The 55,873-nt window shown below is 71.6% G+C and carries 54 protein-coding genes (1 of these 54 cut by a window edge); 26 read left to right on the forward strand and 28 right to left on the reverse strand.

Annotation, left to right across the window (positions count from 1 at the left end; all coding sequences use genetic code 11):
• Window positions 1–236 precede the first annotated feature (236 nt).
• From ABT170_RS36595 to ABT170_RS36610, 4 genes are read right to left on the reverse strand one after another with little or no spacing between them, the layout of a single operon-like run.
• Window positions 237–1,217 carry an ABC transporter substrate-binding protein gene (locus ABT170_RS36595; RefSeq protein ID WP_351874799.1) on the reverse strand — a complete coding sequence of 327 codons (981 nt, stop codon included), beginning with the start codon at window positions 1,215–1,217 and terminating at the stop codon, window positions 237–239.
• On the reverse strand, window positions 1,214–2,086 hold the full coding sequence (locus ABT170_RS36600; RefSeq protein WP_329941099.1) for an ABC transporter ATP-binding protein: 873 nt from the start codon (window positions 2,084–2,086) through the stop codon (window positions 1,214–1,216). Before ABT170_RS36600 ends, ABT170_RS36595 begins: the two co-directional genes overlap by 4 nt.
• Complete coding sequence (locus ABT170_RS36605) at window positions 2,083–3,177, reverse strand: FecCD family ABC transporter permease (protein ID WP_329941098.1); 1,095 nt, start codon at window positions 3,175–3,177, stop codon at window positions 2,083–2,085. The genes ABT170_RS36600 and ABT170_RS36605 overlap by 4 nt, the downstream gene beginning before the upstream one ends.
• On the reverse strand, window positions 3,174–4,184 hold the full coding sequence (locus tag ABT170_RS36610) for a FecCD family ABC transporter permease (RefSeq protein WP_266932051.1): 1,011 nt from the start codon (window positions 4,182–4,184) through the stop codon (window positions 3,174–3,176). The genes ABT170_RS36605 and ABT170_RS36610 overlap by 4 nt, the downstream gene beginning before the upstream one ends.
• Before the next feature lie 163 nt (window positions 4,185–4,347).
• Between ABT170_RS36610 and ABT170_RS36615 the strand changes: the two genes are divergently transcribed.
• Window positions 4,348–4,980, forward strand: coding sequence for an HAD family hydrolase (locus ABT170_RS36615; protein ID WP_443034227.1), 633 nt, complete (start codon window positions 4,348–4,350; stop codon window positions 4,978–4,980).
• 1 nt (window position 4,981) lies between these two features.
• Here ABT170_RS36615 and ABT170_RS36620 read toward each other — a convergent pair whose 3' ends face one another.
• Entirely contained in the window at window positions 4,982–5,221 is a 240-nt protein-coding gene (locus ABT170_RS36620; protein WP_329941096.1) for a hypothetical protein, read from the reverse strand.
• Between the two features lie 168 nt (window positions 5,222–5,389).
• Between ABT170_RS36620 and ABT170_RS36625 the strand changes: the two genes are divergently transcribed.
• Window positions 5,390–5,773: a cold-shock protein gene (locus tag ABT170_RS36625; RefSeq protein ID WP_323179698.1), complete on the forward strand. Its 384-nt coding sequence runs from the start codon at window positions 5,390–5,392 to the stop codon at window positions 5,771–5,773.
• A gap of 39 nt (window positions 5,774–5,812) precedes the next feature.
• On the opposite strand, the gene ABT170_RS36630 is transcribed toward ABT170_RS36625, so the two are convergent.
• From ABT170_RS36630 to ABT170_RS36645, 4 genes are read right to left on the reverse strand one after another with little or no spacing between them, the layout of a single operon-like run.
• A complete protein-coding gene (locus ABT170_RS36630) occupies window positions 5,813–6,697 on the reverse strand; it encodes a 1,4-dihydroxy-6-naphtoate synthase (protein ID WP_351874806.1) in 885 nt (294 codons plus the stop codon).
• A complete protein-coding gene (locus ABT170_RS36635) occupies window positions 6,654–7,382 on the reverse strand; it encodes a futalosine hydrolase (RefSeq protein ID WP_351874809.1) in 729 nt (242 codons plus the stop codon). Before ABT170_RS36635 ends, ABT170_RS36630 begins: the two co-directional genes overlap by 44 nt.
• Window positions 7,383–7,387: 5 nt before the next feature.
• Complete coding sequence (locus ABT170_RS36640) at window positions 7,388–7,867, reverse strand: DUF2771 domain-containing protein (RefSeq protein ID WP_266932046.1); 480 nt, start codon at window positions 7,865–7,867, stop codon at window positions 7,388–7,390.
• Window positions 7,868–7,894: 27 nt separating this feature from the next.
• A complete protein-coding gene (locus ABT170_RS36645; RefSeq protein ID WP_329941093.1) occupies window positions 7,895–9,340 on the reverse strand; it encodes an MFS transporter in 1,446 nt (481 codons plus the stop codon).
• A 361-nt stretch (window positions 9,341–9,701) separates the two neighbouring features.
• Between ABT170_RS36645 and ABT170_RS36650 the strand changes: the two genes are divergently transcribed.
• The 3 genes from ABT170_RS36650 (at window position 9,702) to ABT170_RS36660 (ending at window position 15,142) form a co-directional block, all read left to right on the forward strand.
• Window positions 9,702–10,628, forward strand: a complete 927-nt coding sequence (locus tag ABT170_RS36650; protein ID WP_329941092.1) for a DUF3027 domain-containing protein — start codon at window positions 9,702–9,704, stop codon at window positions 10,626–10,628.
• Window positions 10,629–10,870: 242 nt separating this feature from the next.
• Window positions 10,871–14,080 (forward strand): sacsin N-terminal ATP-binding-like domain-containing protein, encoded by a 3,210-nt coding sequence (locus tag ABT170_RS36655; protein WP_329941091.1) that lies wholly within the window; start codon window positions 10,871–10,873, stop codon window positions 14,078–14,080.
• Between the two features lie 195 nt (window positions 14,081–14,275).
• Complete coding sequence (locus ABT170_RS36660) at window positions 14,276–15,142, forward strand: DUF5707 domain-containing protein (RefSeq protein ID WP_329941090.1); 867 nt, start codon at window positions 14,276–14,278, stop codon at window positions 15,140–15,142.
• Between the two features lie 178 nt (window positions 15,143–15,320).
• On the opposite strand, the gene ABT170_RS36665 is transcribed toward ABT170_RS36660, so the two are convergent.
• Window positions 15,321–17,828, reverse strand: coding sequence for a cation-translocating P-type ATPase (locus tag ABT170_RS36665; RefSeq protein ID WP_329941089.1), 2,508 nt, complete (start codon window positions 17,826–17,828; stop codon window positions 15,321–15,323).
• 153 nt (window positions 17,829–17,981) lie between these two features.
• Window positions 17,982–18,335 carry a DUF2530 domain-containing protein gene (locus tag ABT170_RS36670; protein WP_329941088.1) on the reverse strand — a complete coding sequence of 118 codons (354 nt, stop codon included), beginning with the start codon at window positions 18,333–18,335 and terminating at the stop codon, window positions 17,982–17,984.
• Between the two features lie 281 nt (window positions 18,336–18,616).
• Between ABT170_RS36670 and ABT170_RS36675 the strand changes: the two genes are divergently transcribed.
• Window positions 18,617–20,071 carry an NCS2 family permease gene (locus ABT170_RS36675; RefSeq protein ID WP_329941087.1) on the forward strand — a complete coding sequence of 485 codons (1,455 nt, stop codon included), beginning with the start codon at window positions 18,617–18,619 and terminating at the stop codon, window positions 20,069–20,071.
• Window positions 20,072–20,099: 28 nt separating this feature from the next.
• Here ABT170_RS36675 and ABT170_RS36680 read toward each other — a convergent pair whose 3' ends face one another.
• Window positions 20,100–20,312, reverse strand: coding sequence for a ribbon-helix-helix protein, CopG family (locus ABT170_RS36680; RefSeq protein WP_329941086.1), 213 nt, complete (start codon window positions 20,310–20,312; stop codon window positions 20,100–20,102).
• Window positions 20,313–20,446: 134 nt separating this feature from the next.
• Between ABT170_RS36680 and ABT170_RS36685 the strand changes: the two genes are divergently transcribed.
• The 4 genes from ABT170_RS36685 to ABT170_RS36700 all read left to right on the forward strand — a co-directional run bounded on the left by ABT170_RS36685 (window position 20,447) and on the right by ABT170_RS36700 (window position 24,132).
• The gene (locus ABT170_RS36685) at window positions 20,447–20,887 is read left to right on the forward strand and encodes a MarR family winged helix-turn-helix transcriptional regulator (RefSeq protein ID WP_266932037.1); all 441 of its coding nucleotides are present in this window, start codon (window positions 20,447–20,449) and stop codon (window positions 20,885–20,887) included.
• A 91-nt stretch (window positions 20,888–20,978) separates the two neighbouring features.
• Complete coding sequence (locus ABT170_RS36690) at window positions 20,979–22,313, forward strand: MFS transporter (protein ID WP_329941085.1); 1,335 nt, start codon at window positions 20,979–20,981, stop codon at window positions 22,311–22,313.
• 141 nt (window positions 22,314–22,454) lie between these two features.
• Window positions 22,455–23,045 (forward strand): RNA 2',3'-cyclic phosphodiesterase, encoded by a 591-nt coding sequence (thpR, locus tag ABT170_RS36695; protein ID WP_329941084.1) that lies wholly within the window; start codon window positions 22,455–22,457, stop codon window positions 23,043–23,045.
• 262 nt (window positions 23,046–23,307) lie between these two features.
• Window positions 23,308–24,132, forward strand: coding sequence for a protein kinase family protein (locus ABT170_RS36700; protein ID WP_329941083.1), 825 nt, complete (start codon window positions 23,308–23,310; stop codon window positions 24,130–24,132).
• 103 nt (window positions 24,133–24,235) lie between these two features.
• On the opposite strand, the gene ABT170_RS36705 is transcribed toward ABT170_RS36700, so the two are convergent.
• A complete protein-coding gene (locus ABT170_RS36705; protein ID WP_329941082.1) occupies window positions 24,236–25,231 on the reverse strand; it encodes an aldo/keto reductase in 996 nt (331 codons plus the stop codon).
• Window positions 25,232–25,397: 166 nt separating this feature from the next.
• Entirely contained in the window at window positions 25,398–26,372 is a 975-nt protein-coding gene (pip, locus tag ABT170_RS36710; RefSeq protein ID WP_329941081.1) for a prolyl aminopeptidase, read from the reverse strand.
• A 106-nt stretch (window positions 26,373–26,478) separates the two neighbouring features.
• Between pip and ABT170_RS36715 the strand changes: the two genes are divergently transcribed.
• Window positions 26,479–26,973, forward strand: coding sequence for a hypothetical protein (locus ABT170_RS36715; RefSeq protein ID WP_329941080.1), 495 nt, complete (start codon window positions 26,479–26,481; stop codon window positions 26,971–26,973).
• Window positions 26,974–26,977: 4 nt separating this feature from the next.
• Here the strand turns inward: ABT170_RS36715 and ABT170_RS36720 are convergent, their stop codons facing one another.
• The 3 genes from ABT170_RS36720 to ABT170_RS36730 all read right to left on the reverse strand — a co-directional run bounded on the left by ABT170_RS36720 (window position 26,978) and on the right by ABT170_RS36730 (window position 30,696).
• A complete protein-coding gene (locus ABT170_RS36720; RefSeq protein WP_351874821.1) occupies window positions 26,978–29,164 on the reverse strand; it encodes a serine/threonine-protein kinase in 2,187 nt (728 codons plus the stop codon).
• A gap of 89 nt (window positions 29,165–29,253) precedes the next feature.
• On the reverse strand, window positions 29,254–30,045 hold the full coding sequence (locus ABT170_RS36725; protein WP_351874824.1) for an SDR family oxidoreductase: 792 nt from the start codon (window positions 30,043–30,045) through the stop codon (window positions 29,254–29,256).
• Window positions 30,046–30,144: 99 nt separating this feature from the next.
• Entirely contained in the window at window positions 30,145–30,696 is a 552-nt protein-coding gene (locus ABT170_RS36730; protein ID WP_351874827.1) for a hypothetical protein, read from the reverse strand.
• Between the two features lie 176 nt (window positions 30,697–30,872).
• Here ABT170_RS36730 and ABT170_RS36735 point away from each other — a divergent pair, with 176 nt between their 5' ends.
• On the forward strand, window positions 30,873–32,111 hold the full coding sequence (locus ABT170_RS36735; protein ID WP_351874830.1) for a helix-turn-helix domain-containing protein: 1,239 nt from the start codon (window positions 30,873–30,875) through the stop codon (window positions 32,109–32,111).
• Window positions 32,112–32,467: 356 nt separating this feature from the next.
• On the opposite strand, the gene ABT170_RS36740 is transcribed toward ABT170_RS36735, so the two are convergent.
• The 3 genes from ABT170_RS36740 to ABT170_RS36750 form a co-directional block, all read right to left on the reverse strand.
• Window positions 32,468–33,793 carry an RNA polymerase subunit sigma-70 gene (locus ABT170_RS36740; RefSeq protein WP_351874833.1) on the reverse strand — a complete coding sequence of 442 codons (1,326 nt, stop codon included), beginning with the start codon at window positions 33,791–33,793 and terminating at the stop codon, window positions 32,468–32,470.
• A 3-nt stretch (window positions 33,794–33,796) separates the two neighbouring features.
• Window positions 33,797–33,985, reverse strand: coding sequence for a DUF397 domain-containing protein (locus tag ABT170_RS36745; protein WP_351874836.1), 189 nt, complete (start codon window positions 33,983–33,985; stop codon window positions 33,797–33,799).
• 234 nt (window positions 33,986–34,219) lie between these two features.
• Window positions 34,220–34,819, reverse strand: coding sequence for a TetR/AcrR family transcriptional regulator (locus ABT170_RS36750; RefSeq protein ID WP_351874839.1), 600 nt, complete (start codon window positions 34,817–34,819; stop codon window positions 34,220–34,222).
• Window positions 34,820–34,956: 137 nt separating this feature from the next.
• Here ABT170_RS36750 and ABT170_RS36755 point away from each other — a divergent pair, with 137 nt between their 5' ends.
• The gene (locus ABT170_RS36755; protein WP_351874842.1) at window positions 34,957–37,257 is read left to right on the forward strand and encodes an exo-beta-d-1,3/1,6-glucosidase; all 2,301 of its coding nucleotides are present in this window, start codon (window positions 34,957–34,959) and stop codon (window positions 37,255–37,257) included.
• A gap of 215 nt (window positions 37,258–37,472) precedes the next feature.
• On the opposite strand, the gene ABT170_RS36760 is transcribed toward ABT170_RS36755, so the two are convergent.
• The 3 genes from ABT170_RS36760 to ABT170_RS36770 are packed head-to-tail and all read right to left on the reverse strand — an operon-like array spanning window position 37,473 to window position 39,931.
• Entirely contained in the window at window positions 37,473–37,988 is a 516-nt protein-coding gene (locus ABT170_RS36760) for a hypothetical protein (RefSeq protein ID WP_351874845.1), read from the reverse strand.
• A complete protein-coding gene (locus tag ABT170_RS36765; protein ID WP_351874848.1) occupies window positions 37,985–39,424 on the reverse strand; it encodes a hypothetical protein in 1,440 nt (479 codons plus the stop codon). Before ABT170_RS36765 ends, ABT170_RS36760 begins: the two co-directional genes overlap by 4 nt.
• A gap of 51 nt (window positions 39,425–39,475) precedes the next feature.
• Window positions 39,476–39,931 carry a hypothetical protein gene (locus ABT170_RS36770; protein ID WP_502970622.1) on the reverse strand — a complete coding sequence of 152 codons (456 nt, stop codon included), beginning with the start codon at window positions 39,929–39,931 and terminating at the stop codon, window positions 39,476–39,478.
• A 252-nt stretch (window positions 39,932–40,183) separates the two neighbouring features.
• Between ABT170_RS36770 and ABT170_RS36775 the strand changes: the two genes are divergently transcribed.
• From ABT170_RS36775 to ABT170_RS36810, 8 genes are all read left to right on the forward strand, one after another.
• Window positions 40,184–41,050: an AraC family transcriptional regulator gene (locus tag ABT170_RS36775; protein ID WP_351874851.1), complete on the forward strand. Its 867-nt coding sequence runs from the start codon at window positions 40,184–40,186 to the stop codon at window positions 41,048–41,050.
• Window positions 41,051–41,295: 245 nt separating this feature from the next.
• On the forward strand, window positions 41,296–41,589 hold the full coding sequence (locus ABT170_RS36780) for a hypothetical protein (protein WP_329941070.1): 294 nt from the start codon (window positions 41,296–41,298) through the stop codon (window positions 41,587–41,589).
• A gap of 202 nt (window positions 41,590–41,791) precedes the next feature.
• Window positions 41,792–42,412 carry a matrixin family metalloprotease gene (locus tag ABT170_RS36785; RefSeq protein WP_329941069.1) on the forward strand — a complete coding sequence of 207 codons (621 nt, stop codon included), beginning with the start codon at window positions 41,792–41,794 and terminating at the stop codon, window positions 42,410–42,412.
• 2 nt (window positions 42,413–42,414) lie between these two features.
• The gene (locus ABT170_RS36790; RefSeq protein WP_329941068.1) at window positions 42,415–42,963 is read left to right on the forward strand and encodes a hypothetical protein; all 549 of its coding nucleotides are present in this window, start codon (window positions 42,415–42,417) and stop codon (window positions 42,961–42,963) included.
• A 276-nt stretch (window positions 42,964–43,239) separates the two neighbouring features.
• The gene (locus ABT170_RS36795) at window positions 43,240–44,352 is read left to right on the forward strand and encodes an acyltransferase family protein (RefSeq protein ID WP_351874856.1); all 1,113 of its coding nucleotides are present in this window, start codon (window positions 43,240–43,242) and stop codon (window positions 44,350–44,352) included.
• Window positions 44,353–44,411: 59 nt separating this feature from the next.
• The gene (locus ABT170_RS36800) at window positions 44,412–45,629 is read left to right on the forward strand and encodes a cytochrome P450 (protein WP_329941066.1); all 1,218 of its coding nucleotides are present in this window, start codon (window positions 44,412–44,414) and stop codon (window positions 45,627–45,629) included.
• Window positions 45,630–46,019: 390 nt separating this feature from the next.
• Entirely contained in the window at window positions 46,020–46,661 is a 642-nt protein-coding gene (locus tag ABT170_RS36805) for a TetR/AcrR family transcriptional regulator (RefSeq protein ID WP_266932015.1), read from the forward strand.
• Window positions 46,662–46,781: 120 nt separating this feature from the next.
• Window positions 46,782–48,323 (forward strand): sensor histidine kinase, encoded by a 1,542-nt coding sequence (locus ABT170_RS36810; protein WP_443034226.1) that lies wholly within the window; start codon window positions 46,782–46,784, stop codon window positions 48,321–48,323.
• Window positions 48,324–48,360: 37 nt separating this feature from the next.
• On the opposite strand, the gene ABT170_RS36815 is transcribed toward ABT170_RS36810, so the two are convergent.
• Both ABT170_RS36815 and ABT170_RS36820 read right to left on the reverse strand, forming a co-directional pair.
• Window positions 48,361–48,825 carry a hypothetical protein gene (locus tag ABT170_RS36815; protein ID WP_351874860.1) on the reverse strand — a complete coding sequence of 155 codons (465 nt, stop codon included), beginning with the start codon at window positions 48,823–48,825 and terminating at the stop codon, window positions 48,361–48,363.
• 79 nt (window positions 48,826–48,904) lie between these two features.
• Window positions 48,905–49,591, reverse strand: coding sequence for a GDSL-type esterase/lipase family protein (locus ABT170_RS36820; protein ID WP_329941063.1), 687 nt, complete (start codon window positions 49,589–49,591; stop codon window positions 48,905–48,907).
• Window positions 49,592–49,651: 60 nt separating this feature from the next.
• Here ABT170_RS36820 and ABT170_RS36825 point away from each other — a divergent pair, with 60 nt between their 5' ends.
• Window positions 49,652–50,653 (forward strand): SdiA-regulated/phytase-like domain-containing protein, encoded by a 1,002-nt coding sequence (locus ABT170_RS36825; protein ID WP_351874864.1) that lies wholly within the window; start codon window positions 49,652–49,654, stop codon window positions 50,651–50,653.
• 271 nt (window positions 50,654–50,924) lie between these two features.
• On the opposite strand, the gene ABT170_RS36830 is transcribed toward ABT170_RS36825, so the two are convergent.
• The 3 genes from ABT170_RS36830 to ABT170_RS36840 form a co-directional block, all read right to left on the reverse strand.
• Window positions 50,925–51,278 carry a beta/gamma crystallin domain-containing protein gene (locus ABT170_RS36830; RefSeq protein WP_329941061.1) on the reverse strand — a complete coding sequence of 118 codons (354 nt, stop codon included), beginning with the start codon at window positions 51,276–51,278 and terminating at the stop codon, window positions 50,925–50,927.
• Between the two features lie 305 nt (window positions 51,279–51,583).
• A complete protein-coding gene (locus ABT170_RS36835) occupies window positions 51,584–51,982 on the reverse strand; it encodes a PPOX class F420-dependent oxidoreductase (protein WP_329941060.1) in 399 nt (132 codons plus the stop codon).
• 31 nt (window positions 51,983–52,013) lie between these two features.
• Window positions 52,014–52,796, reverse strand: a complete 783-nt coding sequence (locus ABT170_RS36840) for a TetR/AcrR family transcriptional regulator (protein WP_329941059.1) — start codon at window positions 52,794–52,796, stop codon at window positions 52,014–52,016.
• Window positions 52,797–52,909: 113 nt separating this feature from the next.
• On the opposite strand from ABT170_RS36840, the gene ABT170_RS36845 reads away from it, so the two are divergent.
• The 4 genes from ABT170_RS36845 to ABT170_RS36860 form a co-directional block, all read left to right on the forward strand.
• Window positions 52,910–54,031 (forward strand): ATP-binding cassette domain-containing protein, encoded by a 1,122-nt coding sequence (locus ABT170_RS36845; protein WP_351874869.1) that lies wholly within the window; start codon window positions 52,910–52,912, stop codon window positions 54,029–54,031.
• Entirely contained in the window at window positions 54,028–54,867 is an 840-nt protein-coding gene (locus ABT170_RS36850; protein ID WP_351874872.1) for an ABC transporter permease, read from the forward strand. Before ABT170_RS36845 ends, ABT170_RS36850 begins: the two co-directional genes overlap by 4 nt.
• 45 nt (window positions 54,868–54,912) lie before the next feature.
• Window positions 54,913–55,425, forward strand: coding sequence for a GNAT family N-acetyltransferase (locus ABT170_RS36855; protein ID WP_351874875.1), 513 nt, complete (start codon window positions 54,913–54,915; stop codon window positions 55,423–55,425).
• Between the two features lie 67 nt (window positions 55,426–55,492).
• Window positions 55,493–55,873: the 5' portion of a DUF4259 domain-containing protein gene (locus ABT170_RS36860; protein ID WP_351874899.1), read on the forward strand. 33 nt of this gene lie beyond the right edge of the window; 381 of the gene's 414 nt are visible here — the first part of the coding sequence; it begins with the start codon at window positions 55,493–55,495; its stop codon lies beyond the right edge, outside the window.

Raw genomic sequence — 55,873 nt, forward strand, 5'->3', positions numbered from 1 at the left:
GCCCGGCACCGCGCCCGGCACCGCGCCCGGCACCGCGCCCGGCACCGCGCCCGGCACCGCGCCCGGCACCGCGCCCGGCACCGCGTCCGCGCCCGGCACCGCACCCGGCACCAGCACCGAGCCCCGGACACGGCCCCGTCACCCGCCGCCACCGGCCGTACGACGCCCGACGGGCCGGTCCCCGTGTGTGGGGCCGGCCCGTCCGGCATCCGGGGCGGGGGCGTCCCGCCGTCGGGTTACTTCGTCAGGCTGCTCTGGAACTCGTCCAGGATCTTGTCCGCGGCCGTGTAGCCGATGCCGGCGATCCACAGGCGGTCGTCGACCTTGAAGACCTTGTCGTTCTTGGACGCGGTCAGACCCTTCCACAGGCCGCTGTTCATCGTCTTGGTCGTGCCCGCCTTGCCCGGGTCGCCGTACGTGGACGTGAAGATGACGTCCGCGTCCGCCAGGTCGATCTTCTCGGGCGACACGTCGTACGAGAACCCGTCCTTCGCCTTGTCCGTGATCGCGGGGCGGCCCATGCCGAGGTCGGCGAGGATCGAGCCGATGTAGTTCTGCTTGCCGTAGATGCGGATCTCGGCGCCCTCGACGAACCTGATGAAGTTGACGTCCGTGGCCGCCGCCTTCTCCTTGCCGCCGATCGCCTCCGTCACCTCCGCCACATGGGCGTCGTACTTCGCGATGACCTTCTTGGCCTCGTCCTTCTTGCCGAGCGCGTCCGCGTGCAGCTGGAAGTTCTCCTTCCAGGCGCTTCCGGTGGCCTCGGTCATCACGGTCGGGGCGATCTCGCTGAGCTGCTCGTAACGGTCACCGTCACGGACCTTGCTCGTGAGGATCAGGTCGGGCTTGAGCGCGGCGACGGCCTCCATGTTCGGGTTGGCGATCTCACCGACCTCCTTGATGCCCTTCGTCCCGCTCGCGGGCAGGTAGGAGGGGAAACCGTCCTCCGACGCCGAGTGCGTCGCGCCGACCGGCCGGATGCCCAGGCTGAGCGCGGAGTCCAGCTCGCCGGTGTCGAGCACGACGACCCGCTTCGGGTCCACGGGGACCTCGACGTTCCCGTTCGCGGTGCTGACCGTGTGCGTGCCGCTCTTGTCCTCGGTGGAGCCGGAGGCCGAGCCGTGCTCGGTGGAGCCGCACGCGGAGAGGGCGAGCGCGGCGGTCACGGCGAGGGAGCCGGCGACCAGGCCACGGCGGTTGCGGAAGGGGACGGTCATGTCTGTGGAGCCTTTCTGAGAGGGGCATGGGGCGAAGTCCAGGGGGCGCCGGGCACGACGAGCGGCGAACCCGTCACCGGGTCCGGGACGATCACCGCCTCCAGGCCGAAGACCTCGCGCACGAGCTCGGCGGTGACGACGTCGCGCGGGTGGCCCTCCGCGACGATCCGGCCCGCCTTCATGGCGACCAGGTGGTCGGCGTACCGGGCGGCCTGGTTGAGGTCGTGGAGCACGGTCACCACGGTCCGGCCGCGGGTGCCGTCAGCCGCCGGGGCGGCGAGCTGGCGCACCAGGTCGAGGACCTCCACCTGGTGCGCGATGTCGAGGTACGTCGTCGGCTCGTCGAGCAGCAGCAGATCGGTGTCCTGGGCGAGCGCCATCGCGATCCACACCCGCTGGCGCTGCCCGCCGGACAGTTCGTCCACCGAGCGGTCGGCGAGCGCCGAGACGTCCGTACGGTCCATGGCGTCCGTGACCGCGCGCTCGTCCGCCTCCGACCACTGCTGCCACCAGTGCTGGTGCGGCTGGCGTCCGCGGGCGACCAGGTCGGAGACGGTGATCGCCTCGGGGGCCACCGGGGTCTGCGGGAGCAGCCCGATCGACTGGGCGATCTTCTTCGTGGGGATCCTCGCCAGTTCGGTGCCGTCCAGCAGGACGGCACCGTCGCGCGGCTTGAGGAGCCGGCCGAGCGCCCGCAGGGTGGTCGACTTGCCGCAGGCGTTCGGGCCGACGATCACGGTGACCTGCCCGTCGGGCACGGCGAGGTCCAGCTCGTGCACCACGGTGCGGTCCTCGTAGGCGAGGGTCAGCCCGCGGGCCGAGAGCCTGCTCGTCGTCCCCACCATGTCGGTCGGGAGGGTCTCGCTCATGCCTTGCCTCCACTGCGTCCGCTGTGACCGCGGATGATCAGCCAGATCAGGTACGGGGCGCCGACCGCCGCCGTCAGAACACCCACCGGCAGTTCGGTGGGGGAGAAGAGCCTGCGGGCGAGCAGATCGGCGAAGACGACGATCACCGCGCCGAGCAGGGCGGAACAGAACAGCGGGATCTGCGCCGTACGCGTCATCCGCCGGGCGATCTGCGGCGCGAGCAGCGCCACGAAGTCCACCGGCCCGGCCGTCCCCGTGGCCACGGACGCCAGGATCACACCGAGGGCGACGAGCCCGAGCCGTACCCGCCCCAGGCGTACGCCGAGCGCGGTGGCGGTGTCGTCGTCCATCGTGACGGTGCGCTGCGCGCGGGAGGCCCACAGCACGGCGGGCAGCAGGATCAGCAGCGTCCAGCCGATCGGGGCGGCCTCCTCCCAGCCGCGGCCGTTGAGGGAGCCGGTCATCCAGATCTGGGCCTGCTGGGCGACCAGGTAGTCGCCCTTCGTCAGGAACAGCGTGGTGACCGACCGCAGGGCGATGGCGAAGCCGATGCCGATGAGGACGAAGCGGGTGGCGTGCAGCCCGCCGCGCCAGGCGAAGGCGTACACGAGGGCCGCCGCGGCGACCCCGCCGATCACCGACAGGTACGGCAGGACGGCGTAGGAGGTGATGCCGAACGTCATCGCGCCGACCGTCAGCGCGCTCGCGCCCTGGCTGATGCCGATGATGTCGGGGCTGGCGAGCGGGTTGCGGGCCACGGTCTGGATCAGCGCGCCGGCGATCCCGAAGGCCACGCCGACGAGCAGCCCGACGACCAGGCGCGGCAGCCGCAGCGTGCCCACGACCAGTTCGCTGGGCGAGGGCTGTCCGAGGATCACCTTCACCGCCTCGGCGGGCGCGACGAAGCTCTCGCCGACGCAGAGGTAGGCGACACAGACCACGGCCAGCAGGACGACGAGGGCGGCTGCCACGGTGGCGGCGCGACGGTGCAGCAGGAACCGTCCGCGCGTCCCGATCCGGACGAGCGAGTATCCGGCGGGCCGCACGGGGGGACGTACGGGCGGACGTACCGGGGTCATGACCGCGTTCATGCGGGAACCGCCTTCCGGCGTACCAGGGTGACCAGGAACGGCACCCCGATCAGGGCCGTCATCACACCCGCCGGGACCTCGCTCGGCGGGAACAGGACGCGGCCGATGACGTCGGAGACGAGCAGCATCACGGGGCCGATGAGCGCGGCCATGGGCAGCACCCAGCGGTGGTCGTTGCCGACGATCGCACGGGCGATGTGGGGGACGGCGAGGCCGATGAAGGCGATCGGCCCGGCCGCGGCGACCCCGGCGCCGGTCAGCACGGTCGCCCCGATGCCGCCGACGATCCGTACGGTGGCGACCTTCTGGCCCAGGCCCTTGGCCATGTCCTCGCCCAGCGCGAGCGCGTCGAGCCCGCGCGCCACGGAGAGCACGAGGACCGTGCCGAGGAGGAGGAACGGCCAGATCTGCTGGGCCACCTCCGCCTCGCGCCCGGCGATGGAGCCGACCTGCCAGAAGCGGAACTCGTCAAGCGCGGACGCCTTCGTCGTGAGCACCGCCATCGTCACCGACACCAGCAGCGCGTTGATCGCGGCGCCGCCCAGCGCGAGTTTCACCGGGGTCGCGCCGCCGCGCCCGCTGGAGGCGATGGCGTACACCGCCACGGAGGCGATGGCGGCGCCCGCGAACGCGAACCAGACATAGCCGGTGAGGGTGTGGATCCCGGCGTACGCGATGGCCAGCACCACGCCCACCGAGGCGCCCTGGCTGATGCCGAGGATGCCGGGGTCGGCGATGGGGTTACGGGTGATGCCCTGGAGCACCGTGCCCGCCAGGGCCAGGGAGGCGCCGACCATCAGCCCGATGAGGGTGCGTGGCACCCGCATGTTCCGGATGACCTCGGCGGCGTCGGAGTTCCCGCCGTGCAGCAGCGCGTCGAAGACCTCGGAGGGCGCGATGGAGCGCGCGCCCACGGCGAGGCTGAGCAGAACGGCGAGCAACAGCGCGAGGACGGCCGCCGCCGTCGCGCATGCGCGTCTGGAGAGGCGTGGTGCGGCGGCTGACATCTGACCCCATCGAAGCGGACACGGGCGCACGCGGAGCGGTGGACGTGATGAGCGGTGGCGCATCACGGCGGCCGTCGGGACGCGTGCGAGGGAGGTAAGGCTTGGCTAAGTCTAGGCGGCGTGATTTCGCCGGTCGAGGCGGCCGGTGGGCACAATGGCCACCATGGCTCCGCATCCCCTGACGGTCGGCTTCGACCTCGACATGACGCTCATAGACTCCCGCCCCGGCATCGGGGCCAACTACCGGGCGCTGTCCGCCGAGACGGGCGTACCGATCGACACCGGCCTGGTCGTCAGCAGGCTCGGCCCGCCGGTGGAGGAGGAACTGGCGAACTGGTACCCGGCCGAGCTGGTGGCCGCGACGGCCGACCGCTACCGGGAGATCTATCCCACACACGCGATCACCCCCACCACGGCGCTGCCCGGTGCTCGGGAGGCCATCGAGGCGGTGCGGGCGCTGGGCGGCCGGACGCTCGTCGTCACCGCCAAGCACGAGCCGAGCGCCAGGCTCCACCTGGACCACCTGGGGATCGAGCCGGACGAGCTGATCGGGCGGCTCTGGGCCGAGGCCAAGGCGCGCGCGCTGATCGAGCACGGCGCGCAGGTGTACGTCGGCGACCACACCGGGGACGTACGCGGAGCCCGCGCGGCCGGTGCCCTGTCGGTCGGCGTGACAACGGGCCCGTGCGACGCGGACGAGCTGCGCGCGGCGGGCGCGGACGTGGTCCTGCCGGACCTGACGGGCTTCCCGGCCTGGCTGCGTGCCTTCGAGGAGAGCCGCGGCGGTCAGGGCTGACCTATGAGCTGCCGGCGGCCCGCTTCGGGGAGCTGCTCCACGCCGACCGCACGACGCCCGCCGCCGCGATCAGGAACCCGACGCCCATCAGCATGCAGACCGCGTAGGCGATCGACGGGAACGGGTCCGTGCCCAGGAAAAGTGGGGCCACTGTGACCAGAGTGGCCAGTGCGCCGACGAAGAAAATGATCGCGCCGACCTGAACCAGCCGGTCACCTGCGCCAGAAGGAGTAGTACTCACCCCGCCAGGGTAGTTCCCAGCCCGGAGGAACCGTCCGGCGACGTCTTGTCACCGGCCCCAGGGCCATTAGCCTTGGACCCGGCGGGTCATGGGGGCCCGCTGTACTGCTATCCGGAGCCGTTTCCCAGGCTCTCCGGCCCACCGACGAGTACGAGGACGAGGACAGACGTGCCCACCGGCAAGGTCAAATGGTTCAACAGCGAGAAGGGCTTCGGCTTTCTCTCCCGCGACGACGGCGGCGACGTCTTCGTCCACTCGTCGGTACTCCCTGCCGGAGTCGACGTGCTCAAGCCGGGCCAGCGGGTGGAATTCGGCGTTGTCGCAGGTCAGCGCGGTGACCAGGCGCTGTCCGTGGCCATTCTCGACCCCACCCCGTCCGTCGCGGCCGCACAGCGCCGCAAGCCGGACGAGCTGGCGTCGATCGTCCAGGACCTGACCACGCTCCTGGAGAACATCACGCCGATGCTGGAGCGGGGCCGCTATCCCGACAAGGCCGCGGGCGGGAAGATCGCCGGCCTGCTGCGGGCGGTCGCCGACCAGCTCGACGTGTAGAGCCCGACGTGTAACGGCTGTCCCGCGAGCCCCGGTGGATCAGGGGAACGAGAGAGAGTTCGGGCCGAGGGGCGGAACGAGCCCCTCGGCCGCCGCGCGTGTCAGCAGGCCGCGGATGGCCGCGTAGCCGTCCGGCCCGAGGTCGGCGGTGAACTCGTTGACGTACAGCCCGATGTGCTGGTCGGCCACGGCCGGGTCCATCTCCTGGGCGTGCTCCTGGACGTAGGCCCGTGAGGCCTCCGGCTCGTCCCAGGCCATCAGCACGGACGTACGTACAGAATCGGCCAGCCTCTTCAGCGTGTCGGCGCCCAGCGCGCGCTTGGCGATGATCGCGCCGAGCGGGATCGGCAGACCGGTCGTTTCCTCCCAGTGCCGGCCCATGTCCGCCAGGTTGTGCAGACCGTAGTTCTGGTACGTGAACCGCGCCTCGTGGATGACCAGGCCGGCGTCCACCCTGCCGTCCCGCACGGCGGGCATGATCTCGTGGAACGGCATGACGACGATCTCGCCGACCCCGCCGGGGACGACCTCCGCCGCCCAGAGCCGGAACAGCAGATAGGCGGTCGAGCGCTCGCTCGGTACGGCGACAGTCCGCCCGGTCAGATCCGTACCCGGCTCCCTCGTCAGGACGAGCGGGCCGCAGCCCCGTCCCAGCGCACCGCCGCACGGCAGCAGGGCGTACTCGTCGAGGACCCAGGGCAGCACGGCGTACGACACCTTCAGCACATCCAGCTCACCGCGCTCGGCCATGCCGTTGGTGAGGTCGATGTCGGCGAAGGTGACATCGAGGGCGGGCGCGCCGGGGACCCTTCCGTGCGCCCAGGCGTCGAACACGAAGGTGTCGTTGGGGCAGGGCGAGAACGCGATCCGCAACGGGCTGTCAGCCGCTGCGGCCGGTCCGGTCGTTCCGGTGGTTTCGGTCATGCTGGGTCCAACCTTCCAGTACGGGTGCGCTCTTCCCGAACGCCCCGGTGAGCGCGGCCAGCGCGTCGCCGATGCGCCAGGCGTCCCGGTCGCGGGGGCCGACGGCGTTGGAGACGGCCCGCACCTCCAGCACGGGGACACGGGCCCGCTCGGCGGCCTCCGCGACCCCGAAGCCCTCCATCGCCTCGGCCAGCGCGCCCGGGTGCGCGGCCAGCAGGGCGGCGGCGCGCCGGGCGCCGCCGGTCACGGTGGAGACGGTGAGGACCGGGCCGGTGGCCGCACCGGTGGCGGACGCCACCTCCCGTACGAGCGCGGGCGGCGGCAGGAAGCGGTCCCGGCCGAAGCCGAGAGCGGTGACGGGCACGAAGCCGTCCGGGGTCTCGGCGCCCAGGTCGGCGGCGATGACATCGGTGGCCACGACGAGTGAGCCGAGGGGCGCGGCGGGGGCGAAACCGCCGCCGATCCCGGCCGAGACCACGAGTCCGTACGGCTCCGGCGCCGAGGCCAGGGCGAAGGCGGTCGAGGCCGCCGCGGCGGAGGGGCCCACGCCGCCCGCCAGCACGTCGAACGCGCCGGTGCGGTGCAGTTCGCCGCCGGGCACCGGCAGCACCCGCGGGGTGCCCCCGAACGCACGCGTGACCGCGTCCCGTTCCACCGGGACAGCGGTCACGACGAGTACGCGCACGGGGGTCAGGACGTCTTCTTGAGCTCGAAGTGCCAGATGCCCGTGAGCTTCTTGCCCTTGGTCTCCACGATGGAGATCTGGGTCCGGCTGGAGGTCTCGCCGGTCTGGCTGGCGAAGAAGGCGCTGCCCGGGATCGACCGGTAGGTCTTCTTGTACGGCTCCTGCTCGGCCTGCTGGCCGTTGATGAAGAGCGTCCAGCCGTTGTCGGCGATCTCGGGGTCGACGCCGAAGCGGACCTTGTCGTCCATCGCGACCTTGACGGACTTCTCCGCCTTCTTGTTGAGGCAGCCCTGGATGTCGGACTCCTTGAGGGCGTTGCCGTCGTTGTAGCAGGTCGCCTCGGAGCTCACCGAGTTGTCGCCGACCGTCACGGTGGCGAGCGGCGTCGGCTTGTCGCAGGCGGACAGGACAAGGAGTCCCGCGGACACGGCACCAAGAGCGACGCCGATTCGACGGCCCTTACCGGAGAAGAACGCAACGGTCATGGGCCGAAGGCTATCGGTCGCCCCCGCTCATGCCACGCGGGGGTGCGGCGTGCCGCGCCGCGCGGCGCCCAGCAGCCCCCGTACGGAGGTGGCGGCGCCCAGGGCCAGGATGGAGGCGGCGACCGACATGCCGAGCACTCCGTTGAGGGGCAGCGCGATGCCGATGCCGCCGCCGGCCACCCAGGCCATCTGGAGCAGTGTCTCGGACCGGGCGAACGCCGAGGTACGGACCTCTTCGGGGACGTCCCGCTGGATCATGGCGTCCAGTGAGAGCTTGGACAGGGCCTGGGTGAAACCCGCGACCGCGCCGAGCGCGGCGACCATCACGGTGGAGAAGAACACCGCGGCGAGCACGGCGACCCCCAGGGCGAGGCCGAGGACGGTCGCGATGATCATCTCGGGGCCCCGGGCGCGGAGCCAGGAGCCCACCGCCGTACCGCAGGCGTTGCCCGCCCCGGCCGCGACGCCGACGATGCCGAGCGAGACGGCGGCGCTCTGGCCCGAGAGGGGCTGCTCGCGCAGCAGGAACGCCAGGAAGAAGATGAGGAAGCCGGAGAGCGCCCGGTGCGAGGCGTTCGCCTGGAGCCCGTGCAGGACGGAACCGCCGACGGAGCGCAGTCCGGGCGGTTTCTCCCTGGCCTGTTTCGCACCGTTGGCCCGGTCCTTGCCGCGGCCCTCGCGCCGGCCGCCGTCGGCCTTCGCCCTCGCGGCGGCCGGTCCGGCGCCCTCGGCGTGCGGGTCGACCAGGCGGGCCTTGCGCTCGCCCTTCGCGGAGTCGACCTTGGGCGGCAGGGTGAAGGCCAGGAACGTCCCGGTGAGGAAGATCGCGCACGCGCCGTAGAGCGGCCAGCCCGACCCGACGGTCTGGAGCCCGGCCCCGATCGGGGCCGCCACCCCCGTGGCGAGGAGCCCCGCCAGGGTGACCCGCGAATTCGCCTTCACCAGGGAGAAGCGGGGTGGCAGCAGGCGGGGCACGACCGCGCTGCGGACGACTCCGTACGCCTTGGAGGCGACCAGGACGCCCAGCGCCGCCGGGTACAGCTCCAGGCCGCCCGTGGCGACCGCGCCCGACATGGTGAGGGCCAGCACCGCACGGGCGAGCATCGCGCCCGCCATCGCGGCCCGGCGGCCGTGCGGCAGCCGGTCGAGCAGCGGGCCGATCACCGGGGCGAGCAGGGTGAAGGGGGCCATCGTGATGGCGAGGTACAGGGCGACCCGGCCGCGGGCCTCGTCCGTGGGGACGGAGAAGAACACCGTGGAGGCGAGCGCGACCGTGATCATCACGTCGCCGGCGCCGTTCACCGCGTGCAGCTCGATCAGTTTGCCGAGGCCGGATTCCCCGGCGCCGTGGGCGTGCGTCGCCTTCCGGATGCCTCTCGCGGTACCCGTGAACGGGGTGTGCAGGGCATGGCCGATCGACCGGCCCGCCCTGCGGAGCGGGCCGGAACCGTCGTGCGACCTGGCGGCAGCCACCTCGTCATAGTGCCCCAACCCTCGCCCCGATGAACCGTGATCGGCCGCTGGCGCGGCGCGCGGTGCCCCGTCGGACCAGTGAGCGGCAGAACGGATACGGCACGTTTGGGACGGGCAGGTGGGCGCGGGGCGGCGGAGAGGGTAGCGTGCGTAACGCGCCACCGGCGGTTGTTCTTGGCCGCGCGCCTCTCCGCGATCCCGCAGAATGGATGGCAGAAGGCGCGCCCGAGGCAGGCACAACGGGTGTGGACGTCGACGCGGCCCCCAGGTCCGCTCCGCCCACAGCTGTCATGGCCGAAAACGGCAATCGCACAGCAGCTGGCGCGCTCGTGAGACTGGCGTATGGAGAGAAGCGAGACCTGTGAGTGCTGCGACGACGCGAAGCCGTACGGCCCGTACCCCTGTTCCCGACCGCCTGTGCGCCGAGGCGGTAGACCTCGCACGCGCGGCGGCCGAGGAAGCGGCCGCGCCAGGAGTGGTCGGTGAACACTCGGGGGTCGTCTCCGAGGGAGACCGGGTCGTCACCCACTACTTCGAGTGCAAGGAGCCCGGCTACCGGGGCTGGCGCTGGGCGGTGACGGTCGCCAGGGCCTCCCGGGCCAAGAACGTCACCCTGGACGAGACGGTGCTCCTGCCGGGAGCGGACGCCCTCCTGGCCCCCGAATGGGTGCCGTGGAGCGAGCGGCTGCGCCCGGGTGACATGGGCCCCGGCGACCTGCTGCCCACCGAGGCGGAGGACATCCGCCTGGAGCCCGGCTACACCGGCGAGGACGAGCCCCCGCCGAACTCCGCGGTCTCCGAGGAACTGGCGGAGCTCGCCGACGCCGAGGACGCGGAGCTGACGTCCCGGCCGGTCGCCACGAGCCGCGGCTCCATCGCCGCCGTCGCGGACGAGCTGGGCACCCGGCGCGCCCGGGTGCTGTCCCGGTACGGGCTGTACGCCGCCGCCGACCGCTGGGACGAGGCGTTCGGGCCGAAGACCCCGATGGCACAGGCGGCCCCGGCCACCTGTGTGAGCTGCGCGTTCCTGGTGCCGATGGCGGGCTCCCTGAAGCAGGCCTTCGGGGTGTGCGCGAACGAGTTCGGCCCGGCCGACGGCCATGTGGTGTCGCTGGCCTACGGATGCGGGGGCCACTCCGAGGCGGCGGTGATGCCGAAGCCGCCGAAGCCCGCCCCGCACGCCCTGGACACGCTCCAGGTGGACGAGTACCCCCTGCGCCCGGCACGGGACAGCGGCTCCGTCCCGGACGAGGCGGACGGGCCGACGGAGGACCTCGGCCACTCCTGAGAGCCCGCCGGGCGGCCTCCGGGGCCCGGCGCGCGGCAGACCCACCCGGCAGACCCACCCGTTCGGCGACGGAGCACGACGCCGGGCGGGCCTGGTTCTGTGCCCGTCCGCCGTCGCGGTACCTTCGGGCGCACACTGGGCGGCATGGGCACGCGCATCACGCGCACACCACGCACCACGCGTCGTGCCCGCCGCGCACAGGTCACGGGTCACCGGAACAGAGCGGAGTCGAGACGTTGAGCATGAAGGCGACCGAGGGGGCCGATCCGTTCGGGACGGCACGGCTGCGGCGCGGCGTGCTCGACGCCTGGGGATCCGGGCCCGCCCGGTTCCGGGAGGACGCCAACGCCGAGGAGGACCTCGCGCTCGGCGGCTACCGTGACCGGCTCGTCGTCGAACTGGCCCAGAACGCCGCCGACGCCGCCGCCCGCGCCGACGTCCCGGGCCGGCTGCGCCTGACCCTGCATCCGGCGGCCCACGGCGACCCGGACGGCCGCGCCGTCCTCGCCGCCGCGAACACCGGTGCCCCGCTGGACGCGACCGGCGTCGAGTCCCTCAGCACCCTGCGCGCCTCCGCCAAGCGCGAGGGGCACGAGTCCTCCGTCGGCCGGTTCGGCGTCGGGTTCGCCGCCGTCCTCGCCGTCAGCGACGAACCCGCGGTGATCGGCCGGCACGGCGGCGTCCGCTGGTCGCTGGCCGAGGCCCGCGAACTGGCCGGAAAGGCGGCCGTCGGCAGCCCCGGGCTCGGTGACGAACTGCGCCGCCGCGACGGCCACGTGCCGCTGCTGCGCCTCCCGCTGCCCGCCGAGGGCACCGCACCGGACGGGTACGACACCGTCGTCGTGCTGCCGCTGCGCGACGGCACCGCCGAGGACCTCGTGGGCCGGCTGCTCACCGCCGTGGACGACGCGCTGCTGCTCACCCTCCCCGGTCTCGACGAGATCGTCATCGAAACCCCCGACGGGGCGAGGACGTTGCGGCGCTCCCAGCAGGGCCCGTACACACACATCGAGGACTCCGCGCACGGCACCAACCGCTGGCGCACCGTCTTCCACCACGGCCCGGTCGAGCCCGCGCTGCTCGCCGACCGGCCCGTGGAGGAGCGGCTGCGCCCGCACTGGTCGGTCACCTGGGCGGTGCCCGTCGACGAGCAGGGGGCCCCGCGGCACCCCCGTACCGCCCCCGTCGTCCACGCGCCCACCCCCACCGACGAACCCCTCGGGATCCCCGCGCTGCTGATCGCCTCGCTGCCGCTGGACACCAGCCGCCGGCACCCCGCGCCGGGCCCGCTCACCGACTTCCTGGTGGAGCGCGCCGCCGACGCCTACGCGGAGCTGCTCGCCGAGTGGCAGCCGGTGTCGACGGGCACCGTCGCGCTCGTTCCCGGGCCGCTGGGCAAGGGCGGGCTGGACGGCGCGCTGCGCGGCGCGGTCCTCGCGCGGCTGCCCCGGATCGCGTTCCTGGAGCCCGCCGCCCCCCGCGACCCGGCCGACGGGTCCGACCGGTGGGACGACTGGGAGAAGGCCGACGGCGCGGACGGGCCGGGCCGGACCACCACCGCCCTGCGGCCCGTCGAGGCGGAGATCGTCGAGGGCGTCGGCGCCGCGACCGTACGGGTGCTCGCCGAGGTGCTGCCGTGTCTCCTGCCCGCCGGGCTGGAACGCCGCACCGAGCTGCGCACCCTCGGCGTCGCCCGCGTCCCGCTGACCGAGGCCATCGACCGCCTCGCCGGACTGGAGCGTGCCCCGGACTGGTGGCGGCGGCTCTACGACAGCCTGACGGGCATCGACCCGGACCGGCTCTCCGGCCTCCCGGTCCCGCTGGCCGGAGGGGCGGACGCCCCCGCGGACCGGGCGCCCCGCACCACCATCGGCCCCCGGCAGGTCCTGCTGCCGCTGCCGGACGCGCTCACCGGCCCGGTGCTCGCCCGGCTGGCCCGGCTCGGGCTGAAGGTCGCCCACCCGGACGCCGCCCATCCGCTCCTGGAGAAGCTGGGCGCCCTGCCCGCCACCCCGCGCGCCGTGCTGACCACCCCGCAGGTGCGGGCCGCCGTCGCCGGTTCGCTGGACGCGGGGGAGATCTGGGACGAGGACGCGCTGGACGGCGACGAGCTGGCGGAGACCGTCCTCACCCTCGTACGCGACGCGGACCTCGCCCCCGGTGACGAGCCGTGGCTCGGCGCGCTGGCCCTGCCGGACGAGGACGGCGAACTTGCGCCCGCCGGTGAACTGGTGCTGCCCAAGAGCCCGTTCGCCCAGGTGATGCGCGAGGGCGAACTGGCCCTGTGCGACGAGGAACTGGCCGACCGCTGGGGCGAGCAGCCGCTCACCGCCTGTGGGGTGCTCGCCACGTTCGCCCTGGTGCGGGCCACCGATGTGGTGCTCGACCCCGATGAACTGGAGCCGCGCGACAGCGACTTCGCCGAACCGGACGACGCCGGGCTGCTCGACGCCGTCGACGTGTGGTGCGAGGACATCCTCGACCAGCTGCCCGACACCCCCGTACCGCCCGTCGCCACCGAGATCGTCGCCGTCCGCGACCTGGACCTCGTCGACGACGACGCCTGGCCGCAGGCGCTCGCGATGCTCGCCCGCCCGCCGCTGCGCGACGCCCTGACCCAGCCGGTCCGGGTGCTGCTCCCGGACGGCACGACCCGGTCGGTGCGCCCGTACACGGCGTGGTGGCTGCGCGACCACCCGGTGCTGGACGGCCGCCGCCCCGCGGGCCTGCGCGCGGCGGGCGGCGATCCCCGGCTCGCCGGGCTGTACGACGCCGTCGACGCGTCCGGGTTCGACGACGCCCAGGTGCTGCGCGCGCTCGGCGTACGCACTTCGGTGGCCGCGCTCCTGGACGAGCCGGGCGGCGCCGCCGAACTGCTCGGGCGGCTCGCCGACGAGGACCGCCCGGTCAGCCCCGTACAGCTGCACGCGCTCTACACGGCCCTGGCGGAACTCGACCCGCAGCAGGTGACGTTGCCGGACGAGCTGCGCGCGGTCGTCGACGGCGGGGTACGGGTGGTGGACGCGGCGGACGCGGTGATCGCCGACGCCCCCGACGTACTGCCGCTGGCCGGGGGAGTGGCGCTGCTGCCGGTCGCCCCGGCGAGCGCGGCGGAGCTGGCCGAGCTCTTCCAGGTGCGGCGGCTCGGCGAGAGCGTCGAGGCCGAGGTGACGAGCGAGGGCGAGGAGCACCGCGTACCGGAATCGGTCCGGGTGCTGCTCGGTGCCGGGACTCCGGACTCGTACGTCGAACACGCCGAACTGCGCGCGGGCGGCGTCGAGCTGGACTGGCGCCGTACCCCGGACGGTGTGGTGCACGCCGCCACGCTGGAGGGCGTCGCGGCGGGGCTGGCCTGGGCCGCCGGGCAGTGGCCGCGCCGCTTCGAGGTGGCGGCGCTGCTGGAGGATCCCTCGCGTACGGAGGAGCTGGCGCGGGACCGCTGGTTCGACTGAGCCGGGCGCGGGGCGCGGGGACGCGGGGCGGCGGCCCGGTGCGACTTTGTGACTTTCACAGAAAGGTCATGGATTCGTACAACCATTCACATGCAGAGGAGGTCTGGTCTGTCGAGTCATCTGACTCGCAGACCAGACGGGTCCCACCGGGTGAACGCGAGACCGTGGGCCCCCTGCTCCACACTTGGGGAACGCATGCGCATTCGTGCCACTGTTGCCGTAGCTACCGGCGCCCTGGCTCTGTCCGCTCTCACCATTCCGGCCGCGCAGGCAGCGCAGGCCGACGACGGCCGCTCGTGGTCCCACGACTACAACTTCTCGGCGCCGAAGGGCTCCGACACGGCGAAGGCTCCCTTCGGGGCGCGGGCAGCCGCGGCCGACACCTTCAAGGTGACCAAGATCGTCGCCAATGGCGGCAAGCCGATCGTCGTCGGCACCAAGTCGAAGAAGAAGATCTCCATCTCGGTCACCGCCACCGACACCGCGGGTGTCGGCGGCGTCGCCGCGTTCATCTGGGTCGGCAAGAACATCGACGACAAGGACAGCTTCGGCTTCGGTCCGCAGGAGGGCGGCGTCACGTGCAAGGCGGTCAACGCGACCACCTCCACCTGCACGTCGGCCATCACGGTCGACCCGGCCTGGCTGATCAACGCCGACGCCCGCAACTGGCACGTCGGTGTCTCCGGCGTGGACGAGAACGGTGAGGAGTACGACCACGACTCCCTCGCCTGGGTCAAGATGCAGCGGTTCTCCAAGCTGACGGCCAACGCGTCGCCGGAGCCCGTGAAGAAGGGCAAGACCATCACGGTCACCGGCAAGCTGTCCCGTGCGAACTGGGAGACCGGCACGTACAAGGGCTACAGCAAGCAGTCCGTGAAGCTCCAGTTCCGCAAGAAGAACAGCAAGACCTACACGACGATCAAGACGATCAAGTCGAGCTCCACGGGCGCGCTGAAGACCACGGTCAAGGCCTCGGCCGACGGCTACTGGCGCTACAGCTTCGCCGGCACCTCCACCACCCCGGCCGTCTCGGCCGGCGGCGACTACCTCGACGTGAAGTAGTCACCGCACCGGGCCGCTCCCGGGAGCGGCCCGCGGCGCCCCACCGGGCGCCATCCGCTTCACCTTCCGAGGCACCCCGCACCGTCCAGGTGCGGGGTGCCTCGCGGTTTCCGCCGCCGGACGGCGCCCCGGGAGGCAGCCCCCGGCGGCTCGCCCGCCAGGGGCTCCGGGGCGGCCTTCACGCTCCGAAGCGCCGGCCCACCCAGCGCCAGGCGAACTCCAGGGCCACCGCGCCCGCCGCCGCGATCCCCACGGCCGCCCACGGCATGGTCGTCCCCACGAGCTTCAGGGCGAAGAAGTCCTGGAGCCACGGCACCACCAGCACGATCAGGAACCCCAGCCCCATCGCCGCGACCAGGCACAGGCGCCACCAGGTGTACGGGCGGGCGATGATCGCCAGCACCCACATCGAGACCAGGAACAGCGTGAGCGTCGCCGCGCTGGTCTCGGCGTCCAGCGCGTCCGCACCCGAGTAGTGGTGCCGGGCCACCAGATAGGTGACGAAGGTGGCCGCCGCCGCGATCACGCCGGACGGAATCGCGTACCGCATGACCCGGCGGACGAAGTGCGGCTGGGCCCGCTCCTTGTTCGGCGCCAGCGCCAGGAAGAACGCCGGCACGCCGATCGTCAGCGTCGACAGCAGGGTCAGATGCCGCGGCAGGAACGGGTACTCCACCTGGAAGCAGACCACCAGCACCGCCAGCAGCACCGAGTACACGGTCTTCGTCAGGAAGAGCGTGGCGACCCGGGTGATGTTGCCGATCACCCGGCGGCCCTCGGCGACCACGGACGGCAGCGTCGCGAAGCTGTTGTTCAGGAGCACGATCTGCGCCACGGCGCGTGTCGCCTCGGAGCCCGAGCCCATCGAGACCCCGATGTCGGCGTCCTTCAGGGCGAGCACGTCGTTGACGCCGTCACCGGTCATCGCGACCGTGTGGCCGCGCGACTGGAGGGCGGCGACCATGTCCCGCTTCTGCTGCGGGGTGACCCGGCCGAAGACCGCGTTCTCCTCCATGGCCGTGGCCATCTCGTCCGGGTCGGTCGGCATCCGGCGCGCGTCCAGGGTGTTCTCGGCGCCCGCGAGACCGAGTTTCCCGGCGACCGCGCCGACCGAGACCGCGTTGTCCCCCGAGATGACCTTCGTGGCGACGCGCTGGTCGGCGAAGTAGGCCAGGGTCTCCCCGGCGTCCGGCCGCAGCCGCTGTTCCAGGACGATCAGCGCGGTGGGTACGGCCCCGTCGGCGACGCCGGGCGCGTCGAGTGCGCCGGGCGCGCGGGCCAGCAGCAGGACCCGCAGGCCCTGTTCGTTGAGGTGCTCGATCTCGGTGAGCGCCGGGTCCTGGTCGGACAGCAGCACATCGGGGGCGCCGAGCAGCCAGGAGGAGCTCCGGCGGCCGACCGCGCCGCTCCCGCCGCCGTTCCGGCCGGCACTGTCACCGGCGCTCTCGTCGAAGGCGGCACCGCTGTACTTGCGGGCCGAGGAGAACGGCAGCGAGTCCGTCACCCGCCACTCCCCGTCGTCCGGGTAGGCGTCGACGATGGCCTGGAGACTGGCGTTGGGCCGGGGGTCGGAGGAGCCGAAGGCGCCCAGGACCCGCTTCACGTACGCCTCGTCCGAGCCGTTGAGCGGGCGTACCTCGGTGACGTCCATGCCGCCCTCGGTGAGGGTGCCGGTCTTGTCCAGGCAGACGACGTCGACCCGGGCCAGCCCCTCGATGGCGGGCAGCTCCTGCACCAGGCACTGCTTGCGGCCGAGCCGGATGACGCCGATCGCGAAGGCGACCGAGGTGAGCAGCACCAGCCCCTCGGGGATCATCGGGACGATGCCGCCGACGGTCCGCGCGACGGAGTCCTTGAAGTTGTTGTCCTTGACGACGAGCTGGCTGATGATCAGGCCGATCGCCGTCGGCACCATCATCCAGGTCACGTACTTCAGGATGGTGCTGATGCCGGTGCGCAGCTCGGAGTGGACGAGGGTGAAGCGGGAGGCCTCCTCGGCGAGCTGAGCGGCGTACGCCTCGCGGCCGACCTTGGTGGCGGTGAACGCGCCGCCGCCCGCGACGACGAAGCTGCCGGACATCACCGGGTCGCCGGACCGCTTGATGACCGGGTCGGCCTCGCCGGTGAGCAGCGACTCGTCGATCTCCAGGCTGTCGGCCTCGGCGACCGTGCCGTCCACGACGACCTTGTCCCCGGGGCCCAGTTCGATCAGATCACCGAGGACGATCTCGGAGGTGGAGATCTCGGCGGCGGTTCCGTCGCGCCGCACGGTCGGTTTCGCCTCGCCGATGACCGCGAGGCTGTCCAGGGTCTTCTTGGCGCGCCACTCCTGGATGATGCCGATGCCGGTGTTGGCGATGATCACGAAGCCGAAGAGGCTGTCCTGGATCGGCGCGACGAACATCATGATCACCCAGAGCACGCCGATGATCAGGTTGAACCGGGTGAGGACATTGGCGCGGACGATCTCCGTGAGGGAGCGCGAGGAGCGCACGGGTACGTCGTTGACCTCGCCGCGGGCGACCCGTTCGGCGACCTCGGCGGTCGTGAGACCACCGGTGCGCCGGGCCGTGGGCGGTGGTTCCATCGGGTGTACGGGATCGAGTTCTGCTCCGGCGTCGATCAGGGCCGGCCGGGGATGCCCGGGAGTCTGCTCCCCGGAGGGGTCGAGTGCCCGCTGTGTCATGGTTCCGACGGTACGGGGGGACCCGCCCGTTTACCCGCTGGGGGTCTGAAGATCAGACCAGCGGAGGATGAAGTGTGTCCCACGGTCGTACGGGGGCCGTACGGGAGGGACCTGCGGCCGTACCGGAAGGCCTCGAAGAGGGCGTGGCGGCGGTCAGGAGGCCGCGGTGCCGCCCGTGGCGCCGCCGGAGGGTGCCGCGGTGCTGCCGGAGGCCGCCGCGGTCCCGGCTTCCGCCTCCGCGTCCCCCTCGGCCCGCGCTGCCGCTGCCGCGTGCCGCTTGAGCGCGGCGTCGCGCCCCCGGACGTACCAGATGCCGATCAGCCCGAGTCCGGCCCCGGCCAGCGGGGTCCACACCCACCAGGTGTGACCGTGGTCGGCGAACCAGCCGTAGAAGGGGAGCTGCGCGAGGAAGAGGACGAACCAGAGGACCGTGCCGCCCGTGATGGTGGCGACGACGGGACCCTCCAGGGGCTCGGGTGCCTCGTGCTTCGGTGTCCACTTCTCCATGAGTTCAGTGTATGGGCCGCCCGCGCGCCCCCGGAGGACGGGACGGCCCTCCGGCGCGAGCGGCGTACGCGCCGTGCGCGGGCTGTGCGCACGCCGTACGGAGCGGCGCGCATAAAGGCCGTCCGGGCAGTCGGCCCAAGGGTCTACGCGCGGAGATAGCGATCTTCGCCTTATGTATTCATACTGAATCTGCTTTCGACTGGCTCGAATTGTTCGTCTGAAAGTCCAAGGTTGACCACTTTTCGGTCCTTGATTCCTCCTACGTACGACTGAGGTCATACATGTCCCCCTCGGCCACCGCTCCGGTCGACTCCCAGCAGCCCCCGGCCCCGCAGCCACACGGCGGCCTGGACCGGTTCTTCAAGATCTCCGAGCGGGGGTCGTCGGTCGCCCGGGAGATCCGCGGCGGGTTCGCCACGTTCTTCGCGATGGCGTACATCATCGTGCTGAACCCGATCATTCTCGGCAGCGCGAAGGACATGTACGGGCACCAGCTCGACGGCGGCCAGCTGGTCACCGCCACGGTGCTGACGGCCGCCTTCTCCACCCTGCTGATGGGCGTCATCGGCAATGTGCCGATCGCGCTGGCCGCGGGCCTCGGCGTCAACACCGTCGTCGCCCTCCAGCTCGCCCCCCGGATGAGCTGGCCGGACGCCATGGGCATGGTCGTCCTCGCCGGATTCGTCGTGATGCTGCTCGTCGCGACCGGGCTGCGGGAACGCGTGATGAACGCCGTACCGGCCTCGCTCCGCAAGGGCATCGCGATCGGTATCGGTCTCTTCATCCTGCTGATCGGCCTGGTCGACTCGGGCTTCGTCTCCCGCATCCCGGACGCCGCCCACACCACCGTGCCGCTCCAGCTCGGCGGCGACGGTCACCTCAACGGCTGGCCGGTCCTGGTCTTCGTCCTCGGCGCGCTGCTCACCCTCGCGCTGATCGTCCGCAAGGTGCCGGGCGCGATCCTGATCTCCATCGTCGCCATGACGGTCGTCGCGCTGATCATCGACGCCGTCGCCGATCTGCCGGGCCAGGCCTGGGGGCTGACCGTTCCCGAGTGGCCGGGCAACCCGGTCGCCACGCCCGACTTCGGGCTGATCGGCGAGGTCAGTCTGTTCGGCGGCTTCGAGAAGGTCGGCGTCCTGACCGGCGTCCTGTTCGTCTTCACCGTGCTGCTGTCCTGCTTCTTCGACGCGATGGGCACCATCCTCGGGGTCGGCGACGAGGCGAAGCTGACGGACAAGGACGGCAACTTCCCCGGCATCAACAAGGTGCTGTTCGTCGACGGCATCGCGGTGGCCGCGGGCGGCGCGAGCTCCTCGTCCGCCTCGACCTGCTTCGTGGAGTCCACGGCGGGTGTCGGTGAGGGGGCCCGCACCGGCTTCGCGAGTGTGGTGACCGGTCTGCTCTTCACGGTGGCGCTGTTCCTGACGCCGCTGGCGACCATGGTGCCCTCGCAGGCGGCCACCCCCGCCCTGCTGGCGGTCGGCTTCCTGATCATCGCGGGCTCGGTGAAGGACATCGACTGGAGCGACTACACGCTCGCCATCCCGGCCTTCCTGGCCATGGTGATGATGCCGTTCACGTACTCGATCACCAACGGCATCGGCATCGGCTTCATCGCCTTCAGCGTGCTGCGGCTGGCGGCCGGCCGCGGCCGTGAGGTCCCGGTGGCCATGTACGTGGTGTCGGCGGTCTTCGTCTTCTACTACGCGATGCCGGCCCTCGGCCTCACCTGACCGTGGCCCCTGGGCTTCCCCGGGCCGCTCAGGTGACCCGGTCCGCCGGGTCCACCCCGGCCTCGGCCCCGTAGAACTTCTCCGTCTCGTCGACGGCCGCCTTGAAGCGTTCGTCGAAGTCGTCGCGAATGAGCGTCCGGACCACATAGTCCTGGACGCTCATTCCGCGTTTCGCGGCGTGTTGCCGGAGCCGGTCGAGCAGCTCACCGTCCATCCGCAGGCTGAGCACTGTCGATCCCATGACAAGCAGGGTCGCCGCCCAGGCGCGCGTTCCGTGTCACTTTCCGCTTCCGAATCACTCGTTCGGGTGAGCAAGTTCTCGCGCGTGTACCATCGAGTGGTATTTAGGGTGGCTAATGAGTTACGCTAACAAACATGCCTGACCTGATCCACGACGGCGACAGTGCCGCCGCCGTGAGCTCCCTTCGCTCCGCCGTGATGCTGCTGAGCCGACGACTGAAGCACCAGCGCGTCGACGAGTCGCTGAGCCCCACCGAGATGTCGGTGCTCGGCACCCTTGCCCGCTGCGGTTCGGCCACCCCCGGTGAGCTGGCCCGCAAGGAGCATGTGCAGCCCCCGTCGATGACCCGCATCGTCGCCCTGCTCGAAGCCAAGGGACTGGTCCGGCTCGAACCGCACCCCGATGACCGTCGGCAGAAGATGGTCAGCCAGACCGAGCAGGCCGAGGCCATGCTCCTGGAGAGCCGCACCAAGCGGAACGCCTGGCTGACCACCCTCGCCGAGGGCCTGGACGAGGACGAGTGGGAGACGCTGCGGGCCGCGGCGCCCGTGCTGGAGAAGCTCGCCCACCTGTGACCCCGCGGGCGCCCCGGACCACGGACCGGAGCGCCCGCCGTCACGTCCCCGTCAGACAGCGAGCCGTCTACGCCCGAGGAGGCGAACCCCTTTGAGTACGGGATCCGGAGCAGACTCCGCCCCCGCACCGACTTCCACCCACGAGAGCAAGACCGGCGGGACCTTCTCGTCGCTGAAGATCCGTAACTACCGCCTGTTCGCCACGGGCGCCGTGATCTCCAACACCGGTACCTGGATGTCCCGCATCACGCAGGACTGGCTCGTCCTGAGCCTCACGGGTTCCGCCACCGCCGTCGGTATCACGACGGCGCTTCAGTTCCTCCCCATGCTTCTCTTCGGCCTGTACGGCGGCGTGATCGCCGACCGCCTCCCGAAGAGGCAGATCCTGCTCGTCAGCCAGGCCATGCTCGGCCTCTGCGGTATCGCCCTCGCCGTCCTGACACTCTCCGGCGCCATCGAGGTCTGGCACGTCTACCTGATCGCCTTCCTGCTCGGCATGGTCACGGTCGTGGACAACCCGGCCCGCCAGTCGTTCGTCTCCGAGATGGTCGGCCCGGCGCAGCTGCGCAACGCGGTCAGCCTCAACTCGGCGAACTTCCAGTCCGCCCGGCTCATCGGCCCCGCCGTCGCGGGTGTCCTGATCACCACCGTCGGCAGCGGCTGGGCCTTCATGTTCAACGGGCTGTCGTTCCTCGCGCCGCTCATCGGCCTGATGATGATGCGCACGGACGAGATGCACGCCTCGGTCACCGTCCCCCGCGCCAAGGGCCAGCTGCGCGAGGGTCTGCGCTATGTCTCCGGCCGCCCGGAACTGATCTGGCCGATAGTGCTGGTCGGATTCGTCGGCACGTTCGGCTTCAACTTCCCGATCTGGCTGACCGCCTTCGCGGACGAGATCTTCCACGGCGGTGCCGGGATGTACTCGTTCTTCAACATCCTGATGGCGGCCGGCTCCCTCGCCGGTGCGCTGCTCGCCGCCCGCCGCCGCTCCACCAGGCTGCGGATGCTGGTGGCCGCGGGTACGGCCTTCGGCCTGCTGGAGATCGCCGCGGCGCTGTCGCCGTCGGTGTGGCTGTTCGCGATCCTGCTGGTCCCGATCGGCATGATCGGCCTGACGACGAACATCACCGCGAACACCAGCGTCCAGATGGCCGCCGACCCCGAGATGCGGGGCCGGGTGATGAGCCTCTACATGATGGTCTTCGCCGGGGGTACGCCGGTGGGCGCCCCGATCGTCGGCTGGATCAGCGACACCTACGGTGCCCGCACCGGCTTCGCGGCCGGTGGTGTGATCTCGATGGTCGCCGCCCTGGCGGTCGGCTTCATGCTGGCCCGCGTCGGCGGCCTCCGCCTCAAGGTCGACCTCCGCGCCGGCCGCCCGCACGTACGGTTCGTCCCGCGCGAGCAACTGGCGACGGCCGCGTGAGCCCACGGAACCGCCCTCTCCCGCACGGGAAGAGGGCGGTTCCGCGTATCCGGGGAGCGCGGCCGGCCGCAGGGGAAGCCGCCGGTCCCCGACGTGAGGCCCGGCTCCCGCGACACGCCCGGAGCTGGGAGACTCGCGGGCATGAGCAGTGGGAACAGCGGGAACACCGTCAGACTCTTCGCGGCCGTCCTGCCGCCCGAACCGGCCGTCGAGGAGCTGCGCCGGGCCGTGGCCCCGCTCCACGAGCTGCCCGGAGCGCGGACCCTGCGCTGGACGGCGCCGGCCGGCTGGCACTACACGCTGGCGTTCCTCGGCGAGGTGGACGAGGCCGTGCTGCCCGAGCTGTATGCGCGGATGGAGCGCGCCGCGCACCGCACCGAGCCCTTCCCCCTGCGCATACACGGGGTCGGGCGCTTCGACGGGCGGGCGCTGTGGGCCGGGGCGGCGGGCGGGCTCGACACCCTGCGGCTGCTCGCCGAGCGCGCCGACGCCGCGGCCCGCCGGGCCGGGCTGCCGATGGAGGAGCACCACCGCTACACCCCGCACCTCACCCTGGCCCGGAGCCGGACCGCGGCCGACCTGACCCCCTTCACCGCCGCCCTCGACGGGTTCGAGGGGCTGCACTGGGAGGCCGGTGAGCTGAGTCTCGTACGGAGCAACCTGCCCGTGGACGGGGTGCCCGGGGAACAGCCGCGCTACGAGGTGGTGCGAGCCTGGCCGCTCGGACGGTGAGCGGTGCGGTTAGGCTCGAAGGGTGGACCCGAAGACCAGAAACCGCATCATGGCCGCCGCACTCGTGCTGATGTTCGCTGTTGTCGCCGTGGCGGCTGCCCTCGGCGGATGACGACGGCCGCCTGACGGCACAGGCATCCGGCTGCCGGGCGAGCGGCCGATGTACGGGCCGCTCCGGTCGCGTACCGGCGCCACCGGTCCCGAAACGCCCGGCCGGCCGGGGCCACGTACCCACCCGACGCCTGTTGCGGAGACCCCGGTCATGGAACCCACCGCCTCGTCCACCGCCCTGGTCTCCGTCGCGCTCGACGCCCTCGGTGTCGACGGACCGCCCGAGCATCTCAGCGGCCGGAAGGGCGCGAACGTGTGGCGGGCGGGTGACTGGACCGTCAAGACCGCCGTACCCGGTGCCCGCGGGCACCTCGGGCACGAGACCGCCGCGTACGGACTGCGCCGGCGTCAGGGCCTCCACCCCGGCGCCCGGCACGGTGACGGGGCGGGCGGCCGGTGGCTGGCCGTGCCCTGGGTCGACGGCTCCAGCGTGTGGGAGGTCTTCGCCCCGGCCCGCGACGGCCGTGCCACCGACGACCGGCGCGCCACCATGCGCCGGACGGCCCGCGCCGCGCTCGCCGCCCTGCAACGGCTGCACGGAGCCGGGTGGATCCATGGCGACATGCAGACGGAGAACGTGCTCCTCGCCGGTGACGTCATCGAGTTCATCGACTTCGACAACGCCCACCACCCCGGCCTGCCGCTGCCGCACCCCTACCGGGGCGGGCTGATCCACGTCATCGCCCCGGAGATCGCGGAGCAGCTCGCGGCCACCGGCGAGGACCGGCACGTCCCGCTGACGGCGCCGGCGGAACTCTTCGCGCTCGGCGCCGCCCTCTACTGGGCGTGGACCGGGCTCCGCATCACCGACTACCGGGGCGATCCGGCCGGCGCGCACGCCGGTCTGCTCGCGGACATCGCCGGCGGACGCCGCCGTGATCTCACGGCCGACCGGCCCTGGAACGACCCGGAACTGGAACAGCTCATCCTCGGCGCGACCCGTCCCGACCCACGGGCCCGGAGCTATCACGGCTGACCCACGACGCTCCGGCCCCCGGATCTCCCCGTCCCCGCGAGACGGTGCCGCACCCGGTCCGGATCACCTGGCCGTCCCCTCCGGCCGGATCCCGGCCGCCCCGCTACCAGGCGAAGTTCTCCGGCGACGGGCCGGGGCCGGGGAAGATCTCCTCCAGCGACGACAGCACCTCGTCCGAGAGCTCCAGCTCGACCGCGCGCAGCGCCGAGTCGAGCTGTTCGCGCGTGCGCGGGCCCGAGATCGGCCCGGTGATGCCCGGCCGGGTCAGCAGCCAGGCGAGACCCACCTCGCCGGGCTCCAGGCCGTGCTTGCCGAGCAGGTCCTCGTACGCCTGGATCTGCGCCCGGACCTTCGGGTCGGCGAGCGCGTCGCCGGAGCGGCCCGAGGTGGACCGGGCGCCGCCGCCCTCGCGCTCCTTGCGGATCGCGCCGCCGAGCAGCCCACCGTGCAGCGGTGACCACGGGATGACCCCGAGGCCGTACTCCTGGGAGGCCGGGATGACCTCCATCTCGGCGCCGCGCTCCATCAGGTTGTAGATGCACTGCTCGCTGACCAGGCCGTAGCTGCCGCGCTGCCGGGCCCGCTCGTTGGCCTGGGCGATCTTGTAGCCCGAGAAGTTGGACGAGCCCGCGTAGAGGATCTTGCCCTGCTGGATCAGTACGTCGATGGCCTGCCAGATCTCCTCGATCGGGGTGGACCGGTCGACGTGGTGGAACTGGTACAGGTCGATGTGGTCGGTCTGGAGCCGCCGGAGGCTGGCGTCGACGGCCCGCCTGATGTTGAGGGCGGAGAGCTTGTCGTGGTTGGGCCACGCCTCGCCGTCCGTGCCCATGTTGCCGTAGACCTTGGTGGCGAGCACGACCTTGTCGCGACGGTCGCCGCCCTGGGCGAACCAGGTGCCGAGGATCTCCTCGGTGCGCCCCTTGTTCTCGCCCCAGCCGTAGACATTGGCCGTGTCGAAGAAGTTCAGACCCGCGTCCAGCGCGGCGTCCATGATGGCGTGGCTGTCCGGCTCGTTCGTCTGGGGGCCGAAGTTCATCGTCCCGAGGACGAGTCGGCTGACCTTGAGTCCGGTGCGTCCGAGCTGCGTGTACTTCATGACTCCCAAGCCAACGCCTTCGAGCGCGCTCGAAGCAAGGGGACCCGCGCCCCCGGACTCACCGCGCCCCGATTCCGACTCCCCGCGCCCCCCTGGACTTCCGACCCCCCGGACGGTCGGGGACTACCCACGCCCCCGGACCTCCCGGCCCCCGGACGGCCGCGGACTACCCGCGACCGGCGAAGCGGTCCAGGGCGGCGAGCACCGCCCTGCTGGTCGCGGGCCCGCCCAGATGCCCCGCGCCGTCGATCACCGTCAGCTCGGCGTCCGGCCACGCCTTGGCCAGCTCCCAGGCGGTGGTCAGCGGTCCGCCCAGGTCGAACCTGCCGTGCACCAGTACCCCGTCGATCCCGGCCAGCCGGCCCGCGTCCCGGATCAGCTGCCCCTCCTCCAGCCAGGCGCCGTGGGAGAAGTAGTGCGAGCAGATCCGGACCAGTGCCTGCTGCGCGTGGCCGGGCCTGCCGCTGTACGGGGCGGGCCCCGTGTACGCCTCCTGCGACAGCACCGCGTCCTCCCACGCGCACCAGTCGGCCGTCGCCCGCTCCCGTACCGCCGCGTCCGGACTCTCCAGCCGCCGGGCGTACGCGGCGACCAGGCCGGTGGGGCCCGCCGCCTCCGGTACGCCCGCCCGGAACAGGTCCCAGGCCTCCGGGAAGATCTGACCCGCGCCCCGGTACAGCCAGTCGATCTCGCTGCGCCGGGTCGTGGTGACCGCCGGGATCACGATCTCCGAGACCCGCTCCGGATACTGCTCGGCGTACGCGAGGATCAGCGTGGAGCCCCAGGAGCCCCCGTACAACAGCCAGGTGTCGATGGACAGATGGGTGCGCAGCCGCTCCATGTCGGCGATCAGGTGGTGCGTGGTGTTGTGCCGCATGTCGGCGGCGGGGTCGCTCGCGTGCGGGGTGGAGCGGCCGCAGTTGCGCTGGTCGAAGAGCACGACGCGGTACCGCTCGGGGTCGAAGTACTGCCGGGGCCGCTCGGTGCACCCGGAGCCCGGACCGCCGTGGACGACGAGCGCGGGCTTGCCGCGCGGGTTGCCGCAGACCTCCCAGTACACGAGGTTTCCGTCGCCCACGTCGAGCATGCCTCGCTCGTACGGCTCGACCGGCGGGTACTTCTCGTCCGGTGCGCGGACCATGGTTGCTTCCTCCCGGGGAACGGCGCGGCGGGGACATCGAGTTGGGGGAGTCGAAGGGGACACACTACGCGGGCGCCGGACCGCGCCGCCGCGTAGCCTGGTCGGCGTGAACGCGACCCCCCAGGTCCTGACCGTACTGAACGACCTGCTCTCCGCCGCCGCGCCGGACGCGCGCGGAGCCCTGTGGCAACTGGCCGAACCAGGACGTGAGCTGGACGCCAACCTGGTGCGCCTGCCGCCCGGCGCCGAGGTCGGGGAGCACCGGGAGGACGTCCTGGACGTGCTCCTGGTCGTCCTCGCGGGCAGCGGACGGCTCGCCGGCGGGCCGGAGGAATCCCTGCCGCTGACCCCGAGCACGGTCACCTGGCTGCCCCGCACCTCCCGCCGCGCCCTCAGCGCGGGCCCGGACGGCCTGACCTACCTCACCGTCCACCGCCGCCGTCCCGGACTGACGATCAAGCCCCCGCCGGCCGCGTACGAGGGCGAGGGCGGCGAGGCCCCCTGTCTGCTGGACCGGGTCTGTCCGGAGTGCGGGCGGCTGTCGGCCGAGTCCGCGCCCGTGTTCTGCGGCGCGTGCGGGGAGCGGTTCCCCGAGCGGTGACGGGTCAGGGGGCGGGGCACTCGTCCAGGTCGGGGCGGCCGGGCGGGTTCCCGCCGCCCATCAGGGGCGACAGGTTGTCCATGTACAGGTCGTCCCAGACCTTGCTGTCCAGGATGTCCTTCAGCGCGGTGCACACCTCGCCCTTCAGGAGCGGGGTCTTGGGCCGCATGGCCACGCCGTAGCCCTCCGCGCCGTCGATGGGCTCCAGCCGCCGCACCTTGCCCGGGTTGTCCCTGACGTACCCGGCGAGAATGACGTCGTCCGAGGCCACCGCGTAGACCTCGGACTTTTTGTCCAGGAGCCTGTCCAGGCAGTCCTGGTAGGTGTTCGGCTGCGCCTTCGCCATGGTGAAGCCCTTCTTGGGGAGCTCCTTCTCGTACGTCGAGTCCCGGGCGGTGCACACCTCGACCTTGAGCTTGCGCAGGTCGCTGGTGTCGCGGATGTCGTACTTGGCCGACTTCTCGCGCACCAGGAACTCCCGGCTCGCCTCGTAGTACGGCCCGGCGAAGTCGACGCTGTATCCCCCCGGCGACGCGGTCTTCCGCTCGGGCGTGATGCTGTACGAGGCGATGACCAGGTCGACCTTCTTGGTCTTCAGCGCCGTGCTGCGGTAGTCGGTGGCGACGGTGGTGAAGTCGACCTCGTCCGGCGCGTAGCCCATGCGGTCGGCGAGCTCGTAGGCCAGGTCGATGTCGTATCCCGCGTAGGACTTGCTCTTCCTGTCGTACTTGCTCAGACCGGGCTGGTCGTCCTTGACGCCGACCTTCAGCCGGGGGTGGTCGTCCTTCCACAGGGGCTGCTTGCCGGTCCGGACCGGCGCGGCGATCCCGCCCGTCTTGCCGTCCGGCTTCGAGCCGCCCTTCGTGACGAGCCAGCCGGCGGTGGCCAGCAGCGCGACGCACACGGCCGCCGTGGACACCTTCAGCCACGTCCGGCGCACCTTCCCGCCGGCCGCCGGAGGGGTGGCGGGTGCGGGGGTGGCGGGGGTCGGGGGTGCGGCTTCCCGCGGGCCCGGCGAGGGGGCGGGAGCGGGCTGGGCGGACGCGGGCGCGGGGCCGAACGCGGGCGCGGGGCTGGGGACGGACGCGGCCGTGGGGGTGGGGGTGGGCGTGGGCGTCGGAGGGCGGACGGCCTCGGCGGCCGGGCCCGCCGCGGGCGGCACGGGGTCCGCGGCGGGGTCCGTTCCGGGCTGCGGGCCGGGCTGCGGGGTGGAGTTCGGCGTGGCGGGCCCCCCGAGGACGCTCCGGAGCATCTCTTCCGCTCCGGCGGCGCTCAGGCGGCGTTGCGGGTCCGTGGTCAGCAGCCCCTGGATGACCGGCGCCAGGGGCCCGGCGTACCGGAAGGCGGGTGCCGGGGAGTTCCGGATCTGCTCCTGGACCTCCCAGATCTCGTTGCCGCCGAAGGGCGCGTGTCCCTCGACCATCACGTACAGCGTGATCCCCAGCGCCCACAGGTCGGACGCGGGAGTGGGAGCCGGGGCCCCCGGGGCGAAGAGTTCGGGCGCCAGGTACGGGGGTGTGCCGAGGACGCCCCCGTGCTGGGTCACCTGCGCACCGCCGTCGAACTTGGCGATGCCGAAGTCCACCAGGATCACGAGCCCGTCGTCGCGGACGAGCACATTGCCCGGCTTCACGTCGCGGTGGACGACCGACGCGTCGTGCACCGCCCGCAGCCCCCGCAGGATCTGCCGGCCGATGTCGGCCGCTCGCGGGACGGCGAGCACCTTCTCGCTGCTCAGCAGATCGGCCAGCGACCTGGCTTCGAGCAGCTTCATCACGATCCAGACCTGGTTGTCGGTCTCGACCTGGTCGTGGACCGTCACCACGTTCTCGTGCTCGATCTTCGCGATGGCCTCCGCCTCGCGCCGCGCCCGCTGCATGGCCTCGGCCTGCGTGGTGGCGGTCATGGCGTTCCGGTCGAGCAGCCCCTTCACGGCGACGAAGCGGCGGAGCCGTCTGTCGTACGCCTTCCAGACCTCGCCCATGCCGCCGCTGCCGATCGGCGACATCAGTTCGTAGCGGCCGTCGATCACCGTGCTGGTGACAGGAGGTTCCGCCCGCGGTGGCGTCTGCGGCCATTCCTGCGGCGCCTGTGCGTCGGCACGCTGGAGGTCGTTGGCCGCCCACCGGTCGTCGGGACCACCGGCAGCCCCTTCGCCCGCTCTGCCGTCGGCCATACCTTCGTTGTGCATGCGACCCCCTGTGCACTACTGGACCAGGCCACAGTAGACGTTCGGCCAAAGGCACACATGCCACGGCGACTTGCAATTTCGGACATGGTTCAGGAAGCGGATCCGCCATTGCTCTTCAGCAGCTGACCGTTGATCCACTGGCCCTGGGGCGAGCAGAGGAAGTCCACGAGGTGCGCGGTGTCCTGCGGGGTGCCGAGGCGGCCGAGGGGCGTCGCGCGCAGACACGCCTCGTACACGTCCTCGGTCATCCAGCCGGTGTCCACCGGTCCCGGGTTGACGGCGTTGGCGGTGACGCCCAGATGGGCGAACTCGTGGGCGGCGGCCAGTGTGATGCGGTCGAGGGCGCCCTTGCTCGCGCCGTAAGGGAGGTTGCCGACGGTGTGGTCGCTGGTGAGCGCGACGATCCGGCCGGCCCCCGGGGCGGAGCGGAAGCGCAGCCCGTACTCGCGGATCAGCAGCCAGGTGGCACGCGCGTTGACGGCGAAGTGGCGGTCGAAGCTCTCGACGGTGGTGTCCAGCAGGCCGGAGTCCACGGACTCGGCGTGGCACATCACGAGTGCGGTGACCGGCCCGAGGCGGCGTTCGGCCTCGTCGAAGATCCTCGCCGGGGCGTCGGGGTCGCAGAGGTCCGCCTCGATGGCGGCCGTCCGCCCGCCCGCCGGATGGAGGCTGTCGGAGATGGCCGCCGCGGCGCCCTCCTCCACCCCCCAGCTCATGCGCTTGTCGTAGGGCGTCCAGTAGGTGAAGGCGATGTCCCAGCCCGAGGCGGCCAGCCGCCGCGCGATGCCCGCACCGATGCCCACGGTGCGGCCGACCCCGGTGATCAGGGCGACGGGGCGCGGTGACTCGGGCGCGGGAAAGTGCGGTTCGGTGGTAGTCATATGCGGCGATGCTCTGTTACGGGCACGGCGCGGGTCAACGTCATTTGCGGCGGCCTCCGTTGTGGCGCGTCACGGGCGGCGGCGGAGCTCCCGCCGGCCTCACGGAGGAGTCACGATCACCTCGCGGGCGCGCCGGGTGAACCTCTCCCGGCTCATCTCCACGGCATCGACGGCGTCTTCGAGGCCGGTGCGGTACGCGGCGTCCGGCAGTCCTTCGCGCATTCCGTGGAGCACCCTTTCGAGATATGCCCGCAGGGACCGCACGTCCGACCACACGTTCACGGCCTCGGCGGCCACGGCCTCCGGGCCCATGAGATCGAGCTGTGCCTGCGCCTTGTAGAGCGCGTCCACCGCGCCACCGAGCTCCGTCACGGCCGCGCTCAGCACATCGGGCGCGGGCGGGGCGTCCCGCGCGGAGGCCGGTACACCGTCCTGGTGCGCGACCCGGTGCAGCACGTTGTCGACCGGCTCCGCCGCCTGCATGAACACGAGGTAGGCCTCCCGGCGTTCGCTCCGCAGTGTCCGCTCGTGATCGACCGCCCCCTGGTCACGTGCCTGCCGCCGGGCGGATGAATACGTCAACGCCGAGGTGCACAGGGTTCCGACGACGCCCACACCGGCTCCGAACAAGGCTGCCCATCCTTGGTCCATGCGGTCCATTTTCCGCCGTGGGCGACCGCGGGAGCCCCTTTTCCCCGGATCGGCCCTGCTCCGAGCGACTGTCGTCGCACGCCCACCAGGGACTACGGGACAGCCCTTAGACTCGGGAGGGCAGACCAGACGTCACAACATGGACGGGCACCGCCCATGGCTTGGAGGACGGACAGGTGGTCGCAGCATCACAGCAACCCCCGGACGATCCGGTGGGGAGTACGGCGGAGCGGTTCGCCTTCGGGTTACGAGCCCTCCGCAGCGCGGCGGACGGTCCGACGTACCGCCAGATGGCCGCGCGTACGGGCCAGTCGCCCAGCGCACTCTCCCACGCCGCGAAGGGCGGCCAACTGCCTTCCCTCGAAGTCGCCCTGGCGTACGTGGAAGCCTGCGGCGGTGACCGTACGGAATGGGAACAACGGTGGCTGGCGGCGCAGGCCGAGCTGGACACGGCACCGCCACCGCCGCAGAGACGGCGGTGGCCGTTCGTCGCCGCCGCCGGAACCCTCGCGCTCGCCCTGGTGGTCGCCGGAGCAGTTCTCGTGAACCGGCGCGGGCAGGACCCGCCCGCGCCGGACACTGCCGCCGGCTCCCCCCGCTTCTTCGCCGCCGACGACGCCTTCAACCGGCGGCACCCGCGTCCCCGCCTCGCGCCCGACTCCGCGCGGATGGTCACCGACCTGCTCGCCCCGGGCCGGGTCGAGCTGTACACCGGCACGGCGGGCTCCCTGGTGTACCGGGCCACCTCCGGCACTCCGGCCTACGAAGTCACCCCGCGCAAGCACGTCGGACAATGGGGGCCCAACCCCTTCGAAGGTGTCGACCTGCCCTGGGACGCCTCGTGGAAGGCCCCGGCGGCCGGGCGTGAGTGGGCGGTGGTGATCAGACCGGACGGGCGGGCGGTGGAGTGCTGGCGGGCCGAGGTGCGGGACGGCAGGCCCAGCTGCGAATGGGGAGCTGTGTCCGACATCCGGGGCTCGTCGGTCCCCGTCACGGGCCAGGAGACCGGCAGCGGTCTGTCCCGCCTCGCCGGAATGATCACCCGCGCGGAGTGGAAGGCCGGCCGGATCGACCACGCCCTGAGCTTCGGCACCCCGGACAACAACGGCCGGCATGTCTTTCCCGCGGTGGGGAGCGACGGCAAGGGGGAAGGCCGCTGGCGGCTGGGGCAGTTCATCTGGCTGGACCGCTCGTACGACATCGACGCCGAGACCTCGCTCAAGCCGTACGAGCGAATGGTCGCGAAGGCGCTGCAGGAGTACGGCGCGTTCAACGTCAAGAACGCCGGGGAGTTCAGCTTCACGTCCGAGTACGGATCGACGCCGCCGGGCAGTGGCGACGCAGGCTATGCGCCCCTCGGCCACATCAAGTTCGCGAAGTACCTGCGGGTCGGGACGATCGCGCCCACGCCGTAGGAGGCTGTGGTGCCCGGCGTCGATCCGCGAGCCGCCCGGACCGGCCGGACCGCCCGGGTTCGGCTGCCCCGGCGGGGTCGGCCGGTGGCAGCCGGGGCAGCTGGGAAACATGCCCGCCGCCGCGTTGACCCAGGTTGCGATGACCGCCGCCGCCGCGTCGGAGACGAGGAACGTCGCCAGAGTGGCGATGCCGGCCACCGCGGGCGAGCGCTTCGTCATCCGCAGACTGTTCAGGTGGTCGCGGATGCCCTCCGCGTCGGCGTCGCTCGTGACGGGAGCCCCGGCCGGCTTCTCCACGGTGAGGGTGTCGATGACGCCGGCCGTCCAGATCCCGCAGACCCGTACGCCGCCACGCCTCACAGCGTCATCGGAAGCCCGAAGGCCGGGAACAGATGAGGTTCGAAGGTGGTGATCTCCGCGATCCGGTCCTCGCCCGGTTCGATGCGCAGGACGTCGATGAGCTGCGCCCGGTAGACGCTGGTGCCGGGTCGCTGAAGGTAACCGGCCATCGCCGTACGGCCGTTGGCGCGCACCGGCACGGTCCGCCAGTGCCCCGCGAACTTCGGTGACGCCGGATCGAGGTTCGGGCGCAGGAACCTGAGGAGCGCGTCGCGCCCCGTGAGCCAGAACGGGTTCGGCGGCATCGTCAGCACCACGTCCTCCCGCACCAGCTCCACCATCGCGTCGATGTCGCGGTGCGCCACGGCATCCATGTAGCGCCGCACCAGCGCCGTCTCCCCGGCGCCGGGTTCGCGCACCGACCAGTCCTCCCGGCGCCCCGGCAGCGCCTGCCGCAGGGCGGCCCTGCCCCGCTGGACAGCACTGTTCGCCGATGCCGTACCGGAGCCGAGCAGTTCGGCCGTCTCCTGGGCGGACCACCCGGCGACGTCCCGCAGGATCACGGCGGCCCGCTGTCGTGCGGGGAGCTTCTGCACGGCGGTCAGGAAGAGCAGTTCCAGCGTCTCGCTCGCCACGGCCGCCGCGTCCGGCTCGTGCGCCGGAGCGGGCCTGCCGGGCAATTGGCCGTCGGGGAACGGCTGCAGCCAGGCCACTCGTACGGGCGGCGGTCCGACGCCGGAGTCCACGCCGGGGACGGGCGCGTACGTCGTGGGGCGCCGGTCGTGCCTGCGCAGGAAGTCCAGACACAGCCGGGTGGCGATCTTGTACAGCCAGGCCCGGGGCCGGGTGACACCGCTGAGCGCGTCCCGCGCCCGCCAGGCCCGGAGGAACGTTTCCTGTGTCAGGTCCTCGGCCTCGTCGTACGAACCGAGCAGCCGGTAACAGTGCACCCGCAGCTCACGCCCGTACTGCTCGGAGAGTGCGGCGAAGTCGTCGTCGGTGGAGGGGGAGGCCGTCGGATGCGTCACGGGTTCAGGTGTGACGCCTTCTTCCCCGCGCTCGTCCGCACGTGCCTGCCGGGCGATGCGCCGCAGCTGCGCGAACGGGCCGGACAGCGCCTCGACGTCGGCATGGAAGGCGTCCCCGGGCACCGGTCGCAGCTTCCGCAGCCGGTCCCCGAGATCGGCGATCAATTCCCGCACGGGGAGGGCGGAGGGCTGTTCTCGCTCCCGGTACGCGCGCTGGCGACAGGCCTGGGTGCAGTACGCGGGCGTCCGGTCCGGCCCGGCGGCTTCCTCGATTTCCCGTCCGCAGGCGAGGCATTCCCCCGTTGTCGCAGTCACGGCTCAGACAGCTGATCCGGCCGCGTGACCGAGGAGGGAGGACCGGGCGCCGGGGGAGAGGGAGGGCGCGGGGACGGCGGGGTCCTCGGAGTCCCGGACGCGGACGGTGCGGGGACAGGCGGCGGCCTCCGTACAGCTGCCGCCCCGATTGCCGCTGTAGCCGGACATGAGCCAGTGGAGGTCGGCGCTCATCGTTCCTCTGCCATCTTCTCGATCACTTCCGGAGACCTTTCGGGAGTGTATGCCTGGGCCCGCAGAACCCCATACTTCCCGAACGGGCGTCCCCATTCAGGCTGTTCGGTGACGAAGGGCACGGCCGGTCCCGCGACGGAGGCGCCGTTCGTGGACGCGGGGCCGCCGCACGAAACCGGCGATGAGGGTGGCTGGGGTCACCCCCCCGTGACCGGATGACCCCAACAGGCGGCGTCAGAAGTCGACGGTGAGCTGGGCCCGGACGTGGGCGCGCAGGACGCCCGCCATGTCCGTCTCGCCGTCGCCGAGGAGCCACTGGACCTGGAGGCCGTCCATGAGGGCGATCAGTTGCCGGCCGGCGGCCGACGGGTCGATGCCGGCGCGCAGGGCACCCTCGTCGCGGGCCTCGCGGTAGGCGCGTTCGGTGTTGGCCACCGAGGTCCGGTAGCGGCGGACGAAATACGCGTGGGCGGGGTGGTCGGCGGAGGTCGCCTCGGCGGCGACCACCGAGAACAGTTCGACGATGCCGCGCCGCGTGGCGTTCAGGGCGGCCAGGTCGGCGAGCCGGCGCAGATGGTCGACACCCTTGGCGGTGTCGAGCGCGAGCCATTCGCCGTCCACGTCGTCGCGGTGTTCGAGGACCGCGAGGAGCAGGGACTCCTTCGTCGGGAAGTGGTGCAGGAGGCCGGGGTGCGAGATGCCGCAGCGGGTCGCGATGACGCGCAGTGAGGCGCCCCGGTATCCGGCCTCGCCGAACATGGCCATGGCCTGGTCGAGGATCTCGCGGCGCTTCGCCCGGCCCTTGGCGTAGCCACGCCCCGCTTCGGCGGTCACTCGCACTCTCCCGACTGTTCCCGGTCCCTCGGACGGCTGTCCCGTCAGGCTGTCACAGTCACATACTTACCACTCGGTCGGTATTCGGCGTACGGTGATGCGGTGATGTGTGGAGTGACGTCCTGAAAGGAACTCCTGTGGGTCTCTTCCCGCCCTACCTCGACCCCGCGCTGCCCGTCGCGGAGCGGGTCGACGACCTTCTCGGCCGTATGACGCTGCCGGAGAAGACCGGCCAGATGCTCCAGCTGAACGCCAAGGACGGAGTGCGGCACCTCGTCGAGGACCTGCACGTGGGATCGATCCTGCACGCCTCGCCCGAACGCGTGCTGGAAGCGGCCGAGGCCACCGGACGCACCAGGCTGCGGATTCCGCTGCTGGTCGCGGAGGACTGCATCCACGGGCACTCCTTCTGGCAGGGCGCCACGATCTACCCGACGCAGCTCGGCATGGCCGCGACCTGGGACGCGGAGCTGGTGGAGCGGATCGCCAGGGCGACGGCCGTCGAGGTCTCGGCGACCGGGGTGCACTGGACGTTCTCGCCGGTGCTGTGCATCACGCGGGACCTGCGCTGGGGCCGGGTCAGCGAGACGTTCGGCGAGGACCCGTTCCTCATCGGCGAGTTGGCCTCGGCGATGGTGCGCGGGTATCAGGGCGACGGGCTGGGCGACCCGACGGCGATCCTGGCGTGCGCGAAGCACTTCGCGGGGTACTCCGAGACCCAGGGCGGCCGGGACGCGAGCGAGGCGGACCTCTCGCGGCGCAAGCTGCGGTCGTGGTTCCTGCCGCCGTTCGAGCGGGTGGCGCGCGAGGGCTGCCGCACGTTCATGCTCGGCTACCAGTCGATGGACGGCGTACCGATCACGGTGAACAACTGGCTGCTCAACGATGTGCTGCGCGGCGAGTGGGGCTACACCGGCACGCTGGTGACCGACTGGGACAACGTCGGCCGCATGGTCTGGGAGCAGAAGGTGTACGCCGACGCCGCGCAGGCGTCGGCGGCGGCGGTGCGCGCGGGCAACGACATGGTGATGACGACACCCGCCTTCTTCGAGGGGGCCCAGGAGGCCGTCGCCGACGGCACGCTCGACGAGGCGGAGATCGACGCCGCCGTACGCCGCATCCTGACGCTCAAGTTCGAGCTGGGCCTCTTCGAGGACCCGCGCCGGCCCGACGCCGCCCGCCAGGCCGAGTTCATCGGCGGCGCCGAGCACGCGGCGCTGAACCTGGAGGCGGCCCGGCGCTCGCTGGTGCTGCTGGCGAACGACGGGACGCTGCCGCTGTCCGGCGGTTTCGTGGCCGGTGCGGGCGGGCGCGCGGTGTCCGCTCCCGGGGCGTCCGGTCCCGTACCGCGTACGGTCGCCGTCGTCGGGCCCAACGCGGACGACGCGCAGAATCAGCTCGGCGACTGGGCGGGCTCCTCCGGCCAGGCCGACTGGCTGCCGGACGGCCAGCCGCGCGGGATGATCCGTACGGTGCTGGACGGCTTCCGCGACCATGTGCCGGCCGGCTGGAACGTCTCGTACGCACGGGGCGCCCGCATCCTCACCGTGGGACCGGACCCGGAGGGCGCGTTCTTCCCGGACGGGCAGCCCCGGCCGGAGGTCGTCGTCCCCGCCGCGCCGGACGCGGCGCTGATCGGCGAGGCGGTCGCGGCGGCGGAGGCGGCCGACCACGTCGTCGCGGTCGTCGGCGACCGTATCGAACTGGTCGGTGAGGGGAAGTCCACCGCGACGCTGGAACTCGTCGGCGACCAGGTCGCACTGCTGGACGCGCTCGCGGCGACGGGCAAGCCGCTCGTCGTCGTGGTCATCAGCTCCAAGCCGCTGGTGCTGCCGCCGTCCGCACACCGTGCGGCGGCGATCGTGCACGCCTTCAACCCGGGCATGCTCGGCGGCCGGGCCGTCGCCGAACTCGTACTCGGCCTGATCGAACCGACCGGCCGGCTCCCCCTGTCCTTCGCGCGCCACGCGGGCCAGCAGCCGACGTACTACAACCAGGTACGGGGCCAGCACGGCACGCGGTACGCGGACCTCACACAGAGCCCGGCGTTCGTGTTCGGCGAGGGGCTGAGCTATACGACGGTGGAGTACGCGGACCTGGAGGTGCGGACCCCGCTCGTCGGTCCGGGCGACACGGTGCGGGCGCGGGTCAGGCTCACCAACACGGGCACGCGGCCCGCACTGGAGACGGTGCAGGTGTACGTCAGCGACACCGTCACCTCGGTGACATGGGCCGAGAAGGAGCTGAAGGCCTACCGCCAGGTGTCCCTGGCCCCGGGGGAGTCGCGGGTGGTCCCGGTCGAGCTGCCGGTCGCGGACTGCACCCTCGTGGACGCCGAGGGCCACCGCATCGTGGAGCCGGGCCGCTTCGAACTGCTCGTGGGCCCGTCCTCCCGTGACGAGGCATTGCTGCGGGCGGACTTCACGGTGAAGGGCTGAGGGCAGGCCGGCCCCCAAGCGCCGCTTCAGCAGCCGAACCGAACTGCGATCGATCACCGAAGCCCTGTGGCCCTTCTCAGGAGTCGAGGAGGACCACAGGGTCTGTGCTCGGGAGGCGACCGGGCAGGAGGCCGAGGCGGTGTACTCCGCGACGCGCCACAGGCATTCCGTACGACGAGAAGCCCGGTCGGCGAATTCCGTGCTCCCGGGCAGGGTCAGAACGCCTGCATGTACACCCGGGTCTTCTCGGCGTCCAGTTCAAGGACGTGGATCTCGATCCATGCGACCTCACTCCGTCGCTCGTCACCCACGCACGGCGGACACACCCCCGCCCAACGGGCGCTCTTCTCGGTCTGGGGCTCGGCGAGACCGAGGTGCCCGAAGAGCTCGGTCGCGGGCGGAAGGTCATGATCCCTGGTGCGCAGGGGCTGTTCGGGGCGCAGATCCTCTGCCATCCGCACGGCGGTCTTCTCGTCGGTGACGAAGGAGAGCAAGTAGATGTCCTCCTGCGGATTGACCTGAACGGCCCCCTTCACCTCCGCCGCGCCCTCCGGCACCTCCACTTTCATGAAGGCGGAGGCCTCGGGGGCGCCGACGTCCTTTCCCCAGTGGGAGGTTCGTCCGCCGCTCACGTCCGGATCGTCCGCGCCGACCGTCGAGCACGAGGTGACGAGCAGTGTGGCGCCGAGAGCAACGAACAGGCTGGGCAAGAGCGTGTGTCGAGTGTTCACCTGTTCTCCTCGTCCCCGCGCGAGACGTCCCCGCGCGAGCCTTCGCGGCCCGGGTCTGCCGGTGTTGCCCCGGGGGCGGAGCCACTGTTCAGGTCCTGGGTGAAAGTGGAGCTGTTGCCGCGCAGGTCGAATTCCTGAGCGAAGCCCACCTTGTGCAGTCGTCCCATGTCCACGTCCGGGATGACGATCCCACCGGGAAACGTCGTCGACTTGCCGGCGTCCCAGTTGTAGCGGTCCCACACGTTGACCTGATAGTCGAGCGAGACTTTGGGCTTGCCGCCCTCGCCCGGACTGACGGTTACCAGGCCCGACACGTTCTGCTGGTGCGACCCGACCGCGTGGAACCACTCATCCTCACCGAACGTCCGTCCAAGCGCCTGGCTCTCCACGGGAACGACGACTGTCCTGTCGCTACCGGCCTTCTCGAACTCAGCGAGAGCCTTCTGGCGCCATCCCTCCCGGTTCTCGGCGATGTGAAGCGTGTCGATCTCGGTCCGAAACCCGGAATCGTCGTGCAGAATGCGGTCGACATCAAGGTCGAGCGGCTCCCCGGTGCCGCGAAGGTAGTGCTCCATGTTGCGGGACGCCGCGACCTCTCCCGTGATGTCACCTCCAGTGGCGATCGCCTCTGCCCGAGCCAGGATCCATAGGTCGTGGGGAGTGGGCTCCTCCACGTCGAAGGTTCCCGAGCCGTCGTCGGCGGACGCCCATTTGTACAGGGGGTCCAGGATCCCTGCCGCTCGCAGCTCGTCGCTGCGCTCGCTCAGCAGGATGCCGCGGGTGACCGGATCGAGGTCGCGCCACCACTCCGCTACAGCCTTCCTCTCCTTTGGCATGTTTGCGGCCTTGCCGGCCTCCTCCAGGGAAGGGTAGGGACTGTCTGTGGGGTGTCCGTTGAAGCCGTTGAACGTGCCGTCCAGGACATCGGAGTCGAGTACGGCGGCTGCAAGTGCGAGTCCGATGCCGTCGTCGGTGTCGGTGATCGCCTTGACCGCCTGGCCGAGGCGGTCAGCCCACTCGGCCGCCTTCGCGTGGGCACTTTCCTGATAGCTGGGGTCGTGCACGTACGCGGTGCGCGCGCTCTGGCTGAGCAACTCGGTGTCGAAGGCGATATCGCCCTGGTCGGAGACTCGCATGCCGTCCTTGACGGCATCGGCGCGCACTGCCTCCACCCTGCTCCGGAGATCGACGAGTTGAGTGTGGGCATCGCGCAGGATGGAGGCGACCGCCTTGGCCTCCTTCTGCGCACCCCGGAGTTCCTTGAGCGTCACGGTGAACCGGTAGTCAGCGGCGTCGGCGCTGAGGCCTGCCCACGACTCTCCGCGCGAGACTCCATGGACATCTCGTTTGTACTGCTCCTCGATCGTCTTGAACCTGACTGCCATCTCGCCCCACTTGTCGGCGGCTGCGGTGAGCTTGGACAGGTCAGTGCTCATCACTTCGTGGTAGGTCGGCACACATCCCCCTGGAGCCGGTAGGTCGGCTGGTCAGCAGTTGTCGATCCGGGACTGCCGGGCCAGATGTGCAGCGATATCGAGATCATTGTTCTGGAAGTCGATGCCCGTCTTTCCCAGGGCGCGCTTCTCCCACGCGAGGCGGCTGAGCAGCGCCTTGACCTGCTTCTCCCACGTCTTGTGTGCCTTCTTCAACTCACGGGAAGTTTCCCAGCCATAACCGTCTCTGGCGCCGAACTCCTTGACTGCCGCGTTCACGCTCTCAGCAGCGTGCTTGCCGTCTCTTTCGACATCGTGCTCCAGATCGTCATTGATGGCCTTCGCCGCTGCCTGCTTCTCCGCCGGGTTCGAGGCGAGATCCGGGGCGACGCCTCCTGTCGCCGGAGCGAGCTGGTTCAGCTGCATCTGGCCGGCATGTCGGCTGGTCACATCCGCTTTGATCTGCTCCCACTCTTCCCAGGCCATGGCTTCCTCCGTCGGTGCGATCACTCTCGTTAACATACGGAGCGGTATTCACAAGGCGAAAGCCGGAGTCTGGCCATCGGTACCCGGCCTTGGCTGTTCGCGCGGGCGCGCCGGGGGTGAACGGGACGGTTGGGTGCCCGTTTCCTGTTGGTTCGCTCGTGTGAGGGTTCAGCTGTGCTGGGCAGACCCGGGGGCGCTTCCACGGGGCCCGGTCGGAATGCCGGGGGCGGTGTGGGGTGCTTCCGGCGTGGGTGAATCGAGAAGGAAGGGGCCGGGATGCTGGAGCGGCTGAACCAGGCCATGGAGTACGTCGAGTCGCACCTCGACCGGACGATCGACGTGGCCGAACTCGCGCGGATCGCCCTGACATCGGAATACCACCTGCGCCGGATGTTCTCCGCGCTGGCCGGCATCCCGCTGTCGGAGTACATCCGGCGTCGGCGGCTGACCGTGGCGGGGGCCGAGGTGCTCGGCGGTGAGCGGACGCTGCTGGACGTCGGGACGCGCTACGGCTACGGCTCGGGCGAGGCCTTCGCCCGTGCGTTCCGCGCGATGCACGGGGTGGGTCCGGGCGAGGCCCGGCGGACCGGTGCGGCTCTGCAGTCCCAGCCGCGGATGTCCTTCCGCCTCGTCATCGAGGGGAGCAGCAGCATGCGTTACCGGATCGTGGACAGGGAGCGGTTCCGCGTGGTCGGGAGGAAGACCCGGGTATCGCTCGTCCACGAGGGGATGAACCCGGCGATAGCCGCGTTCATCCGGGGCATGGGGAAGGAAACGCTGCGGCGGATCGCGGAGCTGTCGGACCAGGAGCCGGAGGGGATCGTCGGGGTGAGTGACCATCTCGACCCGAGCCGGGCCGAGGGGACCGAACTCGACTACTACCACGGCGTGGTGACGCGCGCCGAGGCGCCGGAGGACATGGAGGCCCTGGACGTCCCGGCGGGCACATGGGCCGTCTTCGAGAGCGCGGGCGCCTTCCCGCAGGCGCTCCAGTACCTGTGGCGGGACGTGTTCACGCAGTGGTTCCCGTCGAACCCGTACCGGAGCAGGCCGGGGCCGGAGATCGTGAGCGTGCGCGTCTCGGACGACGGGACGCGGGCCGACGCGGCGCTGTGGATTCCGGTGGAGCGGCCGGCGGGCTGAGCGGCACCGAAGGACCGGCGGGGGCGGGGCGGTTCGGGGCGGGCGGTTGGGGTGGCCCCGGCCGCCCGGGGCGTGTCCGCGTGCGTCCGTGCCCGGCCGGGTCGTCGGGCCCGCGTGCGTCCGTGCCCGGCCGGGTCGTCGGGCCCGTGTGCGTCCGTGCCCGGCCCGGCTGTCGGACCCGCGTGCCACGCTGGGGTGATCGAGCCGGTGACCGGGCCGGTGGGCCGAAGAGGGGGACAGTTCCGATGGATGCCTCGTACTACCGTGCCGTCAGCGAGGACGGCGACATCATCGACGACCCGTCCGAGGACGCGCTGTACATGCTGTTCAGCGACCTCAACGACTCGGACAACACCTTCGTCGTCATCGAGCCCTACGAGGACGAGCCGCGCTGGCACGCCTCGGTCACGCTCCGGGGCGAGGGCGGTTACGAGGTCGTGCGCCGCGATACGGCCCGCCGCGAGCACGAGGTCGTCACCGAGGACAGCATCCACCGGATCGCCAACAGCCTCACCATCTGGATGGCCGGCAGGGACTGACAGGCGCCGCACGGATCGGCCGCACGGGCGGGATGTACGGGCCGGCCGGACGCGTCGAGGGCTCTTCGCGGTGCCGGGCGGCCCCCTCGGCGTACCGGCCGCTCCCCTCTCTTCCCCCTCCGGAGTGAATGCCCGCCCGTACCGTTCCCTGTGGGGCGCGGGCCTCAGTACGGTGCCTCTCACCTGCGAAGGAGAAGCGCTTGTGAAGCCTCCGATGGATCCGGTCCGTGTGCTGGTCGCACTCGCGTGCGCCACCACCACTGCCGTCTCGGCCACCGCGGTCGCCTACGGGGAACAGGTGACGGGAGCGACGGGGGTGCGCGGGGCGGCGGGGGTGAAGGGGGCCGCCGGGTGTGTGGCGGGGGAGCGGGAGCGGCGCTCGGACTCGGCGGTCGACGACGGTGAGATCCGGTGGACGTCCGCGACGAAGTACGACGACGCGCGCACCTGGGCCGGGAAGGTCTGGCAGACCGGTTCGCTGTCGCGGATCAAGATCCGGCCGGACAGTGCCACGACCGTCAACGACCTCGACTGGCGCGACTACAGCAAGGCCGATGGCAAGGGTGCCTATTACGAGCACCACGGCGGTGTGGCGGACACCGATGTCATCCACCTCAACCGCAAGTCCCTCGACAAACCCGGGAAGTACGCCTCGACCGAGTTGCGCCGGCACGTCGCCGCGCATGAACTCGGGCACGCCCTGGGCCTGTGTCACAAGTCCGAGCAGGTGGCGTCGCTCATGTGGCCCGCCCCGCTGGTGACCATGCCGATCACCGAGCCGACCGACACCGACAAGGCCAACTACAAGAAGCTCTGGGGCTGACCATGACGCGAACCCGCCTTCTGCTCACCGCGCTCGCCGCCGCCACCGTGCTCGCGACGGCCGGGGCCGGCTACTGGTACACCACCCTGGACGACGTGACGGCCGCGCAGACCCTCTGCCTGCCGGAGGACACCACCGACCGGGACAAGGCGGGCAACGTGGGGACGGTCGCGATCGTCACCGTCGACCGGACGGTCGAGTACCGCGAGGAGGAGCCCGAGCTCGAAGGCGGGGTCGTCATGTCCGCCGTGACCGTGACGGAACCCCTCAAGGGCGACCCGCCCGCGTCCATGGTGATCGGCCAGTCCGCAGCCGGGGACGCGAAGGGGCGTGCCGTCGCCGCCGGTGAACCGGACTACGCGCCGCTCCGCCCCGGCCGCCGCTACGTCATCGGCCTGACGGACACGCACGAGTACGAGGACGGCTGGGTGTGGTTCGCCGTGAGCGCCGACGACCGGCTCGGCACGGAGCGGGCCCGCTGGAAGGACGCCGTCGCCCACCAGAACGCGCCCCGCGCGGATCACCGCTGCGACGACGGCGCCGACGACTGACGGTGTCGCCGACCGACAGCGCCGACGACCGAGGACTTTTCTTCTGCCTCGCGTGTGGAATATTGCGCGAGAAATTTCATTCCGCCGGTCCATTGAATCGCACAATGGGATTCAAGTGATCGAAATAATCGGCTTGACCCGTGTCAAGGAAATCATTGATAGTGAGGCTTCAGTGATTTCATCCCGGTGCTGTCCGCCGGGTGAAGCCGGAGGGGGATGATGGTGCAGACGTCGGAGTTGCCCGCCCGGCGGAATCGTCTGCCATCATTGACCGGAATGCGATTCATCGCGGCATTCGCCGTCGTGGTCTCTCACCTGTCCGGGCAGATAGTGGGAACGGAACATCCCGGCCTGCTGGATCTGATCACGACCCTCGGGCCGGTCGGCGTGGCCTTCTTCTTCGTGCTCAGCGGGTTCATTCTCACGTGGGTCGACGATCCGAACGACACCGCGAGGCTCTTCTGGCGCCGACGCGTGGCGAAGATCTTTCCGAACCATCTGACGACCTTCGCGGTCACGCTGGTGCTGATGGTGATCGCCGGTGTGCCGGTCATGTTGATCAACACGATACCGCCGCTCCTGCTGATCGAGCCCTGGATTCCCCACTTCGACGCGCTCGGCGGACTGACCGGCATCAATGTGCCGAGCTGGACCCTCGGCTGCGAGCTGATGTTCTATTTCGCATTTCCTTGGCTGATCGTTTTCGTCCGGCGTATCCGCTCGGCGCGTTTATGGGCGTGGGCTGCGGTCGTCGCCGCCGCGATCATCGCCGTACCCTTCGTCGCGCTGCTTCTGCCGGAGCAGCCGGCCACCTCGTGGGACCCGGCGGTTCCGCAGTGGCAGTCCTGGTTCGCGTACAGCTTTCCCCTCACCAGGATGCTCGAATTCATTCTCGGCATCCTGATGGCACGCATCGTGATCTCGGGGAAATGGATTCGCCTGGGCATGGCACCGGCGTTTCTCCTCACGGTCGTCTGTGTGGTGTTCCAGGCCGGACTGCCCGGCATCTTCCACCTCTGCGCCGGTCCGACCGCGTTCGCACTCGCCCTGGTGATCGCGGCGGGCGCCGGTGCCGACGTACGCGCCGTGCGTACGCCGTTCAACGGCCGGACCATGGTGTGGCTGGGAGAGATCTCGTTCGCCCTCTATCTCGTGCACTACCTGGTCATCCAGTACGGCCCGATCGGCGCGGTGCACGCCACGGGCGAGGCGGTGGCCGCGTCCCCGTCGACAAGACTGATCCATGTCCTGCTGACCGTCGTGATCAGCGTCGCCCTCGCGGCGGCCCTCTACACCGTGGTCGAACGACCCGCCGTCCGGCGCTTCAGCCGCCCGGCGGGCAGGCGCGAGAAGCCGGTCGCGGTCCCCGGAGCGGTGGACGGACCGTAGCCTCTCCGTCCCCGGCACGGTGTGCCGTGAGACCTTCCGTCAGGCTGGAGCCCTCCCTCATGACGAACACCCGTCCCCCTTTCGGTGCCGACGTCCCGGGTATTCCGGGCGGCAGGCCGGATTCCTGTCCCTTCGACCCGAACGAGACCTACACCCGGCTGCGTGCCGAGGCACCCGTGACACCGGTCCGCTGCCCGGCCGGGATGGACGCGTGGCTGGTCAGCCGGTACGAGGACATCCGGGGCGTGCTCAAGGACCGGCGGCTGAGCTCACGCGGCGCGGGGTCGATGCACATGCTGCCGTCCTACGACGGCCGCGCCCCGCTGCCCGGCTCGATGATCCAGTTGGACGGCGAGGAACACGCGCGGCTGCGGCGGCTGTTGATGGGCGAGTTCACCGTGCGGCGCATGGAGGCGCTGCGCCCGTACATCCAGCGGATCACCGACGAGCACATAGACGCGATGCTCTCCGGGTCGGGCGCGGACCTGGTGCGGGACTTCGCGTTGCCGATCCCGTCGCTGGTGATCTTCGAGATGCTCGGCGTGCCCTACGAGGATCACGAGGCGTTCCAGCGCGACAGCGAGGTGCTGATGGGCTTCGACGCGGACGAAGCCGCCCGCGACGCGGCCAGTGGGCGGCTCCAGGACCACCTCGGCGAGCTGATCCGGCAACGGATCGCCGAGCCCCGCAACGATCTGCTCAGTCGGCTGATCGACCGCGGCAACCGGACCGAACGCCCGTTTTCCGTGCCGGAGTTGGCCACCCTCGGTGTGCTGCTGCTGGTCGCCGGACATGAGACGACCGCCAGCATGATCGCGCTCAGCGCGCTGGTGCTGCTGGAGGATCCGGAGCGCAGGGCCGCACTCCGGGCCGCACCGGACACCGCCGGATCCGCCGTGGACGAGCTGCTGCGCTATCTGTCGGTGATCCAGTTCGGGCTGCTGCGTTACGCCACCGAGGACGTCACTGTCGGGGGCACCGCCGTGAAGGCGGGGGAGTGGCTGGTCGCCGCGGTCCCGTCCGGCAACCGGGACGAGAGCGTGTTCCCGGCCCCGGACACCATGGACCTCGGCCGACAGTCCCGTACGCACCTGTCGTTCGGCTTCGGCGCGCACCAGTGCATCGGCCGCCAGCTGGCCCGGATCGAGTTGGAGGTCGCGCTGACCACCCTGCTGCGCCGCATCCCCGGCCTGCGCCCGGTGTTCCCTTCGGCGCAGGCCGAGTTCAAACTCAACGGCATCGTCCTCGGACTGCGGAGCATGCCGGTCGTCTGGTGAAGGGCCAGGCAGGAACGGCCCTGGAAGAACCGCCCCGTGGGAACGGCCCTGGAAGAACCGCCCCGTGGGAACGGTCCCGGAAGAACCGCCCGTGGGAACGGTCCCGGACGAACTGGCCCCGCAGGAACGGCCCCGAAGGGCGAACGCGTCCTCCTCGTCAACTTTCCCGACCGCTCACCGTGCCACTTTGGGGCTGAAAAACGTCGGCCCCCCGATCCGCCGGGGGAGCGCGTCGACGGCGCGACAGGGGGTGTGAGGGCGGGGTGCCGCACTCCGGTTGGGGTGTGGCGCAGTCGGAACCACCGTGCCGGGGCGAGCACAATGGGGCGGGCGGTCTGTGCAGAGGTGCTGAGGCTCCTCTCCCGCACCTCTTCCGCTGAAGGAGGACCGGTGGTGGACAACTGGCCGGCTCAGCGCACTGGCCCCGGTGACACGCTCCGGAACCAGGCGCGCGAGCAACTCCTCAACGCGGCCCGGGAACTGTTCGGAGTCGTCGGGTACGCGGAGACGACCGAGCTGGCGATCTGCGCGGCGGCCGGGGTTCCGGCCGAGGTGCTGCGCAAGGAGTACGGCTCGCGTGAGGGGCTGCTCGTCGCGCTGCACAACCGGGTGACGACGAGCGGGCTGCGGGCCGCGGAGAACGCCCTGCTCGCCAAGGGCATGGACGAGTGCGGGACCGCCGAGCGCGTCCGGCGCCTCTTCGACGCCTACGTGGAAGCCGTCACCCGCGATCCGCGCGAGGCCCGGGTGACCTTCGTCGAGGTGCTGGGCGTGAGCGCCACGGTGGACGAACACTGCAAGCTGTGGCGGGCCCTGTGGACGGAGTTCCTGACCGGGGAGGCCGAGCGGGCGGTGGACCGGGGGGAGGCGGAGGACCGGGACCACCGGGTCGACGTGATGGTGATGGTCGGTACGGTCCACGAGCTGATGGCCCATCACAGCCGCCGGCCCCGGCGGGCCCGGCCCGCCGAGGTGTCCGGTGAACTCACCGAGCTGGCGCTGACGATGCTGGGGTCGCAGCAGGTGGAATGACCCGGGCGTGATCCGGGGCAGGGGTCTCGGGGGATCCGGGGATCCGGGGATCCCGGGCGGACCGGGGGATCCGGCCACCGGGGCGGGACCCGGGGACTTCGCGCTCAGTACCGTCCTCGTATGGACAGTGCGAAACGCGGCGGCGCGGGACCGCGGACCCGGCCCGGGGATCCGGCCGGGGTGGCCGCTGCCGCCGCCGCGGCCGGGGTGGGGCTGAGCATGGTCAGCCTGTGGTGGGTGGTTCCGGCGGCGGTCGCCGCGTTCCTCGCCGGGCAGCGGACGGGGCGGGCCCGGCCCACCGCGCTCGCGCTGGTCGCGGTCGTCGCGGCCGGGGTGGTGGCGGTGGCCCTGGTGCCGTCGTGGCTGCCGCTGGGGAGCCGGTTCGTGGCCGTGGTGGTCCTCGCGGCGATGCTGCCGTGGTTCGCGGGGCGGTTCCGGCACCAGTACCGGCAGCTGGTCCGGGCCGGGTGGGAGCGGGCGGCACAACTGGAGCGCGAACAACGGCTGGTCGCCGAGCAGGCACGGCTGCGCGAACGGGCCCGGATCGCCCAGGACATGCACGACGTCCTCGGCCACGACCTCAGCCTGATCGCCCTTTCGGCGGGCGCGCTGAGCCTCGCGGCCGACCTCGACGACCGGCACCGGCAGGCGGCCGGGGACATCAGGGCCAGGGCGGGGGCCGCGGTGGAGCGGCTGGGGGAAGTGATCAGCGTCCTGCGTGACGGGAGCGACGAAGTGCCCCTGCGCCCTGCGGGAACCCCGGACGAGGGTGCCGTCCGTGGCGGTCGCGGTGGCCCGGCCGCCTCCGTGTCCCGGGTCGCCCGGCTGGCCGACGAGGCCTCCGCGTCCGGGCTCCCGGTCGACCTGCGCGTCGACGGCACGGCGGACGGCGTCCCCCCGGTCGTCGAGCGGGCCGTGCACCGCGTCGTGCAGGAGGCGCTCACCAACGTCGCCAAGCACGCCCCGCACACCACGGCGCGCGTTCGCGTCGCGCACTCGGCCGACGAGACCGAAGTGGTGGTCGAGAACGGGCCGTCACCGGTCGCCGCCCCAGCCGCACCACCAGGGAGCGGTGCCCACGGCGGACACGGGCTCATCGGGCTCGACGAGCGGGTGCGGCTGGCCGGGGGCACCTTCACCCACGGTCCGCGCGACGGGGGCTTCGCGGTCGCCGCCCGGATTCCGCACACCCCCGCGCGACCCGTCGCACCCGTCGCACCCATCGCTCTCCGGTCCGGCGGGTCCGGCGGGTCCCGGTCCGGCGGGTCCGGTGGCGGGGGTGGCGCGCTGCCCCAGGAGCACCGCCATGCCGGGCGCCGGGTGCGCCGGACGCTCGTCGCCGCGGTCCTGGTGCCGCTGGTGGCGGGGGCGTTGCTGTCGCTGGTGCTCATGGGGTGGGAGCTGTGGTCGGTGTCCCGGTCGGTCCTCGAACCCGGCGACTTCGCCCGGCTGCGGGTGGGGATGGCCCGGTCCGAGGCCGAACCCCTCTTGCCGGAACGCCGGACCGGCCACCGCCCGGTGGACGCGGAGCCTGCCGGACCCGGCACATCGTGCTCGTACTACGCGATGACGGCCGACCGGTTCGACGACCGGTCGGGCGACGCGTACCGGCTCTGCTTCCGCGACGGCACGCTGGTGTCCGCGGACGCCCTCACCCCGTAACGGAGCAGGACGCCCGCCGACGGGGGCACGGGACCGGCTACCGGCTGAACGTGTTGTGCTGGGTGCCGCTGCCCTGCACCGGGCCGCTGAACGTGCTGCCGCGGAAGTCGTTGTGCACCGACCCCGGGGCCACGGCCTCGGGGTCGACCGCCCGGACGGCCGCCTCCAGCTCCTCCGCCGCCTCCGGGTCCGCGGTCAGCGAGGCCTGGAACATCGCCTCCCACACCCGTACCGCACGGGCGAAGGCCTCGTCCGCCTCGACCTGGGTACGCAGCGCCTGTGCGAGTTCCCCGGCCCGCTCCCGGTCCCCGGGGCGGCCCTCCAGCGCGGTCAGCGCCGTCTCGGCGGGGTCGGGTTCCGGGGCCGAGCCCTCGGGCGTTCCCGGCGCGGGGTCCCGGCGCCGGCGCACCAGGCCCGTCAGTCCGGACCAGGCCTGACGGCCGATCTCCCCGCCCGCGCCGCCTGCCAGCGCTGCCAGAACACCCAGCGAAATCGGGTCCATTGACCCACCCCCGTACCTGATCGTCATTCGGCCGATGAGGCACCACCGTACGGTCCGGGGGCGGGCGGGCGCAGTGGTTTCAGCCGCGGGGCGTGTACGGCCCGCCCAGTCCCCACGCCTGGTGCATCGCGTCGGCGAAGGCCGCCGCCAGTTTGTGCTCGCCGCTCGGGCCGGGGTGCGTGCCGTCGTAGGTGTCCGTGTGGATGTCGTACCCGGTCGGGCGCGAGGCCAGCAGCAGCGGGGAGGCGGCTTCGTCGAGGTCGGCGACCGCCTTGGCGAGGAGTTCGTTGAAGCGCTCGCACTCGGCGGCGAAGGGGGCGTCCGACTCCGCCCGGACGTTGGGGATCACGGGCAGGAGCACGATCCTGATACGGGGGTTGGCGGCGCGGGCCGCGGCGATGAACGCGCGGGCGTTGCGCGCGGTCTGCGCGCTGTCCGTGTAGAACCCGAGGTCGATCAGGCCGAGCGAGACGAGCAGGACATCGGCGCGGGTCCCGGTGACCGCGTCCCCGATCACCGGAGCCATGTGCAGCCAGCCCTCGCCCCAGCCCGCGAGGTGCGCGCGGGCCCCGGCGGGGAAGGACGGGGCGCCGTACGCGTACGAGAGCGGGGCGCCCGCCTCGGTGTCGTACAGCTCCGTGCGCGGGCCGACGAGCGCGAAACCCCCGCCGAGGGTCGCTTCGAGGTGCTGCCACATACGGAAGCGCCAGGTGAAGTCGCCGGCGCGCCCGATCGTCATGGAATCGCCGACCAGCAGAAAACGCATATGCGCCATCATGGCCGATCAGCGCGTCGGCCTGCGACGTGACGATGGACACTTGAGCCCATGCGCTCGTATCTGACTGCCTTCGGTGCCGCCACGCTCCTGCTGCTTCCGGGGGCGGCCCTCGCCGCGGCCGACGACGGCGGGGCCGATCGGAGCTTCACGATCGAGGACCCCAGGATCACCGAGTCCAGCGGTCTGGCCGCCAGCCCCACCCACCCGGGCGTCTACTGGACGCACAACGACAGCGACGACGGTCCGTACATCTACGCCGTCGACTCCCGCACCGGGAAGACCGTCGCGACGATCACCATGCGCGGCGTCGGCGAGCCCCGTGACGTCGAGGCGATCTCGATCGGACCCGACGGCAACGTGTACGTCGGTGACATCGGCGACAACCTGAACGGGACGTGGGACCACGTCTGGATCTACCGCTTCCCCGAGCCGAAGGAGCTGCGCGACGCCACCGTCACGGCGACCCAGTTCGATGTGACGTACGCGGACGGGGCGCGCAACGCCGAGGCGATGATGGTCCACCCGAAGACCGGCCGGGTGTACATCGCCTCGAAGAACGAGGACGGCGGCGGGCTCTACGAAGGGCCCGCGAAGCTCTCCACCGGCGGGACCAATGTGTTCCGCAGGGTGGGGGAGGTGCCGTGGGTGACGGACGGGGCGTTCTCGCCGGACGGGACCGAGCTGGTGCTGCGGTCCTACTTCAGCGCTCGCGCGTATGCCTTCGAGGGCGGCAGGCTCGGCGACGACCGCGCGGTGAGCGCCCCGTTCCAGGGGCAGGCCGAGTCGGTGACGTACACGGCGGACGGCTCGGCGCTCATGTTCGGCTCGGAGGGGAGGCGGAGCGATGTGGAGCGGGTGGAGGTCCCGGGCGGCAGGGGCGGCAAGAGCTCGGAGGGCGGTTCCGGGAGCGCCGGCCGGGGGTCCGGCGGAGGCGGCGGGGACAGCGCGGACGACGGCGGGGAGAAGGGGAGCATGACACTGGGCGCGGTCGTCATCGCCGGGGTGGCGGTCATCTGGTTCGCCCTGCGGAGGCGGCGCGGGCAGGGGTGAGGCGGGGTGCGCGGGGCGACGGCCACGGGCATGCCGATACAGGCCGCGCGCACGGGCACGCGGCCTGTATCGGTCGGCCGGGAGTGGGTGAATTCAACCCCACGAAGAATTCAACCCCACGAAGAATTCAACACCACGATGAATTCAGCTTGTACGGGAAGTGGATTGAATCAGCCGAGGGCCTGGATCGTGCAGGGCCGTGAATCGTGAATCGGCAGGTCTTCCCGGACCGCGGCCCGACCGTCCACCGGTCGGTTCATCTGTTCGTCCGCTAAAGGATTTCGATGTCCTTGACCTTCGGGGGACGGTTCGGGAACGTGATGTCGGTCCACCGGTTGATGCGCACCGAGTCGCCGTTCTCGTCGTAGTAGATGAGGTCGTTGTTGCCCGTCGAAATCCGGTCGACCCACCAGCTGCCGAAGTTGGTCCGGCCCTTGTTGGCGTAGCAGTCCACGCTGGAGCGGCCGTCCAGGTGCGACCAGATCTTCAGGAAGTTCTCCCCGCCACGGCACTCGACGTGGTCGATCGCGTAGGCATTGCCCGTGGGCAGGGCCATGGTGACCGCCGCGGTCGCGGCGAACGCCACGGCCACGGAGCGGGCAACCCTCTTCGTCTTCGAGATCACAAATTCTCCTTCATTCGATGAACGAACGGGGAGGCTATGTCACGGTCGGGCAAATGAAGACGTGCCGAAAATTTATTCGCCCGCCTCCGTGTGACCCTTCCACCGTTTCGTCTCTCACGCTTGCCCTTCGAAGATCCTGTAAGGCGGGTGTGTATGGCAATCATCCACGGTGCCCCGGGCCGGATTACACCCATAAATGTCTAGATCGAGAGCGCATGGGAGGTGGTCACACGTTTCAGTAGCGGCAGATTGACGATATGTATGAAGGTGTGCGGGGCTCGCGCTGGAAACGTCTTCGCACCGGCTCACTCGTCCGGAATCGGCCACACCTCGTAGTGGAGCGTCCGGTCACGCTTCAGCCGGTGCGCGAGCGGGACCAGTACCCCGTGCATCACCGGGTACTTGCGCGACAGCATCCGTGCCGCGTGGGTGTTCTCCTTCGTGCCCGCGCGGAGCAGCCGCGCGTAGGCCCTGATCCGTGGGCCGGTGGGCCTGCCCCGCACCGTGCACGGGGCGATCTCCACCTCCGGGTGGTTCCTCATCCGCTCGACCTTCCACGCGGAGGAGAAGGTGCGGATGAAGGCGTGATCACCCTCGACGGCGATGTTGACGGGCGTGCCCACGGTCGAACCGTCCTGCCGGTGGGTGCTCAGCAGGACGGCGTACTGCTTGACGAAAGGAGCGAGCTCCCGGCTGGCGTCCATGTCTCCATTGGCGCACGGACCCGGACCGCCGTCATCCCCTCGCGCGCTCCTGGACGAGCACTTCGAAGCCGTCGATCAGCCGCCGCAGTCCGAACTCGAAGTGGTCGAAGTCGGCGCTGAAGGTGTCCTCCGCCATGCCCGCCATCATCGGGTACTCGCCGCTGAGCATGGCCCGTTCCAGGTAGGGGCGCTGGCCCTCCCAGAAGTCCGCGTCGCTCAGGCCCGTCTGCCGTACGGCCTCCACGGCGTGGCTCTGGGTGCGGGCGAGGCCCTCGACGAAGCTGTTGACCGTGATGATCACGCCGATCAGTTCGGGGTCGGACAGTCCCATGCCGCGCAGGCCGGTGAGGGCCAGTTCCAGCCCGCGCAGGGCGCTGGGGCCGAGCACCGTGCGCGCCTGGTTGATCTTGAGCAGCCAGGGGTGGCGGCGGAGGTTGCCCAGATAGGTGCGGGCCATCGCGTCGATGGCGTCGTGCCAGTCCGCGGGCACGTCGGCGGCGCCGCCGGTGAGCGGTTCGCCGAGGACCCGGTCGAGCATCAGGTCCAGCAGTTCGGCCTTGCCGGGGACGTAGCGGTAGAGCGACATCGTGCCGGTGCCCAGCTCGGTGGAGAGCCGGCGCATCGAGACGGCGGCCAGTCCCTCCGCGTCCGCCACGGCGACGGCGGTGGTGACGATCCGGTCCAGGGTGAGACCCGGTTTCGGGCCGCGGCTGGGGCGGTCGCCGGTGCTCCACAGGAGCTCCAGGCTGCGCGCGATGTCACCGCTCCCGGTGGTCGTGCCGTCCGTTTCCGCTGCCGAACCGTTTCTCGTCATGAGCACCAGAGTAATGCGCCGGTCAGGAATTGAGTACGGTGTACTCTTCATCGGGTACGGTGTACCCAGTTCTGATCCGAGGGTTCTGGTCGTCTCTGTGGAGGGGGTGTGCCATGTCTGCGTCCCGATACGCGGTCCTGGCCGAAGGCGTCGTGAAGCGGTACCGGGAGAAGGGGCGGAGGAAGGACCGGGGGAAGGGCGGGGGAAAGGGGAGCGGCGGGGAGAAGCGGGCGCTCGACGGCTTCGACCTCGCGGTCCGCCCCGGCACCGTGCACGGTCTGCTCGGACCGAACGGTGCCGGCAAGACCACGGCCGTGCGGGTCCTCGCGACCCTGCTGCGGTTCGACGGCGGGCGGGCCGAGGTGGCGGGGCTCGACGTGGGGCGCGAACCCCGGCTCGTACGGAGCAGGATCGGGCTGGCCGGCCAGTACGCCGCCGTCGACGAGGTCCTCACCGGCCGGCAGAACCTGGAGATGTTCGGCCGCCTGTTCCACCTCGGCGCCGGGCGGGCCCGGCAGCGGGCGGGGGAGCTGCTGGAACAGTTCGACCTGGTGGAGGCCGCGGACAAGGGGGCCAAGGAGTACAGCGGCGGGATGCGGCGACGGCTCGACCTGGCCGCCTCCATGATCCTGGCGCCCGCCGTGCTGTTCCTGGACGAGCCCACGACCGGGCTCGACCCGCGCGGCCGGGGCGAGGTCTGGGACGCGGTACGGGCGATGGTGACGGGCGGTACGACGGTCCTGCTCACCACGCAGTATCTGGACGAGGCGGACCGGCTCGCCTCGCACATCACCGTCATCGACCGGGGCCGGGCCATCGCCGACGACACCCCGGACGGGCTGAAGAACAGGATCGGCGGGGACCGGATCGAGGTCGTCGCCGCCGAGGAGGGGGATCTCCCGGCGGTGGCGCGGGCGGTGGACCGGGTGGCCGGGGGCGGGCTCGTCATCACGGACGGCACGGCCCGCCGGGTGCACGCGCAGGTCGCCGACCGGGTGGCCGCGCTGACGGAGGTGGCGCGGGTGCTCAGCGACGGGGGCGTCGCGGTCGAGGACATCGGGCTGCGCAGGCCCAGCCTGGACGATGTCTTCCTGCGGCTGACGGGGCGCGGGGCGGCGGACGAGGAGCCCCCGGGTACGCAGGTCGGCGGCGTGGCGGACAAGGGCCCGAGCGCGGGCGCGGGCACAGGTGCGGGCGCGGAGTGCGCGAACGAGAAGACGGGGGCGACGGCATGACCACGCTCGAACGGAAGGACACCGCGGCGGCCGTGGGACCGGAGCGCGGCCGGCTCTCCTGGGCGCTCGTCGACTGCTGGAACGTCACACGCCGCAGCCTGACCCACTATCAGCGCCAACCCATCGCCATCATCTGGCAGTTGGGGTTCCCGATCCTCTCCGTGCTGCTGTACGGCTATATCTTCGGCAGTGCGATGAAGGTGCCCGGCGGAGGCGACTACCGGGAGTTCCTGATGCCCGGCATGTTCGCCACGACCATGACGATGGGCTTCATGAACACCGCGATGGCCGTCGTCACCGACGCGGGCAAGGGGGTCATCGACCGGTTCCGCTCCATGCCGATGGCCCCGTCGGCGGTCGCTTCCGGACGCGGGGTGGCGGACCTGGTCGTGGCCGCCGCCGAGCTGACCATTCTCGCGGCCACCGCGCTGGCGGTCGGCTGGCGGGCGGGGGGCGGTCCGATGGAGGCGGTCGGCGCCTTCGGGCTGCTCCTGCTGCTGCGGTTCAGCCTGATCTGGGTCGGCGTATGGCTCGGCCTGCTGGTGCCGAACGCGGAGGCGGCGGGCGGGCTGTACGCCATCGCCTTCCCGGTCACGATGATCTCCAGCGCACTGGTCGCGCCCTCCCTGATGCCGGGCTGGCTCGGCACGCTCGCCGCGTGGAACCCGGTCTCCTCGACCGCCACCGCGAGCCGTGAACTGTTCGGCAACCCGGTGGCCGGCGGCGGCACCTGGGTGGAGGAGCACGCCCTGCTGATGGCCCTGGTGTGGCCGCTGGTGATCACGCTGGTGTTCCTGCCGCTGGCGGTGCGCAGGTTCCAGCGGCTGAGCCGCTGAAAACGGCTTCGCCGCAGGCAGGGGCCCGACGTAGGGTCGGGCCCCATGCACCGCAACGGGCCCCTGCCCTTCACCACCGACCGCCTCGACGCGCTGCCCCTGGAGGCCGCGTACGCGGACGGGATGGCAGCCGTCCTCAGTGACCCGGCCCTGTACACGTACACCGGAGGCGCCCCCGAGGACACGGCCGCGCTCCGGGCCCGCTACGAGCGCCAGTGCGCCGGTTCGCCGGACCCCGCCGAGCAGTGGTGGAACTGGGTGCTCCGGGTCCGTGAGGACGGCCGCCTCGCGGGCTACGTCCAGGCGACGGTACGGGGCGGGGTGGCGGAGATCGCCTGGGTCGTGGGGACCCCGTGGCAGGGCCGGGGCTACGCGAAGGAGGCGGCGGCGGGTCTCGTCGCGCACCTGCTGGCGGACGGTTCCGTCCGTACGGTCCTCGCGCACATCCACCCCGCCCACACGGCGTCCGCCGCCGTGGCCGGGGCGGCGGGACTCGCCCCGACCGAGGAGTGGCAGGACGGCGAAGTGCGCTGGCACCGGGACGTACCGGGGGCCTGAGGGGGTGCCCGGCCGATTGTCAGTGGTGGCGGTCAGGATGGGGGGCACCAACGGAGAGAGGGACACCATGGGCGCCTGGGACATCGGGTATTTCGACAACGACACCGCGGCCGACTTCGGCGGCCGGGTGGACGACGCCCCGCCGGAGAAGCGCGCGGATGTCCTCAGGGACGCTCTGGCGGAGGCGGCGAACGCCTCCCCGCAGGGCTATCTGGACGACGGCGAGGTGGTGGTGGCCGCCGCCGCGCTGGTGGCCGCCCAGTGCCCCGGCGGTGAGCCCGTCACCACTGCGTACGGCCCGAAGCAGCCCCTGCCCCCGCTCCCCGGGGACCTGCGCCCGCTGGCGGTGCGGGCCCTGGACCGGGTCGCCGGGGAGAATTCGGAGGTCCTGGAGCTCTGGGCCGACGGCGGTGCGGGCGAGGAGTGGCTGGCCGGGGTCGCCGCCCTG

The organism is Streptomyces sp. NPDC001787 (genome assembly GCF_040297465.1).
Taxonomy (GTDB): Bacteria; Actinomycetota; Actinomycetes; order Streptomycetales; family Streptomycetaceae; genus Streptomyces.

Bases quoted from the DNA above. Each gene is read 5' to 3' on its own strand.
- ABT170_RS36595 (WP_351874799.1), bottom strand. From the start codon at position 1,217: ATGACCGTCCCCTTCCGCAACCGCCGTGGCCTGGTCGCCGGCTCCCTC.
- ABT170_RS36600 (WP_329941099.1), bottom strand. From the start codon at position 2,086: ATGAGCGAGACCCTCCCGACCGACATGGTGGGGACGACGAGCAGGCTC.
- ABT170_RS36605 (WP_329941098.1), bottom strand. From the start codon at position 3,177: ATGAACGCGGTCATGACCCCGGTACGTCCGCCCGTACGTCCCCCCGTG.
- ABT170_RS36610 (WP_266932051.1), bottom strand. From the start codon at position 4,184: ATGTCAGCCGCCGCACCACGCCTCTCCAGACGCGCATGCGCGACGGCG.
- ABT170_RS36615 (WP_443034227.1), top strand. From the start codon at position 4,348: ATGGCTCCGCATCCCCTGACGGTCGGCTTCGACCTCGACATGACGCTC.
- ABT170_RS36630 (WP_351874806.1), bottom strand. From the start codon at position 6,697: ATGACCGAAACCACCGGAACGACCGGACCGGCCGCAGCGGCTGACAGC.
- ABT170_RS36640 (WP_266932046.1), bottom strand. From the start codon at position 7,867: ATGACCGTTGCGTTCTTCTCCGGTAAGGGCCGTCGAATCGGCGTCGCT.
- ABT170_RS36655 (WP_329941091.1), top strand. From the start codon at position 10,871: ATGAAGGCGACCGAGGGGGCCGATCCGTTCGGGACGGCACGGCTGCGG.
- ABT170_RS36660 (WP_329941090.1), top strand. From the start codon at position 14,276: ATGCGCATTCGTGCCACTGTTGCCGTAGCTACCGGCGCCCTGGCTCTG.
- ABT170_RS36665 (WP_329941089.1), bottom strand. From the start codon at position 17,828: ATGACACAGCGGGCACTCGACCCCTCCGGGGAGCAGACTCCCGGGCAT.
- ABT170_RS36670 (WP_329941088.1), bottom strand. From the start codon at position 18,335: ATGGAGAAGTGGACACCGAAGCACGAGGCACCCGAGCCCCTGGAGGGT.
- ABT170_RS36675 (WP_329941087.1), top strand. From the start codon at position 18,617: ATGTCCCCCTCGGCCACCGCTCCGGTCGACTCCCAGCAGCCCCCGGCC.
- ABT170_RS36680 (WP_329941086.1), bottom strand. From the start codon at position 20,312: ATGGGATCGACAGTGCTCAGCCTGCGGATGGACGGTGAGCTGCTCGAC.
- ABT170_RS36685 (WP_266932037.1), top strand. From the start codon at position 20,447: ATGCCTGACCTGATCCACGACGGCGACAGTGCCGCCGCCGTGAGCTCC.
- thpR (WP_329941084.1), top strand. From the start codon at position 22,455: ATGAGCAGTGGGAACAGCGGGAACACCGTCAGACTCTTCGCGGCCGTC.
- ABT170_RS36700 (WP_329941083.1), top strand. From the start codon at position 23,308: ATGGAACCCACCGCCTCGTCCACCGCCCTGGTCTCCGTCGCGCTCGAC.
- ABT170_RS36705 (WP_329941082.1), bottom strand. From the start codon at position 25,231: ATGAAGTACACGCAGCTCGGACGCACCGGACTCAAGGTCAGCCGACTC.
- pip (WP_329941081.1), bottom strand. From the start codon at position 26,372: ATGGTCCGCGCACCGGACGAGAAGTACCCGCCGGTCGAGCCGTACGAG.
- ABT170_RS36720 (WP_351874821.1), bottom strand. From the start codon at position 29,164: ATGCACAACGAAGGTATGGCCGACGGCAGAGCGGGCGAAGGGGCTGCC.
- ABT170_RS36725 (WP_351874824.1), bottom strand. From the start codon at position 30,045: ATGACTACCACCGAACCGCACTTTCCCGCGCCCGAGTCACCGCGCCCC.
- ABT170_RS36730 (WP_351874827.1), bottom strand. From the start codon at position 30,696: ATGGACCAAGGATGGGCAGCCTTGTTCGGAGCCGGTGTGGGCGTCGTC.
- ABT170_RS36745 (WP_351874836.1), bottom strand. From the start codon at position 33,985: ATGAGCGCCGACCTCCACTGGCTCATGTCCGGCTACAGCGGCAATCGG.
- ABT170_RS36765 (WP_351874848.1), bottom strand. From the start codon at position 39,424: ATGAGCACTGACCTGTCCAAGCTCACCGCAGCCGCCGACAAGTGGGGC.
- ABT170_RS36775 (WP_351874851.1), top strand. From the start codon at position 40,184: ATGCTGGAGCGGCTGAACCAGGCCATGGAGTACGTCGAGTCGCACCTC.
- ABT170_RS36780 (WP_329941070.1), top strand. From the start codon at position 41,296: ATGGATGCCTCGTACTACCGTGCCGTCAGCGAGGACGGCGACATCATC.
- ABT170_RS36790 (WP_329941068.1), top strand. From the start codon at position 42,415: ATGACGCGAACCCGCCTTCTGCTCACCGCGCTCGCCGCCGCCACCGTG.
- ABT170_RS36795 (WP_351874856.1), top strand. From the start codon at position 43,240: ATGCGATTCATCGCGGCATTCGCCGTCGTGGTCTCTCACCTGTCCGGG.
- ABT170_RS36800 (WP_329941066.1), top strand. From the start codon at position 44,412: ATGACGAACACCCGTCCCCCTTTCGGTGCCGACGTCCCGGGTATTCCG.
- ABT170_RS36810 (WP_443034226.1), top strand. From the start codon at position 46,782: ATGGACAGTGCGAAACGCGGCGGCGCGGGACCGCGGACCCGGCCCGGG.
- ABT170_RS36815 (WP_351874860.1), bottom strand. From the start codon at position 48,825: ATGGACCCGATTTCGCTGGGTGTTCTGGCAGCGCTGGCAGGCGGCGCG.
- ABT170_RS36820 (WP_329941063.1), bottom strand. From the start codon at position 49,591: ATGCGTTTTCTGCTGGTCGGCGATTCCATGACGATCGGGCGCGCCGGC.
- ABT170_RS36825 (WP_351874864.1), top strand. From the start codon at position 49,652: ATGCGCTCGTATCTGACTGCCTTCGGTGCCGCCACGCTCCTGCTGCTT.
- ABT170_RS36835 (WP_329941060.1), bottom strand. From the start codon at position 51,982: ATGGACGCCAGCCGGGAGCTCGCTCCTTTCGTCAAGCAGTACGCCGTC.
- ABT170_RS36840 (WP_329941059.1), bottom strand. From the start codon at position 52,796: ATGACGAGAAACGGTTCGGCAGCGGAAACGGACGGCACGACCACCGGG.
- ABT170_RS36845 (WP_351874869.1), top strand. From the start codon at position 52,910: ATGTCTGCGTCCCGATACGCGGTCCTGGCCGAAGGCGTCGTGAAGCGG.
- ABT170_RS36850 (WP_351874872.1), top strand. From the start codon at position 54,028: ATGACCACGCTCGAACGGAAGGACACCGCGGCGGCCGTGGGACCGGAG.
- ABT170_RS36855 (WP_351874875.1), top strand. From the start codon at position 54,913: ATGCACCGCAACGGGCCCCTGCCCTTCACCACCGACCGCCTCGACGCG.